The sequence below is a fragment of the Paenibacillus pabuli NBRC 13638 genome, assembly GCF_001514495.1.
Lineage (GTDB): Bacteria > Bacillota > Bacilli > Paenibacillales > Paenibacillaceae > Paenibacillus > Paenibacillus pabuli.
Genome location: NZ_BCNM01000037.1, coordinates 1 through 46,296, shown reverse-complemented (window position 1 = coordinate 46,296; position 46,296 = coordinate 1). Strand labels below are relative to the sequence as shown.

Here is a 46,296-nt window from a genome sequence, read left to right as displayed (position 1 = left end):
TTTTTTGTACTGCCTCTACTTGACAGGGTTATGACCAATCTAGCGGCTTTTTTACTTTAGCAGTAGGAGTGGCTATATTTTATTTCCTGCTTCCACTCGGCTTGAAAGGATCGTTATGGTGAGAAAAATAATTAATTGTATTCTTGTCTTGCTGATCGTTTGGGTAGCGCTACTGTATCCTTTTCGTTCTGCTTGGTTTGAAGGTATAATTCGGATTCCTGAAGATCTTCATGGCGTTTATTTACTCTTCTTGTTCTTTGGATATCTGATTTGTTCATCGGGTATGGGACTTATTCTTTACAAGATGTGTTTTAAACGAAACGAATAGTAATTACTAATTACAGCAGGCAAATCATTCAATTCTCCAAGAAGAAGGTGACAACATGTTTTACTACAAAGGTGCGTTCAGGGAAACGGACAATTTTATCTATTTCAAAAGCGATGTTCCATTAGTCGAAAGTGATGTCGTCGTACTTGGTGAGAAAACATATTTTATCGAAAGTGTCGAGAAAGAATTCCTCCTCCTTCAAAAGGTGGGCTCGATCGTTTCAGTGAGTGTATGAAATCTTAACGAGTCCATCTCCTTTTTCAGGTGTACGTGCACTTATGGGCCCCTGCCTACATACAATAAATCGACCCTGTTCCCACATGTGCTCAGGCCAGATCGTTGTAAAACTGCAGGAGGTGTCATCTGTGCCCGGATTGTTTACCGCAATTGCCCTGTTCATCAAAGAGTTAACGTTACTCGTCTCGTATGTCAAAAATAATGCATTTCCCCAGCCTCTAGCTGAGGATGATGAAGCCAAACATTTACGCCTCATGGCTGAAGGCAATGCACATTCGCGTAATTTGCTTATCGAACACAATCTGCGCCTCGTTGCGCATATCGTCAAGAAATTTGACAATACTGGCGAAGACCAGGAAGACCTGATTTCCATCGGAACGATTGGTTTGATTAAGGCGATCGAAAGTTTTCAACAAGGCAAAGGGACCAAACTCGCGACGTTTGCTGCCCGTTGTATCGAAAATGAAATCCTCATGCATTTGCGTTCCCTCAAGAAAACACGTAAAGACGTATCCCTACATGATCCGATAGGGACGGACAAAGAGGGCAATGAAATTACCCTTATAGATATTCTCGGAACAGAAGCCGATGACGTTGTAGATAAGGTGCAGCTCAAGATTGAAAAAAGCAAGATTTATCGCAATCTCGATATTCTGGATGATCGGGAGAAGGAAGTTGTGATTGGCCGATTTGGCCTGGAGGCAGGCGGGGAAGAACGCACCCAACGCGAGATTGCCAAGGAACTTGGCATCTCACGCTCCTATGTATCGCGGATTGAGAAACGGGCGTTAATGAAGCTGTATCACGAGTTTTATAAGCAGAAATAATTGCTGATTCGATTCTAGAGCTCATTGTATCAAGATTTCGATTCCAATACATCTCGCTTCAAATATGGAAAGTTCAGAGATCGATTTGTTCACAACACCTGTACATTTGAAAGACAAGGAAGACATATCCGTGCATGATCGCATTAGTACGGACAAAGAGGACGACGAAATTACACCTGATTGATGTCCTCAGAAAAGATTGGACGAATAAAGGATTGGGTGCAGGGAGTGTAATGAACAAAAATAATCGTTGCACAGAAGCAGAGGCGCCTTGGACCAAAGGTGGCCTCTTTTTTGGATCATATAACCTAAATAAAGGGATTTTACATAGGGTGAAGAATATCTTCTAATTAGACAACTTTAAGATATAAGGAGTAAATGATGATGAAGGTTTTTTTACAGAAGGTTCCACTCTGGTTTTGCTTGATCTGGATCGTAGGGATGATTATGATCATTGTTAACATGTTTCAATCGAATTCTAGTGTAATGTCAACGCTTGCCCTACTTATGATTAACGTTGCTAATGCTATTCGGATTTGGAAAACCGAACGTCCTTTAGCCATGATCTTTTTAGCAGTTGGAGCTCTATGCTTAGCTTTACTTTTTAAAATATGCTATATAAATTTTTCAGCTATATGAGATTAACCAAGGAACGTACATAAGCCGACAATGTTGTGGATCGGATGTAGCTCAAGATTAGAAAAGTAAAGGGACGGAGAAACGAGTATTTAATGAATGAAGCTGCACCACGAGTTCTACAGGCATACATATACAAGCATACCATATAAAAGTGACCAGAAGCAGAGGGCGCCTTGCACCAAAGGTGGCCTTTTTGCTGTACAAAAAATATAAAAAAGGGATAGGTATTCAGGTCGGATTATTATATGATGAGTTGTATACAAGTTGGGCATCGTAGAGAGCATGTGCAGAAAGAGAGTGGTGGTTACCATGCAGGAAGAAAGGTTAACAAGGGGATTAAAGAACAGGCATGTGCAGCTGATGGCGATTGGAGGTGCAATCGGGACAGGCCTGTTTCTGGGAGCAGGCAAAACGATCCAACTGACAGGGCCATCCATTTTGCTGGCCTATATCATCACGGGTGTTGTATTGTTCCTGATTATGCGTGCATTGGGGGAACTGCTGCTTAGCAACTTGCAGTATCATTCCTTTGTCGATTTTGTGCGTGATTACCTGGGAAATATGGCGGCATTTATTACAGGCTGGACTTACTGGTTCTGCTGGATTTCAATTGCCATGGCAGACATTACGGCAGTTGGCTTGTATACACAGTTCTGGTTCCCGCATGTCCCTCAGTGGATGCCGGGGTTAATCGCGCTGGTTATTTTGCTAATTATGAATCTGGCAACGGTCAAGCTGTTTGGTGAGATGGAATTCTGGTTTGCCTTGATTAAAGTAGTCGCCATTCTGGCACTCATTGTTGTTGGTTTATTTATGATTTTCAAAGGTTTTACCACCGATCAGGGTCCCGCGAGTTTCACCAATCTGTGGAGTTACGGGGGATGGTTTCCGAATGGAATGCATGGATTCCTCATATCGTTCCAGATGGTGGTGTTCGCCTTTGTAGGCATGGAACTGGTGGGACTGACAGCGGGGGAAACCGAGAATCCGGAGAAAGTTATTCCAAGAGCCATTAACCAGATTCCTATCCGCGTACTGCTCTTCTATGTTGGCGCACTGCTGATTATTATGAGCATCTATCCATGGAACGCGATTGTGCCCAGTGAAAGTCCGTTCGTTCAGGTGTTCGCAGCCGTAGGCATTGCAGCAGCTGCCGGCATTGTGAATTTCGTGGTACTGACATCCGCTGCATCGGCCTGTAACAGTGCCATCTTCAGTACAAGCCGTATGGTGTTCTCGATGGCGAAGGATCACAACGCTCCCCAATCGTTCGCGCGATTGAATAACAGGAAGGTTCCTTCCAATGCGTTGTTTTTCTCGACGATCGTTATTCTGATCGCGATTGTGCTGAACTATATCATGCCAGAGGGTGTATTTACACTGATCACCAGCGTGTCGACTGTGTGCTTCATCTTCGTCTGGGGCATCATGGTAATCTGCCATCTCAGATACCGCCGTACCCGGCCAGAACTGGCAAGTCGCAGTCGCTTCAAGCTGCCGTTATATCCGTTTTCCAACTACTTGATTCTGGCGTTTTTGGGTTTTGTGTTGGTGATATTGGCATTGGCGGAGGATACGCGTGTAGCGCTATTTGTTACCCCTGTGTGGTTTATTCTGGTTGCCGGGATCTACCTTCTCAAAATGAGAAAATTGAGCCGTAACAGACCGTAGGACTTAGCTTTGTTGCAAAATAAAGCCGCCCAATGATATTGGGCGGTTATTCATATTTATATTCTTGCAGCCTCTTGGCTTTCACGAATGCCCGCGTAGATGGCATCACAGATATCGGTAGTATACTGACCTGACATTCCTTCAAGTGCCGTATTGGTAAATGCTGTGACACTAAGTTCTTCAATTGGATCAACAAACCACGAGTGTCCATAGGTTCCGCCCATTCGCCAAGTACCCGGTGATTCCGGTGTGCCAGCTGCAACAGGGTCTTTGAGTACTGTAAAACCAAGGCCAAACCCTCTTCCTGGCCAATACGGCATTACAAGATCACCGATTTGATTGGTAGACATCTCAGCGGCAACGGCTTCCGTTAGGACGGGCTTTCCTCCTTGTCGCAATGCTTCAAGTAGAGTAAGAAAATCTCCGGCACTCCCAACCATACCCGCTCCGCCGGAGAAATAAGCAGAAGTATCATTCGCGCGGCTAGGTGCAAGCCGGAACCCGGATGTCCCTTCAATAAAAGGAACCTGCTCCAATTCATCATGGAGAAGACGCGGTTCATCAGAACCATCAGCGTATGCTGCGGTCAACCGATCCGCATCCACCGCAACAAAATCAGTGTCGGTCATGTGAAGTGGATGAGTAACCAGCATTTGAACAGATTCACGTAGTGACATTCCAGTGACCTTTTCGATAACGGCACCAAGTACATCCGTAGCAATGGAATACCTCCACATGCTCCCAGGCTCATACAGAAGAGGAGCCGTAGCGAGCTTTTGGAGATTCTCTTCCAGACTAATTCCCGACAAATCCATCCCATCCGAGATCCCTGCACGTTCATAGGTCCCTTGGTCTTCTTGGAAGAAACGATATGTCAAGCCGGCGGTGTGCGTCATCAACTGATGAACTGTTATTGAAGCGTCCTGACCGTTGGGAAGCTTGGGCCGGAATTCAGGAAGCCAGCGGGTTACCGAATCATGCAGACTCAGTTTTCCTTGTGAGACTAATGCCAGAGCTGCTGTCGATACAATGGGTTTGGTTACAGAAGCCAGCCGAAACAGAGCGTTTTCCGACATAATGCGTTTATGCTCCCTGTCTGCATAACCGGCGGCTCGGCTGTAAACCAGATTTCCTCCTAAGGCAACTTGTACAACCGTTCCCACGATTCTTTTTTCGCTTAGAGCGCAGTCTATTGCTTGATCCACATAAGAATGCAATGTTGTTATGTTTTCTTTTCCCATTCCAATCTCCCTCTCTTCAGTTGATGTGCTTGATTAATGATTCTGACTGTGTTTATTATATATATGATTTATCTTGTATTACATAAGGTATTAAAGGTACTATAATGAATTGGTAAGGATACTTAAGGTAATATTAATTCATAACTTATAGATTTAAAGGAGTGGGTTACATGGACGAAATTGATCAGCATATTCTGTTTCACTTGGAGAATCAGGCGAGATTATCCATGACCGAATTAGGCAAGCTGGTGGGATTATCTCAGCCTGCTGTTACTGAACGAGTCAAACGCATGGAAGAAAAGGGGGTTATCGAGGAATATCGTACCGTGATCTCCCCATCCAAATTGGGCAAGCAAAGCACAGCATATGTCCTTTTTCGTACCCGGGACTGTTATCCCTTTCTGGATTTCTGCCGTTCGTCACCTGAAGTCGTTGAATGTTATCGGATCAGCGGGGAGTACAATTATTTGCTGAAAATCCTCACAGATACCATCCAGGGACTCGAAGAGTTTGAGAACAAGTGCGATCCGTACGGCACCTATATGACCTTAATCACCATGTCTTCTCCTATTGCACATAAAAATCTCATGGAAGGACCAAATTTGCTGGCACAGGCAGAATAAATGGAGGTCTCCAAAATGAAGGAAGGGCAGAAGGGGCTACCCATTCCATTTAGAGCGAATAACGTTTGGTCGATTCATTAGACTAAATTACCAACAAAGGGCTGTTCCCCGTCATGTTCATGACGTATGGGACAGCCCTTTTCATTTCTTGCATAATGGCTTTCTTTCCTCTGCTAATTCCCTCTGGGAAATCCATATTTATGAGCACGCATAGCTACGAGCAGCGCAGGAATCAGCAGAATAAACAGCGACCCGGGAAGGGATCCAGCTCCAAACACTTCAAGAAGGATGCCCCCGATGATTCCTCCTCCGCCGATCGCCAGATTCCATGCTGTAACCAGCATCGATTGGGCTACATCTGTGCTTTTGCCTCCAGCTTGAGCAATGGCAGTTTGCAGCAGAGTGGCTGCACCGCCAAACGTAAGTCCCCAGATCATAATTCCTAGGATAATAATCGCAGGTTGATGAGTACCGATCCCCATCATGACAGACGCCAGAGCGAATGCTGCCAGGCTGATGATAACTAATCTCCTCAAAAACCGGTCGATGAGCATTCCGGTCACCCAAATCCCCACAATGGAAGTGATGCCGAAAATGAGCAAAATCAAGTCTACTCTGTTAGCAAGCACGGTCTGGGCAAGGTAGGGAGAAATATAGGTGTATAGGATGTTATGAGCTAGCATCCAAGCGAGGACAACAAACAGAATGGGCCTAACTCCCGGGATGATAAACACCTTATGCAGCGGAAGACGTTCACCAGTTGGTTCTCCGGCAAAATCCGGCACTTTCCAGAGAACCCATACTATTAAAGCTGCGGTCAGAAGAGATACAATACCGAAGATGGGGCGCCAGCCGATATAAGAACTGAGAAAACTACCGATTGGAACACCAAGGGCTAGTGCTACCGGTGTGCCAACCATAGCCACGGCCATGGCTTTGCCTTTTAACGAATCCGGGACCATCCGACGTGCATAACCTGCTGTCATTCCCCATAACACCCCCGCAGAGACCCCGGCCATGAAACGAGCAGCAAGTGTCAGGATATAATCCGAGGATAAGGCGGTAACGGTGTTAAAGGCAAGAAAGCCGCTGATGCATAACAGCAGAAGAGGTCGACGTCTCCATCCACGCGTAGCAGCTGTCAAGGGAATGGCAGCCACAAGTGATCCAACGGCATAAAGAGTCACCAACTGTCCGGTAAGGGCCTCGGTGATCCCCAGGTCTTTTGCAATTTGCGGCAGCAGTCCCGCAGGCAAGCTTTCAGTGAGGATGCAAATAAATCCAGCCATAGCTAATGCAAGCAGTCCAGCCCACGGAAGGCGTGCTGAAGATATGGAAGGCAGCTCCCTTTGGTTGGGGAGGGATGTGTTAGTACCCATGCACAAAACCCCATTTCATATATTTTTAATCCTATCCAGAACTATGCTTATAAGCTTATATAAAAAAAGCATTCTTTTGCATACCGGATTAAAGGTAATAAAGGGGTTTTATCATGATATTCCTTTTATTTTGTAAGTTTATCCGTTAATTCATAGCATTGTCGTCCATGTAACCACTCCATGATTCTCAGGGCGGCTTCCATGTATCGCTGGCCTACAAGCAAGCCGGTGTGGGTCGTATTCCAGAGTCCTGTGTATTCAGCGCCGAGCTGTTCTGCTGTCAGTTTACCTCTCAGGTCTTCTTCATCGGAGCTTACGGCTTTGATTACGAGACTTGGGCATGTAATCAAACCGCCGTCTATGGAGACGCCTTCATCCGCTCCGAACATAACGGAGAACTTGCTAAATGCGAGCGATGACTCCATCTGCAGATATTTACGCTGAAATGCAATGTCCTCTACCGTCTCATCTGTACTGGTCAGTTCATCACGGACAGGGGCAGGAATAATGATTCCAGGTGTAATTCGATCTGTTTCCGGATAGGGCACTAACCGATGCACTTCCTGGCTCAGACTGGCGTCGATCACGACCAGACCCGCAAGGGTGACCGTTTCAGCCAGCTTTTGGCTGAGGATACCACCCATGCTGAACCCGATGAGGATTGGGGGTTCTCCACATTCAGTGATGACCTCATGGATATCTGCCAAGTAATCCTCAAAAGTAATCTTCGTCATATCCATGACTCTGCTCTTGTAGTGGCTTCTCAGATTCATTACGTAGCAAGTCCACCCTTGATGAATAAAGTGAGGGATATATTTGCTCCACATCCAGCTGCCCGTGTAAGCCCCGTGGACAAACAGGAGAGGGGGCTTTTTTTCGGTTAGCCCTGTAAGTTTATCTCCTTCGAATATTTCCAGAAATAAGTCATTTTCCCCAATGGTTTTCACAGCATGTTCAGGCAGTGCTTTGGTGTAATCAATCATGAACGATTCCTCCTTGTGGTTTTAGTTTTATATCAAATTATTTATCCAAAAAAAATTAGAAGTTGTTATGAATCTTCATCAGAATTCTCAGGAACTCCTCTTTCTCTGTTTCAGTGATATCCGAGTAAAAAACATTCAGCATATTTTGGGAAATATCCTCAAAAACGGGCTTTAGTACCTCACCTTTCGAAGTTAACGCCACATGAACAACCCTGGTATCCGCCTGGTCTCTCTCCTTGATGACATATCCAATACGGACCAGCTTGTCAACAAGGGCTGTCACGGTGGATTTATCCTTTCCGATTTTTTTGGCGATCTCGGCCATGGTCATTCGGGGTTTGCTGAACAAAGCATAAATGATATCCCCATGAGAGGTGGCAATATCATGGATCCCATGCTTGGCCATCTCGGATACAATGAAGCGGTTAACCTTCTCTTTAATTTTGGAAATGAGTGATATAGCGTCTCTTGTTTTCATAAGTGAAATATAGTTTGTTATCAAACTAATGTCAAGTCGTTTTTTGATATGAATAGCGGAGAGCCGGGAGACACCGCGTTCGAGATGAGCATGCTGAATGTGAATTTCATCAAGCAATTTCTAGAATATCTTGCCGGCTCATAGAATGATGGTTGTAGTAAGTATAATCATGGTCGAAGAGTAACTTGAAAAGAATGGACAAGAATGAAGCCACACCTTTCATTCCTCCCTCCTGATCGTTTACAATAAGACATTGAATGCAGCAAACGAAGGAGCGGTTAGGGATGGCCAAACAGAAATATTATGTCGTCTGGGAAGGCAAGAAGCCAGGCGTGTATAACACATGGGCAGATTGCAAAGCACAGACGGATCATTATACCGGAGCAAAATATAAATCGTATGAATCGAAAGCGGCCGCAGAAGAGGCGTATCGTGCCGGATGGAAAGGGAACTGGGGTTCAAGTGCAGGAGGAGCAGGCGGTGCGTCGAAGACGAAGTCGGGCAGTGCCGGAAGAAGTTCGGGGATGGAAACCTCGGCTGAAATCGACTATGATAGCATTTCGGTTGATGTCGGTACACGCGGTAACCCCGGACCTGTAGAATACAAAGGGGTAGATACCCGGACAGGTGAAATTATATTCTCTGTTGGGCCAATCTCCAAAGGTACGAATAATCTGGGTGAATTTCTCGCCATTGTACATGCCCTGGCGCATCTCAAAAAAGAGGGTAGTAGCAAAACCGTTTATACGGATTCGGTCAATGCGATGAAATGGTTGAAGCAAAAATCGGTGTCCACGACACTGGCACGGGATGCCTCGACCGAAGAAATCTGGCTAATGATTGATCGGGCCGAACAATGGTTGCGGACGAATACGTACAGTAATAAAGTGCTGAAATGGCAAACGAAACAATGGGGTGAAATCAAGGCCGATTACGGCCGAAAATAGCCCTTTTTCGCTGTGATTTCTTCATTATTAATTTTCTATGAGAAACGATGTTTACAATTTCCAGTTTCCATTCTATAATCAGTTCAATATGATACGTTACACATATGGGGAGGAGCCTGTCATCAGCAGGCTCTTTTATCTTTATGGACCATCGTATCCATAGAAATGTTGAATTTAGTACACTTTGCAGGAGGCAGACATGGGTTCCATTTATAGAAGTGAAGAAGGCAAGAGCAGCATACTTGAGGAATACGAAGCATATGTTGCTCAATTGGGCGAGGGTTTTACACGAGAATACGTTGAGACGCGTTTTGGACAGACACATGTTTTGTTAACCGGTCCGGAACATGGCAAGCCGTTATTTATTCTCCAAGGCGGGAATTGTGTAAATCCGATGACGTTATCCTGGTTTTCTTCGCTATTCAAAGAATACCGGATTATTGCACCTGATACGATCGGTCATCCAGGGTACAGTGAGGAAACACGGATTTCGGCAAGGTTTGATAGTTTGGCTATGTGGGTTTCTGACTTGATGGACCACTATAAGATCGAAAAAAGTGCATTTATCGGTCCTTCCTTTGGCGGAGGAATCATCCTAAGACTGGCGACCTACATTCCGGACCGAATTGCATGCTCCGTTTTGGTAGCACCGGCTGGTTTGGCCGTGGGCTCCAAAATTAAAATGGCCCAGGATATTGTGCTGCCGCTCGTTACGTACCGAATGACTTCTTCTCCAACTTCTCTGCAAAAGATCGCGGATACCATGTCATGCAGCTGTATGAAAGAAATAGATAGAACCATTATCGGCAAAATCTTCAAACACGTCAGTCTGGAGCAGGATATGCCCAAGCTTACAGAACGGGAAGAGCTGATTAACTATACGTCGCCAACCCTGCTTCTAGTGGGGGAGAAGGATGTCTTTTTCCCGGCAGACAAGGTGATCGAACGTGCTCAGAAAATCATTCCGAATGTAAAAGCAGTCAAGTATGATACAGGTCATTTCCCGTCCCAGGATGTGTTAGTCCATATGAATGAGGAAATCCAGCAGTTTCTAAAGAGTAATTATTAAAAAGTTGCAGGGGATGGGGCGGCTCCAAGGTATGACGGAGATTCCTACAATAAACCGCCCTTTCTGTCGATAACATACTAGATCGGTGTTCCGGCTTTATGGGGTTCTGCGTTTTATAGTTATTTCATTTATTTTCGCATGGTATGTTTCAATGGGCATCATTCGGTTTAAATAGATGGTTGGCGATGTAACGCCTGTCTGGTTGGAACCGAATGATGCAGCATGCGACAAGTCTTCCGATCGACAAGGTTGAAAAGAGGTCTGTTATGATTATGAGAAAAGATAACTCCAAAATCGCATTGCAGCGCAATGTTATTTTGAATGATACATATCAGGTTAGACAAGTGCTGGCGAGCAGCGAGCTTGCCATTGTATATGCAGGTAGAGACAAGAATACAGGCTTAAAGGTAGCCATAAAGGAATTTTTCCCGCAAAGATTGGCTGCCCGCCACTCAGATAAACGGGGAGTGTTCTGTTCTACTAGAGGGTTCAGTGGGCAGTACCAAGAGCTTCTTGCGGCCTTTATGGTAGAGGGCGATCTGTTATCCACCTTGAATCATCCTCATATTGTTTCGTATGTGGATCATTTCGAGGCGAATGATACAGGGTATCTTGTGATGGAATACTGCACAGGGTTGTCTCTAACTGAATATCTGAACGAGCGTAATCACGCGCTGGATGCCTCGTTTATCACAAAGACGCTGCTCCCGCTCGTAGATACGCTGGACTATATCCATAATCAAGGGATTCTGCACCGGGATGTGAAGCCCTCTAACATTATGGTGATGGAGGATGGGGCACCCATGCTATTGGATTTTGGATCAGCAGCTCGCTGGCCCATGCAAACGGGAGACAAACAGACGATCTTTACCTCCGCAGGATATTCGCCGCTTGAATTTTATTCGGAGAAATCCAATCAGGGGCCGATGTCAGACATCTACAGTCTGGCGGCGCTGCTTCATTATTGGACTTGCGGACAAGCGCCGATGGATGTAAAGCAGCGGTTGTTCCGAGACGAACTGCCATCTGTACGTACGCAAAATGAGTATGTGAATCCGTGGCTCGCGCGTGTAATCCACTGGGGTTTGTCCGTCCGCTCCGAGAAACGCTGCGCTTCTCTGGCTTGGGTCAGAAGGTCGCTGCGGGTTCAAGCCTGGATATGGACATTCCGTAAACCGGGCACGGTCGACTGGACTTTATCCGAAGATGAACATACTCAGGTCTATGCCTTGGAGCCTCAGAAAAAGGATGAGACGGCTTAAGGGATGACCTCTATGTGAAACGAACAGTTACACTTAATGAATGTAATCGCATATATAACATAATAAACAAGCCAGTTTGTCTTCCTTGCGGGAGCGAACTGGCTTTTTTCTGTTTTTTAAGCAAAACGCTTTCTGAAAGAAACCTGCATCGGGAGTGGCGTTTCAATGCTCGCAAAAGAAAAATGATTTCTTTTTTTAATGGAATTATGGAAAAATACTTCATTCTCATTCCTGATGCTGCATATACTCCATTGGAAAGATGGAGTGATAAGTCAGGACATCGTACGCAAGCGCTGGCTCCCGTCTTATACCAAACTGAGGGGGAATGTTGTGTGACCACCAACAGAAAAGGTTTCACAGTATCTTTGCTGTTCGTCGTTATGATGTCGATGTTGCTTGCTGCCTGCGGAGGAAACGGCACTACGGCGGGGACGCCGAGCCCGAAAAGCGCTGGGGGAACAGGCACAGAAGTCGACAAAGGTGCTTCGACTGGAGAGCCTGTCACTCTGGAGTTTTGGACCATTGCACTGCAACCCACCTTTAATGATTACTTTAATGATCTGATTGCCAAGTATGAGAGCAGTCATCCTGGCGTGACGGTGGAGTGGAAGGACTACCCTTATGATGCGATTTCACAGCGTTTGTTGACCAGTACGGCCAGCGGCAACAGCCCTGATGTTGTGAATCTGAACACCGAATTTGCCAGTCAATTGGGAAGCAAGGGAGCCTTGTTGAATCTGAACGAATATTTGACAGATGAGGAAGCGAAGAGTTATTTTGAAGGCATTTTTCAATCCACTATCTTGAATGGTAAGGCTTACGCGCTTCCCTGGTACACAGGTACGGAAGTACTGTTCATGAATACAAAACTGGTGAAGCAAGCGGGCCTTGACCCGGCGAATCCACCTCAGACTCGGGAGGAGTTGGTTGAGTGGGGCCGTCAGGTCCACGAGAAGACTGGCGTAGCGGGATATGCGCAGCAGCTTGTCTCCAAGCTGTTCCCGATCGATGGTATCCCGATTCTGAATGAGGATAAAACTGCAGCTGCCTTCAATACGCCAGCTGCCGAGGAGATGATTGCCCAAATGCGCGATCTGATGGCCGAAGGTGTGGTGCTGAAGGAGGATGCGGAATTCAGCAAGCAGATCCAGTATTTCTCTGGAGAACAGGTGGCTTTCCAGTTGTCGGGGCCAACGTTTATCAACTTTATCAAAAAATCTGCGCCGGATGTCTACAAGAATACGATTGCTGTACCACTGCCAACGGGCAAAGCCAACCTGAGACTCTCCAACTCCATGAACCTCGTTGTGCCCCAGAAGTCCAAAAATCCCGAGCAAGCTGTAGAGTTTGCCGCCTTTATGACCAATTCGGAGAATCAGACTGCCTTCTCCAAAGTAGCCAATACGTTGCCGTCGAGTAAAGCCTCCATTCAAGATCCGTTCTTTACGGAGTCCGACGGCTCGCTGGAAGCGGAAGCAAAGGTTGCTTCTTCCCAAAGTCTCGACAAAGCGACGGATTATATGGTCGGCGTCCCGAGTGCTGCGGACATCAACTCTGCACTAACACGGGGATTGCAGGAAATTCTGATGAATGGAGCCGACATTAAAGAGACACTGAACGCTGTGGAGAAGGAAGTGAACAATATCCTGAGCCAGGGCTCTTAAACAATCGCGGTAAAGTTGTAGAGGGGGAGTTCTTTCTCCTCCTCGATCCTTGAGGTGAGGGAGGCATAACGGGGTGTATAAGGCGATTCGATCCGAATCTTTTGCCGCATGGGCTTTTATGGCACCAGGCTTATTGTTTTTGGCGGTGTTTACGTTTTGGCCGATTATTTACGGGATACCGCTCTCATTCACCGATTATTCTGTTATTACGGAGACGCATTACGTAGGGCTGGATAACTTCACTCGTGCCTTCAAAGATCACAATTTTCTGGTCTCACTGTGGAATTCGTTGGTGTATGTGCTGATTGTACCCGTGATTCAACTCCTCTCCATCTTAATGGCGATCCTGGTCAACAGCCGGATTCCGGGTGTCAAAATGTTTCGGGCTGCCTATTACATTCCGGTTGTAACTTCAATGGTTGCCGTGGCGTTGATCTGGAGCTGGCTCTTGGGCAATAATGGCGTGGTCAATTACCTTCTGTTGAAGATAGGGATTCTCAGCGAGCAGGTCTCCTGGCTCTCCACAAGTAATACGGCGTTGTATGTTCTGATGTTCATCACCATGTGGAAAGGCCTGGGCTACTACATGATGCTGTATCTGGCAGGACTTCAGAGCATTCCTGCTGATCTCTATGAAGCAGCCCGGGTGGACGGGGCAGGGCCGCTGAGAATGATTGTTTACGTGACGATTCCTTTGCTGCGGCCGCATATTCTGTTTTGTACCTTAATCTCGGTCATGGGGGCGATCCGCGTGTTCGACGAGGTCTATATTTTGACCAAAGGCGGGCCCGGAACCTCCACGCTGACCTCCAGTGTTTATATTTTTCAAAAAGGGCTGGAACAGTTCAACTTCGGTTATGCCTCGGCGCTTGGACTGATCGTCAGTGTGTTGGTAGGGGCGCTTAGCGTGCTGGTGTTCCGTCTGAACCGGAAAGGCGGGGTGAATTCCTATTGAATCGGATTCTGAGTCTGAGGACACTGTCGTCTAAAAAAGTGAAAAAAGGCCTCCGCTATTTGATCACCTATGTACTGTTAATCCTGCTTGCCCTGTTTATGATGGGTCCGTTCCTGTGGCTGCTTAGCGTATCGCTCATGCCAGGTCGCAATGTGTTTGCGAGTCCGCCTGCGATCCTGCCCACATTCATCGCATTCGACAACTATGTGCAGGTGTGGGAGTTCATGGAGTTTCCACGCTACATCATGAATACTGTGGTCATTACGCTCCTCGGGGTAGTGTTCAATATCGTTTTGTCCTGTCTGACGGCATATCCGCTGGCGGTTTTTCGGTTCAAGGGAAGGAATCTGGTCTTCACACTGCTGATCTCGACCATGGTTATTCCGTCTGCCACGGCTATGATTGTGCATTATCTGACCATACAAGCCTTGCATCTAGGCAATACATTTCTTGGCGTGGTGCTCCCGGCTGCGGTGTCGGTGTTCAACATCTTTCTGATGCGGCAGACCTTTCTGGGCATACCGGTGGATATCAGGGATTCTGGCAAAATGGATGGTGCCTCCGAGCTTCGTATCTTCGTACAGCTTGTCATGCCTCTGGTCAAGCCAGGCATTGCCGTCATTGGGCTGCTGGAGGTCATGGCATTCTGGAACAATTTCCTGTGGCCGATTGTCGTGCTGGATGATCCGCAGAAATATCCGCTGGCCGCAGCTCTTACGTATTTAAATGGTCAGTTTTCCTACAACTTTGGCTGGATTGCCGCGGGAACAATGATATCGGTATTGCCGATTATTATCGTTTTTCTCTTTACGCAGAAATACTATATGGAAGGCATTGCTGGTGCGATTAAAGGGTGAAACGAACGAGTTACGAAGATGACCGGATTTAAGTGCAGAAAGGATGATTGCATTCATGCCAAAGCAGTATAAGTTAGCATTTATCCCGCTGGATGAACGACCTTGCAACTATGAATTCCCTTATTTATTGGCACATGGGACAGAATTCACCTTGGAACGTCCGCCCTTAGACATGATGGGACTCAAGAAACGCCCAGGCGATGTGGAGCAGCTCTGGTCCTGGTTCGAGGAAAGCTGTGCAGGGGCAGACGGTGCAGTTGTTGCACTGGATACGCTGCTCTATGGTGGTATTATTCCATCGCGCCTGCATGAGCTGAAGATGGAAGAACTGACCGAACGTCTGGAACGAATTAGGGGAATCAAGAAGCGTCACCCACAGCTGATCCTATATGCGTTCCAACTGATTATGCGCTGTCCGCAGTATTCCCTGTCGGATGAAGAGCCGGATTATTATGCTGAATGGGGGCGGGAAATCTTTCGTAAGGGCTTCATCAGCCATCGGCTGGAACTGGGGATTGCGACGGATGAGGAGATCCGCGAACTGAAGGAAATTGACACCCGGCTGCCACCCGAGGTGCTGGAAGATTACCTTGGGCGAAGGGCAATAAATATTGCAGCGAACCAGCAGGTGATGGCTCTGGTGAAGGAAGGGATCATCGATTTCATGATTGTTCCGCAGGATGATTCGGCGCCTTATGGTCATACGGCAAAGGATCAAGAGAAGGTCCGGGCAAGCATTACTGCCCTGGATCTGGAGCTTAAGGTCTATATGTATCCAGGAGCAGACGAAGTGGGCTGCGTACTGCTTACCCGGATGATGAACAAAGCCCGCGGCCGAATGCCGCTTGTGTATCCCCGCTTGTCGTCTGTACAAGGCGCATTTGTTACACCGTTGTTCGAGGATCGATTTTTCTATGAGACCCTGAAGTATCAGATTCTGGCCGCAGGCGGACTCATTGCATCAAGTGCAGATGAGGCGGAACTGATCCTGCTAATCAGTACGCCGGGTGAGACGATGGCAGAGGCGGTATCGCAGCAGCATGCTTTTTACAGTTATGATGTGTACCGGAACCTGATGGAGTTAATAGAATACGGGGATTATCTGCTTAGGTGCAAGGGGAAACCGATCGCTGTCGCGGATGTCGGATACGCCAATGGGGGCGATCAGAAGCTGGTCAAGATGCTGCGGCAAAAAGACATGTTATTCGATCTTGCCGGGTATGCAGCCTGGAACACGAGTTCCAACTCGCTCGGAACCGTCATCTCGCAGGCCATGATCTATCTCATCTATGGGCGTACACAAGAGCATCTTGATTTCCTCGCACTGCGGTATGCCGAGGATGTCTGCTATTGTTCCATTGTTCGGGGAGAACTGAGCAATGGCCCGGTGCAGGAGATGGGGTACGGCAAATATATGCTGGATGGACCGCGAGGCCGCATTGCTGCCCGAGTAGAGGAACGGCTGCGTCAGGAGCTGGTTGTTCGCATTGACAGTTCTTCTGGAAGTGTAACGATTATCGATTGTTACATGCCGTGGAACCGGATGTTCGAAGTAGGGCTTTCTGTACGGTTTGTCCCGACCGCGTGTGCGAGCGAGAAGTAGATTATAAGAGAGAGAGGGTGGGGAGCCTGAGAAAAATGACCCTGAAAAACCTTCATCAGGGGCTGATCGTTTCCTGTCAGGCGCTGCCGGATGAACCGCTGCACGGCGCGGCGTACATGGCGCGGATGGCTGCGGCTGCTGAAGAAGGCGGAGCAGTCGGGATTCGGGCGAACGGTGCCGCAGATGTGCGGGCGATCAAGCAAGCCGTATCGCTGCCAGTCATCGGTATTGTGAAGCGCAATTACCCGGATTCTTCGGTATATATCACTCCTACGATGAGAGAAATCGACGAGCTGCTGGAGGCGGGTGCAGATATCATTGCATTGGATGCGACCCGGCAGAAGCGGCCGGAGAACGATACGCTTGAACAAATTACAGACTTTCTGAACGAAAACGGAACGGTTTCCATGGCGGACATCTCGATTCTGGAGGAAGCGGTATACGCTGAGTCGCTTGGAGTTAGCTGTGTCTCAACTACGCTCGCAGGTTACACACCTTACTCCCGGCAGCAGGATGGACCGAATCTGGAGCTATTGAAGCTCGCTGCTCAGCGTCTGAAGATTCCGGTCATTGCTGAAGGGCGAATCAGCCAGCCCTATCAGGTGGAACAGGCGCTGGAACTGGGGGCTTACGCTGTAGTGGTAGGCTCTGCCATAACAAGGCCGCAGCTGATTACCCGGCGGTTTGCGGAAGTGACGACAAAGATGAGGATGAGAAACGATGGAAATGACGGATCGAATTAATACGTATTACCCTTCAATGACCAAGTCGGAGCAGAAGGTAGCACGGTGCGTCGTGGAGCATCCGGATAACCTGATCTATCTATCCGTAACAGAGCTGGCTGATTTTGCAGGGACGGGAGAAACTACGGTGATGCGCTTCTGTCGCAAAATCGGGTTTAAAGGTTATCAGGATTTCAAGCTGATGTTGGCCCAAGGGCTGCCAAAACGGCAGATTCATCTGGAAAGCGGGAGTGAAGAGAATGATGCTGCGGACCAGTTATATGCTTCCATGATAGGTGTGCTTCAATCGACGCAGGGGATGCTGGATCGAGAACAACTGAAGCAGGCTGTACAGTGTTTGGATCAAGCACGATATGTGCAGTTCTTTGGCGTAGGCTCTTCAGGGATAACGGCTCTGGATGCCAAGAATCGCTTCTTGCGCATCGGGCGGCGTGTGGAAGCCAATTCAGACAGCCATATTCAGTCCATGATGGCGGTGACGATGGGGGAAGGCGATGTTGCTTTTGGCATCAGCGTATCGGGGAGTACACTGGATACGAATGATATGCTGATGAAAGCCAAACAGAACGGAGCAAAGATTATTGCCATGACGAATTATGCCAAATCTCCTATTGCCTCCATTGCAGATGTTGTACTTTTGACTGCAGGGAAGGAATCTCCGCTCGAAGGTGGGTCCGTCGGGGCCAAAATATCCCAGTTGTTCATTATCGATCTTCTCTGCCAGGGGTTGGAGGGACTGCATGTGGAAGAGAGCAAGAAAATGAAGGAATGGACAGCAAGGGCGGTTATTGAACGTATTTATTGAATCATGTACCTGAATGGGGGAGAAGCCGCTGCGGCAGGTCATTGGTGTGGATATCGGAGGCACGGGTATCAAGGGGCTTGTAGTGAATGAAGCCGGAATGGTTCTTGCGGAAATGGCACGGGCAACAGAGACGTGTCATGGGCGGAAAGGCATACTTGGACAGTTAAATGAGCTGTTGAGTGAACTGCTGGCAGGATGTTCGGAGGTGGAGGCCATAGGCCTTGCTTCAGCCGGCAGGGTGAATGTAACGACAGGGGAGGTAGTCTACGCCACCGACAATTTACCCGGTTGGCAGGGCATGCCGCTTACACAATGGGCTGCGGAAACGTTCGGATTGCCTGCAGCTGCCGATAACGATGCCAATGCTGCGTTGATCGGAGAGGCATGGCTTGGAGCAGGCCGCGGCAAGCCAAGCCTGGTGATGCTGACTCTTGGCACCGGTGTCGGTGGAGCCAACATGTACGAAGGCCGACTGCTGCGCGGAGCTGGCTGGCGCGGCGGGGATTGGGGACACAGCGTACTTGTGCCTGGAGGACGTCCTTGCAATTGTGGCAAACAGGGTTGTGTGGAGCAATATGTTTCCGGCAGTGCGCTCCAGCGGATTGCACTGGAACAGACGAAGAGTACGTATACTCATGGCTGTGAGATCATGGCAGCCGCAGGAAGGGGAGAAGCCACAGCGCTGGTCATTCTGGAGCAATACACTGCCGATTTGGCGCTGGTTATAGCCAATATCAGCGCATCGATGGATCCCGAATGGATTATTCTCGGTGGTGGAGTGATTCATGACCATGCCATATGGTGGCATCGGCTTACCAACAAACTGCACAGTGAAGGGCTGGCAGACCGGATTGTAGCTGCTGAACTTGGCAACCGGGCTGGCTGCTTCGGGGCGGCACGACTGGCGCTGGATCGGTTGTACCGAGATGGATCAACTTGGCCCGGAGGCAGCGACAAGGGGGAGAAAGCGCATGGCTATTGAACAGGAAAAATGCACTGATGTTGTCATTATCGGGGGCGGACTTGGCGGGACAGCTGCTGCACTCGCCGCAGCCAAAGCAGGTCAGCGGGTGCTTTTGACGGAAGAGACGGACTGGCTTGGTGGCCAATTGACCTCGCAGGCTGTGCCCCCGGATGAGCACCGCTGGATTGAACAATCCGGCTGCACCGAATCGTATCGTGAATTTCGCAGCAGGGTCAGGGATTACTACAGAAGGAATTATCCACTTACGGATTCCGCCAGGTTTAATCCCATTCTGAATCCTGGCAATGGCTGGGTCAGTCGCTTGACGCATGAGCCCAAGGTGGCACTTGCGGTTCTGCATGAGATGCTTGCGCCCTATGTGAATACTGGACGGATCGAAGTGCTCTATCATACCGTACCGGTTCATGTGGATACAGCAGATGATCGGGTGACTGGCGTGATGGTGCGTGAAGGGCGAAGTGGAGGATTAATTAAGCTCCGGGGTGCCTATTATCTGGATGCCACAGAATGCAGCGATCTGCTCCCCCTTGCCGGAGTGGAGCATGTAATTGGGGCGGAATCTCGGCAGGAGACGGGTGAACCACATGCCCTGGAAGAAGCAAACCCGCTAGACATGCAGTCCATTACCCATGTGGCGGCGGTGGATTATGTACATGGTGGGAACTTCACCATTCCCCGTCCACGGGAATATGACTACTGGCGACAGTATGTCCCTTCGTTCTCAACGTATCCGATCCTGAGCTGGTACGCTTCGGATGCGAATGATACCTCCAGGCTGAAAGAGTTCACGATGTTCCCGAATGAACAGGGTGTTGTCTCCCTATGGGATTATCGGCGGATCGTTGATCCCGACTTATGGTCAGAACCGTTGAATGACGGTGGAGTGACACTGCTTAATTGGGCATTGAACGATTATTATGCTGGTCCCCTGATCGGCGTATCCCCAGAAGAAAGGCAACAGCATCTGGAGGGCGCAAAACAGCTAACTCTCTCGTTGGTGTATTGGCTTCAAACCGAGGCTCCCCGTCTTGATGGCGGAAAGGGCTATCCCGGCCTGCGGCTGCGCGGAGATGTGCTCGGCACGGAAGACGGTCTGGCGAAAGCTCCCTACATTCGGGAATCACGCCGAATCCGCGGCCTGTATACCGTAACCGAACAGGATGTGAGCAAGGAATTGCGTGGAGCAAAGGGAGTAAAGCGGTACGAGGACAGCGTAGGCGTAGGCAGCTATCATCTGGATCTCCATCCTACTACCGTGAGCCAGCGGACCTTTTATATTCCTAACCATCCCTATGAGATTCCGCTGGGTGCACTGATCCCGGTACGAGTCAAGAACTTGCTCCCAGCTTGCAAGAATATCTCCATGACCCAGATTGCGAACGGTTGTTACCGTCTGCATCCCACGGAATGGAATATTGGAGAGGCTGCCGGTACCCTTGCGGCATATGCGATTGCTAATCAGGTTGAACCGGCGGCAGTAAGAGAGACAGATGAGCATCTTCAGTCCTATCAGGCACAGTTGATTCGGCAGGGTGTTCAGCTGCATTGGACAGATGCGGAGCTGGAAGAGGAGTGTTAGACAGACGTTTAATAGAAAGTCTCTATAGCCACTACACATAAACACTAGAGATAACAAGGGGATAAAAAAAGATGATTCCTGTTCAGTGTTCAGTACAGGAATCATCTTCTGTAGGTCGATTAACTCTACTTTGTTCATCTGTTTTAGACAATAGTGCCATTCCGGGTTGATGATTCTTATCAAACTGCGATTATCCCATGGACTGCTGTAGATCTTTCTTTTGTCCTACATAGATATTGGTACTTGGTTTGATGGCTTTGTATCGAATTTCAATCTCCGTGACTCCATCCTCGAACGTAATATACAACTTTTCATTGTACTCTAGAGCTTCTGTATGTCTGGGCTTCACGGGTGTTCGTCCTCGGACGACAGTACAGTTCGTGTCATGCCGCACCAATAACGTTTCTTTTTTACCAGCTTCCAGCCAGATTCGTCCGGACTCCGGCACCTTGACCCCAACGTCCATTCGATTAAATAGTTCACTGAGACTTACTTTTCGTCGCTCCAATGAAGTCAGTGGCCAATTCGTCACGGGGATATCTTCTCCGTTCGCAGTGGCGAGGAAGTACCCTTCCAGTCTTCCGCGGAATACTGGTTTTGGTTTCAGCACAAACCAGTACAGGGCGAAGATGCCCCCGGCTGCGAGGAGACCCAGTCCCGTATAAAGCAGTACCTTTTCACGTAAAGAATGAATTTGCAGCTGGATGTCTGCAGTAATACTCGCCCCCTCAGAATCCGTTGCTGTCACTTTAATGGTTGAACTTCCGGTATGAAGCGAAGACCAACGCAGTATATTGCCTTCAATGACGGCATCTCCGAGTTTTCGCTCATTACCACCATCTACGAGGACATACGATAATGGATCATTATTGGCATCTTTAAAGTAGTTGCTTAGGTCAACATCCGTATTGCTATTGTCTTTGGATAACACCATGGATTTCCCAGTTGCTATGGGGGCCTGATTCGTAATGTCTACTTCAACCGGCGTGATTTCCCGATAAAAGTCAGGACCGTCGATTCGTAGTCCCCATGTGTATAGATCTGACTTGGGAAAAGTGTATTTTCCCATAAATCCGCTGCCTGTATTGGTCAAAGGGATACGCTCTGTTTTCCCATCAGATGGGGTCACAATGAGTTCTGCTTCAAGTCCCTTGTAAACATTCAAATCCTGAATGGGTTTAGGGTTCACGGCCTGATCGTAGAAAGAGGCTTCAAATGTGATACTTTTCCCCTTAACTGGCTGCTCTGTTGCCATGTTTGCAACCGCAGACACGTTATAGTTACCGAGCAGGTTGATTTTCACTAGATCCCCGCTGCGGCCTTTGAATTTCAGTTTGAATTGTCCTTTGACCGGACGAATGATCTTCATTAGAGCATATTTATCAGACCGGATGAAGCTGACATTGCTGGACTGATAATAGAGCTGAGCTTCAGAGACAGCATGATCAGAGAGCATGATAATGTTGGCATCCGCCATGCTTGAATTGGGAATATCGACAGTTACCTCCTGCATCGCACCAGTTGCTGTCACTGCCGCCACAGACACAAGAACAGACTGAATCTGATCTGCAAAAATCCGGTTGAAAATCTCCGGCAGGTCGTCCGCACTTCCGGTAATAAAGGAAGATCCACCCGTCTCTTGCGCTATTCGCTCCAGTTCAGCGGGATTAACCGTACCATCGCGGTTTAGCCCGACGGTATAGATGGGATAATCAGCTTTTTGTGCCATCTCAATAACCTTGTCCACATCTTTGGAGGAGTCAGCTGGTGTTCTGCCCGTAGAACCACGCAAATCCGTTTCCCCGTCAGAGAGCAAAATCATAAAAGGCTTACGTTTATCCGTCTTGGATTGTTCAAGCAGGCTCGCGCCTCGGCGCAAGCCAAGTCCAAGATCTGTATATCCTGAGCGTTTTAAGCCATCAACACGGCTACGAAGATTATTCCGTGCCCCAGAGGATGATATATCCAATAGAGGTACGGACGAAGTAATTTGATCATTATAAGCTACGAACCCCAATCGGGTCTTAGGTCCACTACTCATATCCATAAACATATGTATAACTTCTTCGGCAATGCGATCTTTGTCAGTCTCATTCATGGAGTAGCTAACATCCAGGACAAACATGGCATCTAGCCCCTCATACGCGTGGGTCTTGACAGAGGATCCCGCGTACACGCTCCCAATGTCCCATGCTGGAAGTAAAACGATAATTAGCAATAGGGAGAGCAGTATTTTTTTGCATTTAATTAATATCATGTGAGGCTTCGAATCTCCTTTCTGGTTTGAAAACTTCGGTTCATTTTTTGGGAATATCAAAACTTTTTTGAAAATCTTTTGCTTATACACGATATAACGCCGTTATGCGTAGTTTTCATTAGTTGAGAATAATGCAACACCGCATACTTTAAGTATTTTTACTCTTGATTAGGGGGAAAAACCCACTAGTCTTAAATCATTGAACATCATCCAAATTATAGGATATTCTATATCATCGGCATGATTCGTAAAGAAGTGAAGCGAATTCCAGAAATTAGTTCTATAGGTATATAGAAGGTCATAAAATGAGCTTTTAGACCTATAGTGGGTAATATTGACAAAACATATCGCTGATGATTAAGATGAATTCCATAAATCTCCAAAGCAAACGGCATAATCTGGTACATAAGTTCCAGTCGTATGTTGACAGCTCGTTCTATTGGTCTTGTGTTCCTGAGAGGAGTGATTCTCTTAGATTACGACCAAAGGCTGATAGAGACGTGCGGAGTGTCAAAAATTGATGGAGGGGGGGAAGCATTCGCCTGAATGATCACCATCCTGGCGGATGTTGCCTGAATGGACATTATTAATCAAACGAACCGAACGATGCTTTTTGAAGAAATTAATCCCGAGAAGCTGGACTTGATCACCATTGTCGGTGATGTTAAGGGCATCGACAGCCTGAGTGACGATAAGATCAAGGAAATTAACGAGCACTTGCTTGTTCGCAGCTTCGACGAGTTTCTGGACAAGTTCTCACCTAGCGTCTACTCCTTTTTCAACGCGGTGAACCAGAAAGTCATGTATACGCTTAAGAAGCCTGAAGGTATTCCAGAAGAAGCAATCTCGGAGATCAAGATCGATCATAGCAATGACTTTCTGAGAATGCTGTTCACCCTGATCGATACCAAGCGCAGTCAAGGTATTACGAACGTTGATTTCAAGTTTGAAAATCTGCTCGATATGATCTCACCGAAGAAAGTTATGGATGACATTCGGCAGGTGCGCAAAGAAATTCATTACATGTACGGCCAGCATGAGAAGCTGGATGACGGCGACCCGAAGAAGCTGGATATCGGGGATAAGCTGAATGTCATGTTTGAAGATGCAAGCCGGAACTACAACAATGTCATGGCCATGCTGCCACTCGCCATTGAAGATATCAAGACACGTTTGTTGTTGGGCCGGGCTCAGGAAGAAACATCCTCTGAAGCGATTCAGGTGGGACAACTGACGATTGGTGAGAGCGGAGAATTGAAAATTATCGAAGCTCCGAAGAGTGATAACAACGAGTTGATGCTTCTTGATGAAGCGACAAGTACCGATTTGACGCAAGTATTTGCCGAAGATTATGACTCACTCTCCGAGACACCTTCGCCGTATGTACAGGATCTGGTGGTCCGCACATTCTGCCCGCTTCCTGCGGTTCAGTCTGAAGTGGATACAGCTGTAGAAGTGCAGAACTACAATACATACCTGGAGTTTTACAAAAACGCCAAGGATGATTTTGTGAAAACGGTAAAACCGCTGGTCGAGAAAATTTTGGGTGTCAAAATGTTTTTTGACCAATATGCGATTAAAAACAAAGGCATGCTTCCTTCCATGCTGATCTCCAATGCCAAACTGGATATGCTCGTCAAGAGCAGTAATATTCCGCGGCTTGAAACATATCTCAACACTGTCAACGCGAAGAATGATTTTACCGACACGATCTGGTTCGGTATCGTTCCTTCCGTAGAGCTGGAAAATACAGGCCAAGTCAAAGTCAGCCGTGCCCGTTTCCGTGGTAACGAGAAAGTGGTTAAACAAGACGGAAACAGCATGGAATCTCTGGCAATGCTCCTGCAAGTCGTTAAGGATTACAAGGTGCAGGTGTTCTTCAGCTTTGAATCCGGGGAAGAAACCACGTTCAGCAGCATGGCTACCGCAGGCATTGATAAGTATATCGATAAATGTTCAGTGTTGACCCGCAAGGAATACAGCGAGTTTGCCATTCCGAGTGCTCCAAACTTCACGATTATTCCCAAAGAGAAATCGGGTGTCGTTATCGACAGTCGCATGCTTCAGACGGAGAATGGTGTGGAACTTTCGAAGGAGAAGGAAGACATTCTGAAATTGTGGATTGAAGGCGTGTATGTTGGGGCGTCCTATGTATCTGCAGGAATTGTTGCTGCGTATCAGTGTCCGGAATACCTGAAAGGGGCTTTCAAAAACGTGAACCGCGATTATCCAGGTGTGCGTTTTGACATTGAGGCAGGAGACAACAGCTTACGTGTTGTAACAACGATGACCAAAGAAATTTCCGGATTTACAAATACCATCAAGGATTTGATTAACCGAAAAAACTTTGGATTTATTTTCTCATCGGAAAATGCCCAAATCCAGGATAGCGACATCAAGCGGATCACCGTCTACAAAGCAAGAAGCATGGCGATGTCCGAAGATGGTTTCGATTCCTTGTACAAAACACTTGTAAGTACTTACATTGAACGCTTGCTCCGTTTCCAAACCGGTGATTTCAAGCATGAAAATATCGTCAAATTCTTCAGCAACAATCCGAGCAGTCAGAAGAGCCGGTGGCTGGGAACTCGAGGGTCGATCAATTCGATCATTCAGGAAGGCGACGATATGAGCTTTATCATCGATGAAAAGAGCAACATGTGCCACATTGACCTGGTATTCAACGGCAACGTGAAGAACCTGGAGGTCATGATTACTAAAGGCACCAGTGCGATGAAAGTGTAAGGACTAGCATTGGAACAAGTCTGACTATTATGTTTGATTCTTCAAACAACGAATTATAGACATTTACTTTGGTGTTAGAGGCAGACTTCATCGTCTTGCCTTTATACATATATTCCGGTGCCTCTCCCGAGATGGGGAGCATGCCGGGCACATTTTTCCTAATCTTAAGGAGGTTTTTATTAATGGGTTTTGTATTGAAAGTAGAAGGCGCAGAAACAATCGAATTGGGAATGGATAATATCCGTACAGTTGTGTATGACACGGATACACCAGATGATTCCAACGCTAGATCCACAGATGTAGGCGCAACACTTCGCATCAGCGGCAAAATTATCACTGCAACCGACGGTGACAATGCAGATGACACGATGAAACTTGCTTTGTGGTCTCTCGTGCCTGCTGAAAAAGCGGATTGCTACCGCAAAGTAACCCTGGAAGTGGTTGCAGCGGATCAAGTGGTTCGCAAAATTTACTTGCCAAACGCATTTGTTGTGGATTACACAGAGCGTTTCGGCGATACCGAAGGCGTAGGTGAATTCAGCCTGTTCATCAAACAGAAAAAAGACAAAACTGAATTCACTAAAATTGAAGGCGGCTTCCCTGTATAAAAGGGAACAACTGTTGTCTTGGGCCAGTTAGGATTGGTCCAGAACAACGCTGTCATTTTAAGGGGCCCTGGTGCCCCTTAATCTTTATTTACGCCCGAATACGGCAGGGAGGCAGGAAAGAATACCATGAAAGATTATTATGCCGTGCTTGGTGTAGAACGTGAAGCTTCTCCGGAGCAGATCAAGAAGGCTTATCGTCAATTGGCGAAGAAATTTCACCCGGATGTCAATGGGAGGGATACACAGGCAGAAGCGCGTTTCAAGCAAGTACACGAGGCATACAGTACACTCGGAAATTCCGAGCTTAGAGCAGCTTATGATCAGCAGCTTCGCACTGGACGTAATACAGGTCAAGCGAAGGGATCAGCATCCGATACAGCCAGATACAGTAAAGGCAATGCGAAGTCTGGAAGTGCAAATACCGAGAAAGTATGGTCGGATCCATCGCGGATGCAGGAACAGTTTGAACAATTTTTTGGCTATCACCCCAAAGGCAAGGAAAGTCCAAACGGTGGCAAAGCCGGTCCCAATAAAGGAATGGATATGTCCGCCATGTTTGACCGATATTTCGGAGTTCGAAAAAAGTAGACCGGTAGCTCGTTATGGATCATGCCGGTTCAGGCGGAGGTTATGGAAGTGAGACGAGGAAGGTCGGTATTGACGATGGGTCTTGACGCATGCGTCGCCATGATTTCGTTAGCCGTGCTGTATTACATATTTATCATTAACCGGGATATGAGTGCCCAGTGGGTAACTGGAATTATCGTGGTCCTCTCTGGAGGAGCATACCTGTATTTTAAATACATGCCAGCCGCCAAGGCGGAAAAGAAGAAATTGTCTTCGCGTGTCGTGAAACTCGTCCTCCTGGACGACGACGGTACAAGTGTGAAGGAATGGTATATTCAGGGCGAAACGAGTGTTTTGATCGGGAAAAGTTCAAAGAACAGCGAGGCTGACATTGATCTTTCCGATACACCCTATGCATCTCTCATTAGCTCGCAACACGCCGTATTGAACAAAGCCTCGGGTCAATGGTTCATCGAGGATATCGACTCGGCCAGTGGAGTAGGCGTACGTAAAGGAAATCAAAGCAGAGCATCCAAATTGGAAATCGAAGAACCCAGTCTGATTGAGGCAGGGGACTTAATTTATATTGCCAATACCCGCATTTTGGTGAAATAACGTTGGCGTACATTATACAAGCTTACGGGGGAATGAAACGAAATGAGTCTGACAAGATGTGGAAACGGACATATGTTCAGCACAAGACGGCACGGCAATACATGTCCATATTGCAATCTGGCCGTTGAATCGCCAGCTGCCAGCAATGGTGAGGCAGCGGGTGCAATCCCGCGCGCACCTCGTACGGCAGAAGATGACAGAACGATGCCATACCTGGGCGAAACGACAGGAATTGAACCGGTAACGGGTTGGATGGTGTGCATCGAGGGTCCGCAGATGGGCCAGGATTATCGAATAATGGCTGAAAAGAACTTTATTGGACGTTCGGAAGAGATGCATGTTCGCATCCTCGGAGATAACACTATTTCTCGGCGTAATCACGCGGTAATTGTGTATGATCCCAAAAAGCGGAATTTCTATTTGTTGCCCGGCGATGCTTCAGGCCTCGCATACCACAACAATGAAGCGGTCTATTCTCCGGTGGAACTGGCTGCCTACGATGTTATTCAATTGGGACGAAGCAAATTCATTTTCATTCCATTGTGCGGTGTGCACTTTGAATGGGAGCAACAGTGAACACCTTCATGATTTTGTGGAACGACAAGGAGCTGATGCCCTACTGGGTACTTGCAGGAGGCTGTTTGTCGATCTGGTTGCTGTTATTCGTGCGAAGCCGGATTCCGGTAAGGCAGCGTGACGATAGACCGGTTGGCGTTCAGATTGGGAATGGACAGACCATTGGTGCTCGCAATGAACAGGATGATTATTTTGCCTGTGCCGTGCAGCCGCATGGAGTACTTGCTGTACTTGCCGATGGAATTAGCGGCTTATCTGGTGGAAAGGTCGCCAGTACAACTGCCGTAGAAACATTTATCCGGGAGTTTGAAGAGTTGGAACGTTTTCCTGACCCGGAAGAGTTCTGGGATGCTTCTTCCCATGAGGCAAATCAGGCCATTCTTCGGAATTTGCTGGGCGTTCCCGGAGGGACAACATTGGTGTCTGCCATGATCAAGGGCAGGGAGCTGTATTGGGGTGCGGTAGGGGACAGCATTTTGGCCGTGTTCCGCAAAGGGGAGCTGCTTGCTATTAATCATAAACATACGCTGGAGACCCAACTTGAAGAACAGTATATGTCTGGAGAGATCTCGGAGCAGGAGGCGCTTGACAATCCGCAGCGCAAAAGGCTGGTCAACTATTTGGGGTACGACCATTTTAAACAAATGGAAATCGCGGACGAGCCGTTTGCACTGCAGCCGGCGGACAAGATTGTGTTATGCAGTGACGGGGTATACAACTCCCTTACTGAAATGGAACTGGAGACTATTCTGGCGAAAGACATTCCGCCATTTGATGCAGCTCAGGCCATTATTGATTTGATCGAAGAAAAACAGCTCGTGCATCAGGATAACGCCACGATTATCATTTTGGAGCAAGGATGGTAACAGATCGGGCAACGCACAGGTACGGGAAATGGGGAGACGGATGAGGAAGGAGAACAGTGAGTTCAAGACGGCTTTTGTTTCAGAAGCGGGGTCTTTCCTGAAAAATCGGGATTTCTACGGCTGCGTTGAACTGGAAGACTGGGCTTGTTATGTCATTGCAGATGGTCTGGACACCGATACGGAAGTGAATAGTGCACAGCTCACAGTACAGACCATTCTGGAATCTTTTTTGGAAAAGCCAACCATGTCCAAACGCAGACTGACGGAATATATCAAGATTGCACATGAATGGTTGCAGTATGAAAGCCGCCGGGTCAGGCTCAAAGCGGGATTTGTTATTGTTGTGACGGATTATACACGCATGGTGTGGGCATCTGCCGGACATAGTCGCTTGTATCATTTCCGAGGAAATAGGCTTGCACTAAAAAGCAAGGATCATAGTGTTGCCGCCCAGCTGGCAGCGGAAGGCCAGATTGCAGAGGATCGTGTGGATCAGCATGATGAACGCGGCAATCTGAATGAATACGCGGGCAAACCAGGCATGATCAAACCGTATGTATCCGATAAGATCAAGCTTGCCGATGGCGATGTGCTTGTTCTATGCACCCCTGGATTATGGGAAGGTGTGCAGGATGCCGAGATGATCGATGCGGTGGAAGGTGCCAATGACCCGCAGGCGCTGGCCGATACGTTGGAAGAAGTGATGCTTAGCAAGCAACGTTCGCGAATCGAGAATTATAGTGCCGCAGCCATTTATGTAAACAAGATTTTTCATGAAGAGCCCAAGAACCGTAAGAAGTGGATTAAACGGATTGCCATCATGTTGATTATGCTCCTGATTTTTGGTGGAGCCGGCATATTCTACGCGGTGAAAAGTGCTGCCAAAAAAGCCGAATTGGTAGTAGATATGCTGCAATACGAACAGAACGCTGACCAGTACGTGAAGGAACAGGAGTACGCCAAGGCCGTCTCGGACTACAGTCTTGCTCGCAACAATTCCATCAAAATTAAGGACCCTGTGCACAAAAAGTTGCTGACTTCGAAGTTGGCTGCTGCTCAGACATTGGTTGACGGCGAAGCCCATCTGAAAGAAGGAGATATTCCCAAGGCAACCGCCAGTTATACCAAAGCACTGGAATTGTCCGAGTCCTACAGCATGTTCAACCGGGAAGTCATTCAGGAACGTTTGGAACAGATGACTACCTTTCAGCAAGTACAAGATTGGATCACCGAGGGGGATCTGAAACTCCAGAACGGAGACTACAGTGGAGCGATCATTTTGTATAAAAGGGCCAGAACAGCCGCCACGGAGACAGCATACAAGGAAGCACTGAAGGAAGTTGCCACCAAACTGGAGACGGCCGAAACCAAACGGGCGGATATCAAGCGTCAATCCAGGCAGCTTCAGGCCGATACGATGGAACAGAAGGGTGACCGTTTCAATGAAGCCGGAGACTATAGTGGCGCCATGGATGCCTACGCTTCGGCACAGGAAATTTATCAGGAGATCGATATGCTGGAACGAGTGCTGGCCATGGAGCGGAAAATAAACAAGCTGGATGAGAAACTGAATCCACCTGTACCGGCGGCAGATCTTACTCAGGACGCGGCAGGATTAGGAGCGTTAGATACGTCTGGTGTGACCTCGGATTCGACCGGGAATGCGGGAGGAATGAGCGCAGGAAATTCGGCAGGAAGCGCTTCTTCCGCTGGTAATGCCACTTCGGCAGGAAGTGGGACTACGGATCCTTCCGGCTCCGCTTCTTCCTCAGGAAAAACATCAAGTAATACGAGCAATAATTCTACCTCGAAAGCTAACGGAAGCACCGACACCACCGAGGCTGAAGCGAATGAACAGGAATCAACGGAAGAAGGAGATTCGTGATGAAAGATATTATTCGTGATCGTCTAAACAAGATGGAGGATCTGGAACAACGCCGCATGCTCAAAGACCTCATGACAGGCATTTTTCTTAATCTTGTGGAGTATCAGGAGACGCTAAACAAACAGATCGAGCAACGGGTATTTGACGAGGTGAAGAATCAGGAGGGAAAGTATGAACTCCACATCACATTAATTGACCGGGAAGATTATGATCCCATCCATGAATTTCTCCGACCGATGTTGAGTTCCGATTTGAACAATCACCTTCTAGATATCAGTGGTGTTGCAGAACTGGTACGTAATGGAGGGGAAGCTCCTTTATTTTCCTTGTTTTTGGAAATGGATACCCAGCAAATTTGGGAGTTACTTTCAAGTGAACGGATATTTAAGGGCACCATGATTACGAATGCAGGCGAGTATCCGTTATTTTTTAAGTTAAAACAAAACCTATCCTACATAAACGAAATAGAGAAGCTCTATCAATCGTTTATGTTGAACGGGATGAACTGGCGGACGATTAATCTTCCGTATATTTATAAGTTTGTGGATTGTGTGCTTGTTGGAGGAGAAGGAGAACCTGCCATACATGAAGAGGTAAAAGAAATTGTTTTGTCACTGGAGGAGTATGACGTCTATAAACGTTCAGGCGTTATTCCGTTGTGGAATTTGGAACGAATAAGTCAACGTAATACAGGTTTCCCGATGCCGGCCATAGACCGAATTAATTTTGAACATACACTTTCTTTACGGCAAGAAGGCGTTGAACATGGATATTTGGTCGATGCCAGCGAAGCGGATGTTAGATATATTTTACGATCTGAGGATCGATTAGTTATCGTTACTCCCCGCAATGAATCAGGTGAATGGGGGCTTGTGAAAATCATTGAACCTTCTTTGACGAATTTGACTCACTTCCCGTATCCGACATTTTCAAATCGGCGTAAGGAACAGTTCACTGTCCGTTTAGCCGAAAACAAGGGACAAATCATTCGCTCTAAGGCGGAGATTCTGCGAATTGTTAGTTCTCTTGAAGCCGCTGAAGGAATTGAATTGGTCGAAATTCAAATTTTGGATCCAGTAAAGAACGGTCAAATGTTGGGTGATACATCTTCCTTGACCTATTCATTAAATTCATTTGTGAGTGACGGTATACGAACCAATCATGGTAAGCCAGTCATGAAACTAGGTTTTAGATTGGAGGCAGGCGGCAGGGAAAGAATACCGAAATTTTTAGAGGTGGATGTATTAAGTTATATTGTTGCCGAAATCCAGAGGTATTTTCCCGATTACAGATGTGAAGGTGCATATCTGTGAACTATATATGGGATGTCATGTTGAATTCACAGTTGAAGGGCATGGATGCAAGCAGCATAAAGTTTGTACCCGCGGAGAACTACTCGCCATATATGGAGCTCAGTTTGGAAGATCTGAACATGCGGGAAATCGATCAGACCATCGAAGTGAATCCTTATTATCGATTTTACTCCATATTCAAGAATCTCTTTCTTCCGGATGATGAAGAAGTTTACGAGCTGAGGAAGAATCTTTTTGATATCCTTTTTCACTTTCTGGGAACGATTGATTTGCATCAGGGAATGAACAAGCGTGAGTATTATATTCGCTTTCTAAAGAGGGATATATGTGATGGCGTGTATGGAGGCAGAATTGCATCCACTTTTAAAGATCTGAATAGAGAGGAGCAGGACAAGATCTGCGAGGGATTGTTGATGGTTTACGAGACAGGAGAACTGATTCATTTCCTGAAACAGACCATGAGCAAGATTTTCAAAAAATCCATTATTTACGCCAATTGCGAAGAAAAAAATGAATTACTGATTTATATGGGGCAGAAGAAAACAGAAGATGCCAATTCCAAAGTCGATTTGATCATGGGATTATTTTTACCACTCGATTTCACGATCGAGATCTATTGGAGTCATCATTTTGGCATTTTAGAAGAGGAAACCACCATGAGGATTGAAGGAATAGCGCTCTACTAAGAGGGAAAAAAAGTGGTACCTCGTTGAATGAAAGGAAACGTGAATGATGAACGGACCTTATAAGTATAGGCTGCATCAACCGGACACAGATGATAAAGGCAGTCCATTCGCGACCAGATATGCAAGAGTGGAGCTTGAACAAATGACAACTTTCCAGTTAAAAGAAATATGTCATAAGCAGCGTCTTGTAGAAGGTTTGGCCAACCGTCTGGATCGGAATTCACTCATTAGCCTAATTTTAAAATTCAGGAGTGACGAGGAACACTTTTTAATTACACGTCATCACGATGGCGGTTTCGAAAGAATCGAAACCATTCTGCAGCAATATTGGAAGGACCAACGGCCGAAGGAAGCGACGATTCGTGTTCCCGCCAGAATTACTTTATATCAGGGCGTGCGAACGGGCCAGAATGATCGTTATCTGATCCAATCCGATGAAGTGTGGCTCAATAATTCCAATGTTTTATTGGTAAACGGGAGTGGGCAGCTGTGCGGCATCATGAATATTCTCAAAGATGAGAATCGCCAAGGATGCTTCTATCTATCGCGCGATGAAGATACAGATCTAAGGGAAACATCCAATCGGGACTATCGTTTGTTGTTTTTTAAAAAACAGGATTCAGATTATTTCTATCATGCGTATTACAATGATCGGCCCATGCTTCCATTGAAATTTCAGGCTGCCTGTGTTCCCGTCTCCGAATTAGTCATAAGGGATACGGAAACGACAGAGGCGGTACTTGCGATTGATTTTGGGACATCCAATACAACAGCTGGAGCATACTTAGATGATGAATATGTTTCGAAGCCGGAGAGAGGCGTTCATTCTTCAGTCCAAATCAATTCAATCAACTATGTTTCGTTTCCGCAGCGAAAGGGACAGGAATGGGCAGAAGTATTACCAACGGCAGTTCGTATTGTGGAGTGCTCCAGTTCGCAACATGTTGTCTATTCTTATGGTGAAGAAGCACTAGGAGATCATGAATTTGGAGGAACGCGGGCGAGTGTCTTCAGGGGGATAAAGCGATGGATCAATAACTATGAAGCCAAAGAAGAGATCATTGATTCTGTAGGGAATACAGCCGTTGTTGATCGTAGTGAAATTCTCGGAGGCTTCCTCCGTTATGTGATAGGTACAGCAGAACAGCAATTCAAATGCCGATTCAAGAATCTTCATTTTACCGCTCCGGCCAAACTTCAGGTTCAGTTCATTGAGATGTTCAAACATGTTCTTCCCGATTACAAAATCGTTGAAGATCAGGTTTTGGATGAAGGTCTGGCTGTTCTGTATAATACACTGGCTGATCAGATGGATCGAGGAGCTTTTGCAGACGGTGAAGAATATCAGGCGCTTGTCATGGATTGTGGGGGAGGAACAACGGATCTATCTTCGTGCCGCTTTCGGATTGAGGATGGGAGGATAGCCTACAAACTCGATATCCATACAAATTTTGAAAACGGGGATATGAATTTTGGAGGTAATAATCTCACTTACCGGATCATGCAATTCATGAAAGTTGTATTTGCAGATTATTATGCAACGGAGGGACGATACTCCGATACGGATATTGATACATTAATCAGCATACCTGGAGGAGATTTGTATCGGCATGTTGATGAATTCGGAGTAGATGCGGTTTACGAAAGATTGGAAAAACGGTATTTAGAGGCTGGACAAATTCTGCCGACCGCATATAAGAACTATGAGAGCGCGACACGTGAAGAATATCAGAGGGTATTGAATAATTTCCACCTTCTGTGGGGTGCTGCAGAAAACATGAAAAAGGAATTTTTTCATCGAACAGGCATATTGCGCAGCAAATTTGAAGCGGAGCGTGGCACCGCTACAGAAACGGATCTAAATATCGAGGTAATGGATCGATGGCTGATATCTGTTGTTGAAAATGGCCGTTTCAGGGATGAGCATCAACTTCCAGGAGTTGTGTTCAATATTAGGGAGATTCATCAATTGCTTAAAGCGGATATCTATAATATTGTTCGCAAATTTCTGGATGAATTCTATCATAATGGACGCTTGCAAGATTATTCGATTATCAAGCTTACAGGACAGTCTTGCCGAATTGATCTGTTTCGCGAGGCGCTAAAGGAATTCGTCCCTGGGAAAAGCATTGAATTTAAGCAAAAGGCTGAAGTAAGCCAGAAAACACCAGAATTAAAAATGGCATGTCTTAAGGGAGCTATTCGCTATCTGAATTCCAAAAAGATGGGGATGATTGATCCACAGATTACGCATCAAGCTCCAGTAATTCCGTATACGATCAGTTCCTTAACCCATTCGGGATCAGAGAAGAATCTCATTGAGGGCTTGAATGAAAAGAAAACCTCCGGATTCATATCCCGCCCTTCTCATGCTTCAGAGATTGAATTTTATCTTACTTCAATCGATGGAAAACAACGGGGACGCTATGTATATCACAATCAACCAGCAGCATATGAGATCAAGTCTTATGAAGAGATCGCAGCGAAGTTCGGAAGGTTTATCCTGCAAGACGATACCGACTCGATTCGTAATGGCGAAACCCGGTTTTTTGTCTTTGCCGGGGAACAGCATTGGGGGTTTGTCGTCGTCCCCGTATCACGAAATGAAGAGCAGCTCTACTTAGGTCCCAAAAAGTTTTTTCCCTTCGAACTGGAATCATCCGAACTTGATTTCTTCGATGGCACAAAGTGATTTGCTTGGTTGAAGCAAAGAGAGAGAGGGGGGATGGGCTATGCTGGTACACATCGTTCCACGATTTGAGAAGGGGCGTATTCTACGTACCGAAATGTTAGAGAATCTCAGGGATTTTCCCCGGACTTTTCTGGATGTTCGATTCGAAGATTATTCGGATGGGATATTGACAGGATTAAAGGTGAGCGTGGAAGATCAGGTTCTTGTTGTGGGTAAAGGTATACTCAAACATGCCGGGCGCCTTTACTTGCTTGAAGATGATTTTTCAGTTCCATATATGGCTACTGGCCGGGTGGCCGTATTGAAAATGATTTTTCTTGAACCGACCCGAAGGCCCGATTTTACGGCACATCATGCCGAAATTGTATTGGAGGGCGAAGAGTCAATGGGGCTTGATGAGGTGGAATTGGGAAGATTCAAGTTAAAGCCGGGTGCTGTTCTTCGATCTGATTATCAAGATTTTGCGGATATGAATACCGAATATAATACTTGGTGCGATCTACATGCTCCTTACTCCGCAATTTCAACACCTACGCTGAGACCGGATATCCTGCGTTTTTTTGCCTATGAGATGTTGCAATTTCGTTCAGGAGATGTCCAGGATCATGTTTTTTCGTTCACCTGCTTGAATTCGGAAAGGGTATCCCGACAAGTAGTTGAGCAGTATATCTATCTCAAAACCGGAATGAATTGCGAGGATTATTCGAATGTTCAGCTGCATAGGCAACTGTCCATGATATTGGATGAGTCAGGTCGTAATACGAAGACGGCAGTGCCATGGGCCAATGGCCGCAAAGGAAGAATGATTGTAGATTAATTTACGGAAGGGAGGCGGAGGTTTTGTCTTATCTGGATGAGGAGATAGCCAAGCTTGAAAAGCAGCGAAGACTGGAAGAGCGGGAGAAAAGACAAGGTAATGCGATTCATCTGAACTTGAGAGAGCATCCTGAATTGGAGGAAACTCCATCCCCGCAAGAAATTATGGAAGGTATTCTAAAAGGGACGCTCATAGTGGAAGGAGCGGAGGTATCTTTTGAAAAAACAAGCCTTATGCGCACGGGCATTTGCATGAGGTTGCCTCAAGAATTCGTGCAGACCTTGGGAACGTCCGAACACCTGGTCTACAGTAACGAGAAACTTGAAATGAACTTGATGATGCAATGGGTCAAACCTGTAAAAGCCATGTCGATGGGGCAATTCAAAGAGATTATGCAGCAACAGTTTCGATCCATGGAACTGGGCATGAATTGGATGGAGGACGGGAATGTTGTTCCGTGTGCCTTGCAAACCAGGTATTGTGTGTTTAACAGTTCCGTGGCCAATGGGCAGGTATTCAATTATCAAGCTTTCATTGAAAAAGGCGATCATCAGCTTATTTTTAATGTGAATGGTAATTTACAAAGATGGAGTCATTGGAAGCCTGTGATTACAGGCATGATATCTTCGCTGGAGGTGACAGGTTCATGAGCTCAGAAGCATTGACTTACGAAAATATAAAAATTACTCCGTTTGATCAGATGAGGTTGGAACAGTTCTCGATCGAACAAATGGTGAACGAGCATGGCAAGATATCGCTATCCGGAACGATCACTAAAGAGCAACATGATGAGTATATGCAGTCAGTGCAATCTCTTACTCCGGTAAATGTGTTGCAGGTCATGTCAAATGGTAACAGCAAAAAGTTGTTCTGTGGATTGATCACCATGTTGGAAATGCGCAAGGTACAGGATGTTTACTATTTACAAGCAGAAGCCCATACGTATTCGTACATGCTGGATCTCAAACGCAATACTCGTTCATTTCAGAATCCTTCACTTAATTATAATGCGTTGGCTAAAGAAGTCGGAAAAGCCCATAAAGGATATGATGTCATATACGCCGTCGGACGTGATGATAGCATCGGCAAGTTTGTTCTTCAATATTATGAAACAGACTGGACTTTCCTGAAGCGGATGGCTGCCCGTATGAATACGGTTCTATTACCGGCAGCACATCTGGACAGCGTGAAGATTTACTTCGGTGTGCCCGACGATGACACGGATGAGCATCTAGAGAATTATAACTATGTCGTCAGAAAAGATCTATCCTCCTACCTGTATCAATCCCGAAACAGCCAGTCCCCCGTCCATGAATCCGATTTTGTGCATTATGAAGTGACAACGCATCGCGTCTTGAATCTGGGTGATGTGATCCGGTTCAAGGGGCGCCCTTATTGCATTCAAAGATGTACATCTAGCATGGAAAAAGGTCTCCTTGTGCACCGTTATACAATAACGAGCCGCAAAGGTATGAATAAAGCTGCTCTCTACAATGACAGTATGCGCGGCGCTTCCATTGGAGGACGTGTTCTTGCCATTCAACGTGACACTGTCAAAGTACATTTGGAGATTGATGAACAAGGTCAAGAGAGTACGGCCTATTCTTTCCCGTATGCTACTTCTTACGCTTCAGAAGATGGTAGTGGATGGTACTGCATGCCAGAGAAGGGGGATAGTGTACGGGTGCATTTTCCGAGCTCCCGAGAAACCGAAGCTTATGCCATCAGCTCTGTTAATACCTATTCGGAGGAAACGGCACTGTCTCAGCCGGTTGCTGTAGGCACCGGGAACCAGGGCGGGGCGATGCTTGCCGCTGGAAGCAGTGGCGGATCAAGTGCTTCTTCCTCCGGTGATCGCATGTCCGATCCGAACGTACGTTATTTCCGCAATCCTGCAGGAATGGAAGTTAAGCTCACGCCAGATAATGTTCAAATATCTGCTAACAACGGTCAATCCATTATTATGTTGGAGGCTAACGGTGCAGTAACCATTATGGGACAAAAGGAAGTCTCTCTTCATTCACAGGAAAACGTTCGTATTCGTGCTGAAAAGACACTGCTTTTGACGGCCCAGGACCAAATTGTAATTAGTAGCGACAAAGGCGGTAAAATCACGCTGGATGAGTCGGGTAACGCAACAATGGCTGGCACAGAGGTGTTCACCAATAGCTAGGCTTGAAATTGACCATCTTTATTGTTGGCAAGGAGGTGTTGGATGTCATGAAACGGACGGAAGCTTTGAATGAACTTCGCCAGCAATGGGTTCCGCCATTCAGAGCAAATTGTATTGGCGATTTGCATCAGAGCTTGGAAGTACATCTGGAGGAGTTGCACAAGCATGCTTTGCACATGTTTACAGAGGGTTGCTCCAAAGCATTGGAAATGCAAAGGTTGGGACGTAAAGGAAAGATCGGACACATTCATATCACATTTTTCAGAAATCGCATTATTAGGCAGGATTTTCGGTGCAGGATCTACTGGTATGACCAAGCGCTCTATGCCGATCCATTGGAGTGCTTCATCGAATATGATGCAAGTTGGGCGTTCAGATACTTAATGAAATTCAATGAGTTGACTTTGCAGGAGAGCAAAAAATACATCGGCAAAATACTGGACGCAGACTTGCTCCTTCTGATGAGACAGGAAACTTCGCTCTACATGCACTATATTACCAATCTGTTCAGGCAAGTCATGAAGGTTGCTGTAGAGCAAGAGACATTCCTGCAGTTGGATAAGGAAGAAGAAGTGTATATCCGGTCAGGTGAACACAAGGATTTCAATGAATTGATATATAAATGCGATGCTTGCGTTCCCGATACGGAAGATATTAGGCAAAAACTTATTCCTAACGAGCTGGATGAGTATGTGCATGGCAACTTTAGAAATATCGATTTGAGCGATATGTACTTCAAGTTAGTGAATCTCTGTTATGCCTACTTTACTCATACGAATTTGATCGGCAGTTTACTCGTCGGTTGCCCACTGATTGGAGCCGATTTTCGAAATGCGAAACTGTCCCACGCCAATTTTGGGCATAGCCTCATTCATGGGGCGGATTTCGGTGGGGCTGACCTATCCGGGGCACAGTTCGAGGAAGTTCAGGCAAGTTATGTCACACCAACCTGTGAAGAATTTCATATTCCGGCGTTCAGCCCCACACGGTTTGAAGGAGCGGATCTGACCAATGCCGTATTCGTGAATGCTGATCTGAGAGGAGCCGACTTCAGAGGGGCTGTTTTCGAAGGAACAAACTTTGTGCAGTGTCGCCTAGATGGGGCTCATTTTCTTGAAAAGGATCTTAAAATAATAAAATTGAGTTCAGAACAGCGCGAAGGATTGAAAATTTACTCCTAAACGAAAACGGCGGATGGATACCATAATGCGGGAGGGGGATATAAATGGATTATTTTATCATGACGCAGGATCGGCTCCTTGATGAACATATGATCATGTTTGATGGTTTAAGATCTGCCTTTAGAACGTTGGAGGTTTCGAAAGACCGCGCACAGGAGATCAAAGATTTCACCGTTGTGTATGTCGAAGGAAAGGACAGGATTATTCCGGATTTGATTGACCGTCCGGTTGTTCTGATGTCCGATCCTTTAAAAAAGGTCATTGAAATGTACGATGACGATGCTCTCTTCAAATGTGTGGTACTTGCCCATCCTGCGGAAGAAATGCAACAAACCTATTGGTTGCTGCTGGTAGATCGGTTGGAATGTCTGTCTGATCTAACGGAATATGATCCTTGGGGGAGGCCAAGCCGAATAATCATTGACCGGAAGATGGCCAAAGGTCATGCTGTGTTTCGCATTGCAGGCATTGACGATCAGCGGCTGGTCATTAATTTGGACATTGCTGAAAGCATACTGCGGCGAGATTTGTGGGGGATATCGCTCGAACCGCTGGAGTCGAAGGAGGAAGAGGAAATATGAGTGATGACAAAAGCTATGTGGTACATGGGGCATATGCCCAATGCACATTCGGGACACGACCGGCGAGATTGGTGATCCCTGCCAGTCACGGTGATTACATTCATGAGCAACCGCAATTAAACGTGAATGATTTCCTTTCGATGACAAATATCCGACCGTTTGGCTTGTGTATAAGCCTTAGCAATCCGGCAGTACAGGCTGAGATGAAAGCAATCGTAGATGCGGTCCCACCTCCTAAGCAGGATATTGGTTGGTTTAATTCCCTTTTTACTAAAGAAGAGGATATTCCGTTGGAAGAACTGCCGCCACCTGAGTGTGTGGCCATGTGTACGCCTCAAGTTATTGCTCCGTGGTTGGACGGCAAAGATGACGTCAAGGTGAGTACTGGAGATGCCTTGCTTAACACCTGCAAAAACTTTTGTATTTGCGGGCGTGGGGATATCACGATAGTTCATAACGGTCAGAGAGAGTAGTCGGATTCCGTGATGGTCATAGGAAGGAGGAGAAATAATTGTGGAAATGGTTCATGCAGGTATGATTATTGAAATACCTTGTAACTTGGTCAGAATTGAAGGTATACAGATCATGCATCGAATGAATGAACATTCTTACTTGCGGATCAGGGCTGTCCTACATGAGAAGGGAAGCGACAGTGCTCATGAGCTTACTACAGACGACAAAGTGAAGGCATACATAGCATCTGAAGATGGTCGGGAAAAGAAAACGTGCCTGTTTGCCGGAATGGTTCAACAGGCGGTGGTCGAGCATGTTCAAGGCATTTTTTATTTGGAATTGGTGGCAGTATCACATACGTACATGCTGGATATTGAATGGAGGAAGCGTTCGTATCAAAATCAGCAAAAGACTTACTCCGAGGTCATCCATAAGGTGATTGATCCATATGCAGGTGCCTCCTTAATCAATGCATTACCGGCTACGGTAACGGGGCAAATGTTGCTGCAATATCAGGAAACAGACTGGGAGTTCATTCTTCGCCTTGCTTCCCGCTTGGGTACGGTAATCGTGCCCATAGTTGATGATGCGCCTGCCATAGCCCTTGGGATCCCGCAAGAAATGGCGAAGAACGAGCTGGCCTTTGAGGCGTATACGATGCAGTCCCGTTTTGTTCCACATCGGGAAACACAGGAGATTCGCTATCATATTCAGAGCAGGCAGGTGTACCGGCTTGGAAACCAAATGGAGATTCAGCGACGGCCTTTTGTCGTTTATGAGATTGAATCGACGGTGGCCCACGGTGAACTAATTCATACCTACACGCTACTATCCGAAGCCGAGGCCAAATTGACCAAAATCCTGCCATATGGCATACAAGGTTTATCGCTTGAAGGTAAGATCACGAAAATATCCCGCAATAAGGTCCAATTGCATCTGGATATTGATAAGGAAGCCGAAACGGATAACGCCTGTTGGTTCCCATTCTCGACAGGTATGGATAACCAGAGTGCGTACATGATGCCCAAGCCGGGATCGCCAGTGAAGTTACATTTTCCCAGCCCATCCGAGAAAAGCGCTATCGCGACGAGTTCGGTCCGCCGAGGAGTCGAGCAGAGCAAATACAGCCAAAAGTCGTCCAATCCTGCCATCAAGTCATTAACGAACAATTCGGATCAGGAGATGAAGCTGACGGGCGAAGATATCGTATTTGCCGCAGATGCAGCAGAAACCGTCAAATTGAAACTGGCCGGAGACGGTTCGATCGAAATTTTGGCGAATACGGATATATCCATTGCTGCTATAGAAGATTTCCTGATCGACGTTAAAGGGGACATGCCTGCTCCGAAACAAATTGAAATGACTGCAGGCGAGATGGTGGCCATCTCGAGAAGCCCAATGGAAGGCATCAATCTGGATCAATATATTTACATCGCTGATCTTACGGATATACAGGCAGCTACCATATATTATGAAGGGACTCCAGGCAAGCCGCCGGCAGATCCGTTTGACGATTCTGAGCTCCTTGCGCAAGATGAAAATTTGATGAAAGAGATCAACGGAAATGCTCTTGCATATCGACAGGCACTGGTTGACAAAATGGAGGCGGGCAAAAGCAAAATCGGCTTTGGCAAAATCGCCATGCTGATCGGCGCAGCTGCCGTAGGCGTTGCGGCGGTCGTTCTTACGGGTGGGGCAGCAACACCTCTGGTTATTGCCGCGGGAGCAACTTTGGTTGCGGGTACCACCACAATGGTGGTGGCAGCCAGCGAGATGGCAGAAGGCAGCCAGGATATAGCCAAGGCCAGGGTAGGCGACTTGTCTCAGTCGCACAATTTTATGCGGGATACGGTGTTGGGTGGCAATGCCGAACTATACGATATGGTCAAATATGGATCGGTCATTGTCTCTGTTGGGGGACTCTCCGTATTGACTGGTGGCGGAGCTTCAGCGCTAATTCTTCCATCCATTGGTGGAGGAGTGAACGTTGCGATCACTGCAATCTTCGATCCTGCGTTACAACCAGGAGAGACGTTAATCGGCCACTATATGAAGAGCTTCCAGAACGGATTTTTGAGTGGTGCCATGATGGGGAAATTCATGACTGGTATTAAATGCGGTACCGGGTTTAGCAATTTTGCCAATATCTATGGCCGAGCGGTAGCAGGCGGTACAATCAGCGGCATGACGCAGGACATGATGAACACGGGAAGCACAAGCCTCACGTCGAATTTGGCGGCTAATGTAGTGGGGGGGCTTTTCTCTTTTACAGGCAAAAACAGACTAACCGATTATGTTTCCTCCGTAGCAGGCGGCATGGGGGGAGCCATGGCGGAGGATTTATGGCGAAACGGGAACGTCAACCATTCCCTGACATGGGATACGTTAAAGAAAGTGTCGGTTGCCAGCCTTGCTACCATGGTTAAGACTGGTGATCCCGTGGACGTCACGAGAGGTGGCTTTCATTATTTTGCCAAAGACATGATCGTGCTCGATATTGGTTCTCCGATCGAAATGGTACGGAACTATAATTCACTTTATCCAGTCAGGGGACTGACGGGCCGAGGGTTTATTTTTACATATGAATCCTACCTCAAGCGAGAGGGAAATCGGATTTACATCATTTGTCCGGATAGCCATTACGAGAGGTTTATGTTTCATGAGGGCAATTGGGTCAATGCGATTGGAGGTAAGCAGGACTATCGCCTGATCGAATATGAGGATGCATCGGGGTATGTACTCATCGGCCCGGACAGGATAACGTACGAGTATGACGAGAAAGGGCGTTTGAGCAGCGTTGCGGATCGGTCAGGGAACCGGACGCGACTGGAGTATAACGATAACGGTATTAGCCGTCTGATTGCACCGGGCGGAAAGACTGTCTTGATGGAGTGCCGGGATGGTTTGTTAATACGGATGACCGACAATATTGGCAGATCCGTGATTTATGAATATGACGGCGACCTCCTCATGCAGGTAACCTATCCCAATCAGGGGAACATTCAATATACGTATACGGAGCAAGGCTATCTTGAGAGTATAACGGACCAGAACGGAAATACCTATGTGACTAACATCTATGATGCTGCTGGTAGAGTAATCCGGCAAAGGGATGCTTACGATCAAATGACCGATATCCATTATAATGATGCTGATTCTGAAACGACATTTACTTTCCATGCGACGAATGTCGTGGAGACGTATCGCTATAATACAGATTACCTTGTAACCGATATCGTCTATCAGGATGGGACACGGGAATCCTTCGAGTATGATACGTATCAATTCAAGTGTGCACATACGGATACAGGTGGCCGGACTACTCGCTGGGAATATGACATCCATGGGCAATTGCTTACGGAGATTGCAGCGGATGGTACACAGCATAGCCAAGTCTATGATGAACAACTCAACCGCATCTCCGTATCGGTCAATAACATCATGGAAAAGACATATGCCTATGACAAGTTCGGACGCGTGCTGGAAGAGATACAAGCGATCGATGCCGAGCGTCGGGCGGTGACTGCCTATACCTATGATGCACAGGGAAGGACTCTCACCCGTCAGGATGGGCTGGGTCACGTGACTACGTACGTATATGAAGTCAATCATACGGATTCACCATCTTATGTCAGGGATGCCGAGGGCCAGGAGTATCGTTATACATTTGATGATGCGGCCCGGATCACCCGCATAACGACGGCGTATGGAACAGTTGAATTCGAGTACAACGATCTGAACAAAAGAACCCGGATTGTGGATGCAGAGGGCAATACCACCCTGATGTTCTACGACAAGATGGGCAACATGATCAAGCAGGTACAGCCGAATGATTACGTGGAACGAATCGATAACGGTAAAGGAACGGAGTACCGCTACGATGCGTTGGATCATCTCATTCGCATCACCGATCCGCTTCATCAAACCCGAAGGTACCACTATGATATGTATGACCATGTACTGAAAGAGGTGGAGCCGAACCAATATGATCCGGTATTGGATGATGGTCAAGGCACGGAGCATGTATATAATCATCGCGGCAACCGCATTCAGACCATACTGCCCGATGGAGGGATTCAACGATTTAAATATGATGCCGCCGGTAATCTCGTGAAGTCCATCGGTCCAGAGCAATACGATCTGACGACGGATGATGGACCGGGAACGGAGTACGACTATGATGCCATGGATCGTCTGGTTCAGGTGACCAATGCAGAAGGGCACATCGAACGGCGTTACGCATATGATGCAGCCGGGCGGGTCGTCAAAGAAATGGACGGCAAAGCGGTGGACAGTGGTGACCAAGATGCCGAACGGTTCGGCACGCTGTATGGATACAATACGGCAGGATGGTTAATCGAAAAGCGGGAACCTGTTCAGGAAGGGATTTCCTCTGAAAGTGAGTCGAAGGCTGGCGGGCACGTGTTGTACCGTTTGTCCCGTTACGAATATGACCTTGCCGGCAACCTGGTGAAGGAAGAGCGAACGTCGGAATTCGTGACACGGGAGGGATATCCGGCGACGTATCACGGTATTACGTACGCCTATGATCGTAATCACCGCGTGACTCGCATCACGGACGACACGGGAGCAGACATTCGATATACATACGATTGTCTGAATCAGCGGACTTCCGAACGGTACAAGCTGAGTGAAGGCAAGGAGCGGCACATCCGCTACGAATATGACAAAGCGGGCAGGCTATTGCGCCAGCTAGACGTACTCGATGGGGAAGACCTGCGTGATGAACGCCAGGGAACGGTCACGGCAGAGACCAAATATGGGTATGATCGTAACGGGAACATGACCTACATCCGTTCGCCCGAAGGGTACGAAACGGAGATTAGCTATGATAGCACTGATCGGATCGTACAGATCAGCCGCCGGGAGCATGCGGGAGCGAAAGCCAGTTCCATGTACCTGAAGTACGACCGTAGCGGCAACGTGACGGAAGAAACGGATACGCTGGGGCATAGGATACAGTATGCATACGATGTTCGAAATCGCCCCATCCGTTATGTGGGTAAGCGCGGCGGCATCACCCGTCTGTTCTACAATGCCGAAGGAAAATTGGCCAAGAAAGTAACCCCGGGCCTGTACGATGCAACCCGTGACGATGGGGCAGGAACGGAATACACGTATGACGTGCTGAATCGCTTGACTGAAATCCGCAATCCGCTGGGCGAGATCATTCAGCGGCATGCCTTTAACCGTTATGGGGAGCAGGAAGCCGTGACGGAATACGGCGTCGAAACGAGGTATGCCTATACGCTGGCTGGCCAGGTGCGTCAAGTGTGGGGCAATGGCCCAGATCGCACTCCGGTGTTGCGACAGGAATATGAGTACGATGCCGCAGGGCATGTCGTAGGGATTCGGGATGGCGAAGGGCGGATGACGCGCCGTACA

The 46,296-nt window shown here is 47.2% G+C and carries 37 protein-coding genes; 32 read left to right on the top strand and 5 right to left on the bottom strand.

The genetic code is table 11. The annotated features are described in order from the left end of the window. The first annotated feature begins 383 nt into the window (after positions 1–383). From PPA03S_RS30970 to PPA03S_RS30950, 3 genes are all read left to right on the top strand, one after another. On the top strand, positions 384–563 hold the full coding sequence (locus PPA03S_RS30970; RefSeq protein WP_062329829.1) for a hypothetical protein: 180 nt from the start codon (positions 384–386) through the stop codon (positions 561–563). 130 nt (positions 564–693) lie between these two features. Beyond that, complete coding sequence (sigK, locus tag PPA03S_RS30965) at positions 694–1,392, top strand: RNA polymerase sporulation sigma factor SigK (protein WP_062329827.1); 699 nt, start codon at positions 694–696, stop codon at positions 1,390–1,392. Positions 1,393–2,340: 948 nt separating this feature from the next. Continuing rightward, positions 2,341–3,702, top strand: coding sequence for an amino acid permease (locus PPA03S_RS30950; RefSeq protein ID WP_062329821.1), 1,362 nt, complete (start codon positions 2,341–2,343; stop codon positions 3,700–3,702). A gap of 56 nt (positions 3,703–3,758) precedes the next feature. On the opposite strand, the gene PPA03S_RS30945 is transcribed toward PPA03S_RS30950, so the two are convergent. After that, positions 3,759–4,943, bottom strand: coding sequence for a serine hydrolase domain-containing protein (locus PPA03S_RS30945; RefSeq protein ID WP_062329819.1), 1,185 nt, complete (start codon positions 4,941–4,943; stop codon positions 3,759–3,761). A 170-nt stretch (positions 4,944–5,113) separates the two neighbouring features. On the opposite strand from PPA03S_RS30945, the gene PPA03S_RS30940 reads away from it, so the two are divergent. Further along, positions 5,114–5,566 carry an Lrp/AsnC family transcriptional regulator gene (locus PPA03S_RS30940; protein WP_062329818.1) on the top strand — a complete coding sequence of 151 codons (453 nt, stop codon included), beginning with the start codon at positions 5,114–5,116 and terminating at the stop codon, positions 5,564–5,566. Between the two features lie 173 nt (positions 5,567–5,739). On the opposite strand, the gene PPA03S_RS30935 is transcribed toward PPA03S_RS30940, so the two are convergent. The 3 genes from PPA03S_RS30935 to PPA03S_RS30925 form a co-directional block, all read right to left on the bottom strand. Continuing rightward, positions 5,740–6,945 (bottom strand): MFS transporter, encoded by a 1,206-nt coding sequence (locus PPA03S_RS30935; protein ID WP_062329816.1) that lies wholly within the window; start codon positions 6,943–6,945, stop codon positions 5,740–5,742. 125 nt (positions 6,946–7,070) lie between these two features. Continuing rightward, entirely contained in the window at positions 7,071–7,928 is an 858-nt protein-coding gene (locus PPA03S_RS30930; protein WP_062329814.1) for an alpha/beta fold hydrolase, read from the bottom strand. A gap of 55 nt (positions 7,929–7,983) precedes the next feature. Beyond that, positions 7,984–8,406, bottom strand: coding sequence for a MarR family winged helix-turn-helix transcriptional regulator (locus PPA03S_RS30925; protein ID WP_062329835.1), 423 nt, complete (start codon positions 8,404–8,406; stop codon positions 7,984–7,986). 284 nt (positions 8,407–8,690) lie between these two features. On the opposite strand from PPA03S_RS30925, the gene rnhA reads away from it, so the two are divergent. The 11 genes from rnhA (at position 8,691) to PPA03S_RS30870 (ending at position 20,875) form a co-directional block, all read left to right on the top strand. Further along, the gene (rnhA, locus tag PPA03S_RS30920) at positions 8,691–9,353 is read left to right on the top strand and encodes a ribonuclease H (RefSeq protein WP_062329813.1); all 663 of its coding nucleotides are present in this window, start codon (positions 8,691–8,693) and stop codon (positions 9,351–9,353) included. Between the two features lie 199 nt (positions 9,354–9,552). Then, entirely contained in the window at positions 9,553–10,422 is an 870-nt protein-coding gene (locus tag PPA03S_RS30915) for an alpha/beta fold hydrolase (protein WP_062329811.1), read from the top strand. 266 nt (positions 10,423–10,688) lie between these two features. Further along, on the top strand, positions 10,689–11,684 hold the full coding sequence (locus PPA03S_RS30910; protein WP_062329809.1) for a serine/threonine protein kinase: 996 nt from the start codon (positions 10,689–10,691) through the stop codon (positions 11,682–11,684). A 332-nt stretch (positions 11,685–12,016) separates the two neighbouring features. Continuing rightward, entirely contained in the window at positions 12,017–13,348 is a 1,332-nt protein-coding gene (locus PPA03S_RS30905; protein WP_245683777.1) for an ABC transporter substrate-binding protein, read from the top strand. A 73-nt stretch (positions 13,349–13,421) separates the two neighbouring features. Further along, positions 13,422–14,303, top strand: a complete 882-nt coding sequence (locus PPA03S_RS30900; RefSeq protein ID WP_062329807.1) for a carbohydrate ABC transporter permease — start codon at positions 13,422–13,424, stop codon at positions 14,301–14,303. A gap of 5 nt (positions 14,304–14,308) precedes the next feature. After that, a complete protein-coding gene (locus PPA03S_RS30895) occupies positions 14,309–15,160 on the top strand; it encodes a carbohydrate ABC transporter permease (protein ID WP_411835390.1) in 852 nt (283 codons plus the stop codon). Positions 15,161–15,215: 55 nt separating this feature from the next. Continuing rightward, positions 15,216–16,763: a DUF4127 family protein gene (locus PPA03S_RS30890; RefSeq protein WP_062329803.1), complete on the top strand. Its 1,548-nt coding sequence runs from the start codon at positions 15,216–15,218 to the stop codon at positions 16,761–16,763. A gap of 35 nt (positions 16,764–16,798) precedes the next feature. Next, entirely contained in the window at positions 16,799–17,506 is a 708-nt protein-coding gene (locus tag PPA03S_RS30885; RefSeq protein ID WP_062329801.1) for an N-acetylmannosamine-6-phosphate 2-epimerase, read from the top strand. Then, entirely contained in the window at positions 17,484–18,311 is an 828-nt protein-coding gene (locus PPA03S_RS30880; protein ID WP_062329799.1) for a MurR/RpiR family transcriptional regulator, read from the top strand. Before PPA03S_RS30885 ends, PPA03S_RS30880 begins: the two co-directional genes overlap by 23 nt. A gap of 13 nt (positions 18,312–18,324) precedes the next feature. Next, positions 18,325–19,293: an ROK family protein gene (locus tag PPA03S_RS30875; RefSeq protein WP_068964295.1), complete on the top strand. Its 969-nt coding sequence runs from the start codon at positions 18,325–18,327 to the stop codon at positions 19,291–19,293. Further along, on the top strand, positions 19,283–20,875 hold the full coding sequence (locus PPA03S_RS30870; protein ID WP_062329796.1) for an FAD-dependent oxidoreductase: 1,593 nt from the start codon (positions 19,283–19,285) through the stop codon (positions 20,873–20,875). The genes PPA03S_RS30875 and PPA03S_RS30870 overlap by 11 nt, the downstream gene beginning before the upstream one ends. Before the next feature lie 190 nt (positions 20,876–21,065). Here PPA03S_RS30870 and PPA03S_RS30865 read toward each other — a convergent pair whose 3' ends face one another. Continuing rightward, complete coding sequence (locus PPA03S_RS30865; protein ID WP_245683776.1) at positions 21,066–23,000, bottom strand: vWA domain-containing protein; 1,935 nt, start codon at positions 22,998–23,000, stop codon at positions 21,066–21,068. Between the two features lie 708 nt (positions 23,001–23,708). On the opposite strand from PPA03S_RS30865, the gene PPA03S_RS30860 reads away from it, so the two are divergent. The 17 genes from PPA03S_RS30860 to PPA03S_RS30780 all read left to right on the top strand — a co-directional run. Further along, positions 23,709–25,877, top strand: coding sequence for a hypothetical protein (locus tag PPA03S_RS30860; protein ID WP_062329792.1), 2,169 nt, complete (start codon positions 23,709–23,711; stop codon positions 25,875–25,877). A 182-nt stretch (positions 25,878–26,059) separates the two neighbouring features. Beyond that, positions 26,060–26,485: a hypothetical protein gene (locus PPA03S_RS30855; protein WP_053781361.1), complete on the top strand. Its 426-nt coding sequence runs from the start codon at positions 26,060–26,062 to the stop codon at positions 26,483–26,485. 126 nt (positions 26,486–26,611) lie between these two features. Further along, entirely contained in the window at positions 26,612–27,073 is a 462-nt protein-coding gene (locus tag PPA03S_RS30850) for a J domain-containing protein (protein WP_062329789.1), read from the top strand. Positions 27,074–27,115: 42 nt separating this feature from the next. Beyond that, entirely contained in the window at positions 27,116–27,667 is a 552-nt protein-coding gene (locus tag PPA03S_RS30845; protein ID WP_068964297.1) for an FHA domain-containing protein, read from the top strand. Between the two features lie 42 nt (positions 27,668–27,709). Then, positions 27,710–28,243 (top strand): FHA domain-containing protein, encoded by a 534-nt coding sequence (locus tag PPA03S_RS30840; RefSeq protein WP_062329786.1) that lies wholly within the window; start codon positions 27,710–27,712, stop codon positions 28,241–28,243. Continuing rightward, entirely contained in the window at positions 28,228–29,109 is an 882-nt protein-coding gene (locus PPA03S_RS30835) for a PP2C family protein-serine/threonine phosphatase (RefSeq protein ID WP_245683775.1), read from the top strand. The genes PPA03S_RS30840 and PPA03S_RS30835 overlap by 16 nt, the downstream gene beginning before the upstream one ends. A gap of 40 nt (positions 29,110–29,149) precedes the next feature. Continuing rightward, the gene (locus PPA03S_RS30830; protein WP_062329784.1) at positions 29,150–30,994 is read left to right on the top strand and encodes a SpoIIE family protein phosphatase; all 1,845 of its coding nucleotides are present in this window, start codon (positions 29,150–29,152) and stop codon (positions 30,992–30,994) included. 32 nt (positions 30,995–31,026) lie between these two features. After that, positions 31,027–32,307: a normocyte-binding protein gene (locus tag PPA03S_RS30825; protein WP_245683774.1), complete on the top strand. Its 1,281-nt coding sequence runs from the start codon at positions 31,027–31,029 to the stop codon at positions 32,305–32,307. Continuing rightward, positions 32,304–32,993 carry a hypothetical protein gene (locus PPA03S_RS30820; RefSeq protein WP_062329779.1) on the top strand — a complete coding sequence of 230 codons (690 nt, stop codon included), beginning with the start codon at positions 32,304–32,306 and terminating at the stop codon, positions 32,991–32,993. Before PPA03S_RS30825 ends, PPA03S_RS30820 begins: the two co-directional genes overlap by 4 nt. A 46-nt stretch (positions 32,994–33,039) precedes the next feature. Continuing rightward, on the top strand, positions 33,040–35,685 hold the full coding sequence (locus PPA03S_RS30815; RefSeq protein ID WP_062329777.1) for an acetate and sugar kinases/Hsc70/actin family protein: 2,646 nt from the start codon (positions 33,040–33,042) through the stop codon (positions 35,683–35,685). Positions 35,686–35,725: 40 nt separating this feature from the next. Continuing rightward, on the top strand, positions 35,726–36,502 hold the full coding sequence (locus tag PPA03S_RS30810) for a hypothetical protein (RefSeq protein WP_062329775.1): 777 nt from the start codon (positions 35,726–35,728) through the stop codon (positions 36,500–36,502). 23 nt (positions 36,503–36,525) lie between these two features. After that, positions 36,526–37,152: a hypothetical protein gene (locus PPA03S_RS30805; RefSeq protein ID WP_062329773.1), complete on the top strand. Its 627-nt coding sequence runs from the start codon at positions 36,526–36,528 to the stop codon at positions 37,150–37,152. Then, positions 37,149–38,675: a contractile injection system protein, VgrG/Pvc8 family gene (locus PPA03S_RS30800; RefSeq protein ID WP_062329771.1), complete on the top strand. Its 1,527-nt coding sequence runs from the start codon at positions 37,149–37,151 to the stop codon at positions 38,673–38,675. Before PPA03S_RS30805 ends, PPA03S_RS30800 begins: the two co-directional genes overlap by 4 nt. A gap of 47 nt (positions 38,676–38,722) precedes the next feature. Continuing rightward, a complete protein-coding gene (locus PPA03S_RS30795; RefSeq protein ID WP_062329769.1) occupies positions 38,723–39,856 on the top strand; it encodes a pentapeptide repeat-containing protein in 1,134 nt (377 codons plus the stop codon). A gap of 44 nt (positions 39,857–39,900) precedes the next feature. After that, entirely contained in the window at positions 39,901–40,437 is a 537-nt protein-coding gene (locus PPA03S_RS30790; RefSeq protein ID WP_062329768.1) for a hypothetical protein, read from the top strand. After that, positions 40,434–40,910: a DUF4280 domain-containing protein gene (locus tag PPA03S_RS30785; RefSeq protein ID WP_062329767.1), complete on the top strand. Its 477-nt coding sequence runs from the start codon at positions 40,434–40,436 to the stop codon at positions 40,908–40,910. The genes PPA03S_RS30790 and PPA03S_RS30785 overlap by 4 nt, the downstream gene beginning before the upstream one ends. A 46-nt stretch (positions 40,911–40,956) precedes the next feature. Further along, a partial coding sequence (locus PPA03S_RS30780; RefSeq protein ID WP_245683778.1) for a DUF6531 domain-containing protein occupies positions 40,957–46,296 on the top strand: 5,340 nt, incomplete at its 3' end.

Coding starts and splice junctions, on each gene's coding strand:
- PPA03S_RS30970 (WP_062329829.1), top strand. CDS start 384: ATGTTTTACTACAAAGGTGCGTTCAGGGAAACGGACAATTTTATCTAT.
- PPA03S_RS30950 (WP_062329821.1), top strand. CDS start 2,341: ATGCAGGAAGAAAGGTTAACAAGGGGATTAAAGAACAGGCATGTGCAG.
- PPA03S_RS30945 (WP_062329819.1), bottom strand. CDS start 4,943: ATGGGAAAAGAAAACATAACAACATTGCATTCTTATGTGGATCAAGCA.
- PPA03S_RS30940 (WP_062329818.1), top strand. CDS start 5,114: ATGGACGAAATTGATCAGCATATTCTGTTTCACTTGGAGAATCAGGCG.
- PPA03S_RS30935 (WP_062329816.1), bottom strand. CDS start 6,945: ATGGGTACTAACACATCCCTCCCCAACCAAAGGGAGCTGCCTTCCATA.
- PPA03S_RS30930 (WP_062329814.1), bottom strand. CDS start 7,928: ATGATTGATTACACCAAAGCACTGCCTGAACATGCTGTGAAAACCATT.
- PPA03S_RS30925 (WP_062329835.1), bottom strand. CDS start 8,406: ATGAAAACAAGAGACGCTATATCACTCATTTCCAAAATTAAAGAGAAG.
- rnhA (WP_062329813.1), top strand. CDS start 8,691: ATGGCCAAACAGAAATATTATGTCGTCTGGGAAGGCAAGAAGCCAGGC.
- PPA03S_RS30915 (WP_062329811.1), top strand. CDS start 9,553: ATGGGTTCCATTTATAGAAGTGAAGAAGGCAAGAGCAGCATACTTGAG.
- PPA03S_RS30910 (WP_062329809.1), top strand. CDS start 10,689: ATGATTATGAGAAAAGATAACTCCAAAATCGCATTGCAGCGCAATGTT.
- PPA03S_RS30890 (WP_062329803.1), top strand. CDS start 15,216: ATGCCAAAGCAGTATAAGTTAGCATTTATCCCGCTGGATGAACGACCT.
- PPA03S_RS30885 (WP_062329801.1), top strand. CDS start 16,799: ATGACCCTGAAAAACCTTCATCAGGGGCTGATCGTTTCCTGTCAGGCG.
- PPA03S_RS30880 (WP_062329799.1), top strand. CDS start 17,484: ATGGAAATGACGGATCGAATTAATACGTATTACCCTTCAATGACCAAG.
- PPA03S_RS30875 (WP_068964295.1), top strand. CDS start 18,325: ATGGGGGAGAAGCCGCTGCGGCAGGTCATTGGTGTGGATATCGGAGGC.
- PPA03S_RS30870 (WP_062329796.1), top strand. CDS start 19,283: ATGGCTATTGAACAGGAAAAATGCACTGATGTTGTCATTATCGGGGGC.
- PPA03S_RS30865 (WP_245683776.1), bottom strand. CDS start 23,000: ATGTTTGTCCTGGATGTTAGCTACTCCATGAATGAGACTGACAAAGAT.
- PPA03S_RS30860 (WP_062329792.1), top strand. CDS start 23,709: ATGGACATTATTAATCAAACGAACCGAACGATGCTTTTTGAAGAAATT.
- PPA03S_RS30855 (WP_053781361.1), top strand. CDS start 26,060: ATGGGTTTTGTATTGAAAGTAGAAGGCGCAGAAACAATCGAATTGGGA.
- PPA03S_RS30850 (WP_062329789.1), top strand. CDS start 26,612: ATGAAAGATTATTATGCCGTGCTTGGTGTAGAACGTGAAGCTTCTCCG.
- PPA03S_RS30845 (WP_068964297.1), top strand. CDS start 27,116: ATGGAAGTGAGACGAGGAAGGTCGGTATTGACGATGGGTCTTGACGCA.
- PPA03S_RS30840 (WP_062329786.1), top strand. CDS start 27,710: ATGAGTCTGACAAGATGTGGAAACGGACATATGTTCAGCACAAGACGG.
- PPA03S_RS30835 (WP_245683775.1), top strand. CDS start 28,228: ATGGGAGCAACAGTGAACACCTTCATGATTTTGTGGAACGACAAGGAG.
- PPA03S_RS30830 (WP_062329784.1), top strand. CDS start 29,150: ATGAGGAAGGAGAACAGTGAGTTCAAGACGGCTTTTGTTTCAGAAGCG.
- PPA03S_RS30825 (WP_245683774.1), top strand. CDS start 31,027: ATGGAGGATCTGGAACAACGCCGCATGCTCAAAGACCTCATGACAGGC.
- PPA03S_RS30815 (WP_062329777.1), top strand. CDS start 33,040: ATGAACGGACCTTATAAGTATAGGCTGCATCAACCGGACACAGATGAT.
- PPA03S_RS30810 (WP_062329775.1), top strand. CDS start 35,726: ATGCTGGTACACATCGTTCCACGATTTGAGAAGGGGCGTATTCTACGT.
- PPA03S_RS30800 (WP_062329771.1), top strand. CDS start 37,149: ATGAGCTCAGAAGCATTGACTTACGAAAATATAAAAATTACTCCGTTT.
- PPA03S_RS30795 (WP_062329769.1), top strand. CDS start 38,723: ATGAAACGGACGGAAGCTTTGAATGAACTTCGCCAGCAATGGGTTCCG.
- PPA03S_RS30790 (WP_062329768.1), top strand. CDS start 39,901: ATGGATTATTTTATCATGACGCAGGATCGGCTCCTTGATGAACATATG.
- PPA03S_RS30785 (WP_062329767.1), top strand. CDS start 40,434: ATGAGTGATGACAAAAGCTATGTGGTACATGGGGCATATGCCCAATGC.